Origin of the sequence: Mariniflexile gromovii (assembly GCF_017814435.1) — a bacterium.
Taxonomy (GTDB): domain Bacteria; phylum Bacteroidota; class Bacteroidia; order Flavobacteriales; family Flavobacteriaceae; genus Mariniflexile; species Mariniflexile gromovii.
The window spans coordinates 1-57671 of record NZ_JAGJCB010000004.1; the positions used below are offsets into that span (position 1 = coordinate 1).

56 protein-coding genes, 1 pseudogene and 1 riboswitch (1 of these 58 running past the window's edge) are annotated in these 57671 nt (G+C 34.3%); of the genes and pseudogenes, 30 read left to right on the plus strand and 27 right to left on the minus strand.

Going from position 1 to position 57671, the window contains the following annotated elements:
* Nucleotides 1–2: 2 nt before the first annotated feature.
* Nucleotides 3–89, plus strand: coding sequence for an IS3 family transposase (locus J8H85_RS19140; RefSeq protein WP_394368987.1), 87 nt, complete (start codon nt 3–5; stop codon nt 87–89).
* Between the two features lie 90 nt (nt 90–179).
* Nucleotides 180–719: a dihydrofolate reductase family protein gene (locus J8H85_RS05410; protein WP_209653406.1), complete on the plus strand. Its 540-nt coding sequence runs from the start codon at nt 180–182 to the stop codon at nt 717–719.
* Nucleotides 720–749: 30 nt separating this feature from the next.
* On the opposite strand, the gene J8H85_RS05415 is transcribed toward J8H85_RS05410, so the two are convergent.
* On the minus strand, nt 750–1184 hold the full coding sequence (locus J8H85_RS05415) for a cupin domain-containing protein (RefSeq protein WP_209653408.1): 435 nt from the start codon (nt 1182–1184) through the stop codon (nt 750–752).
* Nucleotides 1185–1256: 72 nt separating this feature from the next.
* Between J8H85_RS05415 and J8H85_RS05420 the strand changes: the two genes are divergently transcribed.
* A complete protein-coding gene (locus tag J8H85_RS05420) occupies nt 1257–1850 on the plus strand; it encodes a TetR/AcrR family transcriptional regulator (protein ID WP_209653410.1) in 594 nt (197 codons plus the stop codon).
* Between the two features lie 312 nt (nt 1851–2162).
* Here J8H85_RS05420 and hutI read toward each other — a convergent pair whose 3' ends face one another.
* Genes hutI through hutH form a run of 3 tightly spaced genes read right to left on the minus strand, consistent with a single transcriptional unit; the run spans nt 2163 to nt 6892 of the window.
* Nucleotides 2163–3398 (minus strand): imidazolonepropionase, encoded by a 1236-nt coding sequence (gene hutI, locus J8H85_RS05425; RefSeq protein WP_209653412.1) that lies wholly within the window; start codon nt 3396–3398, stop codon nt 2163–2165.
* On the minus strand, nt 3398–5395 hold the full coding sequence (locus J8H85_RS05430; protein ID WP_209653414.1) for a urocanate hydratase: 1998 nt from the start codon (nt 5393–5395) through the stop codon (nt 3398–3400). Before J8H85_RS05430 ends, hutI begins: the two co-directional genes overlap by 1 nt.
* 6 nt (nt 5396–5401) lie before the next feature.
* On the minus strand, nt 5402–6892 hold the full coding sequence (gene hutH, locus J8H85_RS05435) for a histidine ammonia-lyase (RefSeq protein WP_209653416.1): 1491 nt from the start codon (nt 6890–6892) through the stop codon (nt 5402–5404).
* 101 nt (nt 6893–6993) lie between these two features.
* Here hutH and J8H85_RS05440 point away from each other — a divergent pair, with 101 nt between their 5' ends.
* The 3 genes from J8H85_RS05440 to J8H85_RS05450 all read left to right on the plus strand — a co-directional run bounded on the left by J8H85_RS05440 (nt 6994) and on the right by J8H85_RS05450 (nt 10805).
* Nucleotides 6994–7890 carry a LysR family transcriptional regulator gene (locus tag J8H85_RS05440; protein WP_209653418.1) on the plus strand — a complete coding sequence of 299 codons (897 nt, stop codon included), beginning with the start codon at nt 6994–6996 and terminating at the stop codon, nt 7888–7890.
* A 143-nt stretch (nt 7891–8033) separates the two neighbouring features.
* Nucleotides 8034–9935 carry a DEAD/DEAH box helicase gene (locus tag J8H85_RS05445; protein ID WP_209653420.1) on the plus strand — a complete coding sequence of 634 codons (1902 nt, stop codon included), beginning with the start codon at nt 8034–8036 and terminating at the stop codon, nt 9933–9935.
* A 105-nt stretch (nt 9936–10040) separates the two neighbouring features.
* Nucleotides 10041–10805 carry a carboxypeptidase-like regulatory domain-containing protein gene (locus J8H85_RS05450; protein WP_209653422.1) on the plus strand — a complete coding sequence of 255 codons (765 nt, stop codon included), beginning with the start codon at nt 10041–10043 and terminating at the stop codon, nt 10803–10805.
* A gap of 34 nt (nt 10806–10839) precedes the next feature.
* Here J8H85_RS05450 and J8H85_RS05455 read toward each other — a convergent pair.
* Nucleotides 10840–11492 (minus strand): annotated as a pseudogene (locus J8H85_RS05455) (TrmH family RNA methyltransferase).
* Nucleotides 11493–11571: 79 nt separating this feature from the next.
* On the opposite strand from J8H85_RS05455, the gene J8H85_RS05460 reads away from it, so the two are divergent.
* Nucleotides 11572–12258 carry an SIR2 family NAD-dependent protein deacylase gene (locus tag J8H85_RS05460; protein WP_317194989.1) on the plus strand — a complete coding sequence of 229 codons (687 nt, stop codon included), beginning with the start codon at nt 11572–11574 and terminating at the stop codon, nt 12256–12258.
* A gap of 119 nt (nt 12259–12377) precedes the next feature.
* Nucleotides 12378–13172, plus strand: a complete 795-nt coding sequence (locus J8H85_RS05465; protein ID WP_209653425.1) for a transglutaminase-like domain-containing protein — start codon at nt 12378–12380, stop codon at nt 13170–13172.
* Between the two features lie 121 nt (nt 13173–13293).
* Here J8H85_RS05465 and J8H85_RS05470 read toward each other — a convergent pair whose 3' ends face one another.
* From J8H85_RS05470 to J8H85_RS05485, 4 genes are all read right to left on the minus strand, one after another.
* The gene (locus J8H85_RS05470) at nt 13294–14196 is read right to left on the minus strand and encodes an abortive infection family protein (protein WP_209653427.1); all 903 of its coding nucleotides are present in this window, start codon (nt 14194–14196) and stop codon (nt 13294–13296) included.
* A gap of 170 nt (nt 14197–14366) precedes the next feature.
* Nucleotides 14367–15389 (minus strand): inorganic phosphate transporter, encoded by a 1023-nt coding sequence (locus tag J8H85_RS05475; protein WP_209653429.1) that lies wholly within the window; start codon nt 15387–15389, stop codon nt 14367–14369.
* Nucleotides 15382–16122: a DUF2490 domain-containing protein gene (locus tag J8H85_RS05480; RefSeq protein ID WP_209653431.1), complete on the minus strand. Its 741-nt coding sequence runs from the start codon at nt 16120–16122 to the stop codon at nt 15382–15384. Before J8H85_RS05480 ends, J8H85_RS05475 begins: the two co-directional genes overlap by 8 nt.
* Before the next feature lie 106 nt (nt 16123–16228).
* Nucleotides 16229–17866 carry an ABC-F family ATP-binding cassette domain-containing protein gene (locus tag J8H85_RS05485; RefSeq protein ID WP_209653432.1) on the minus strand — a complete coding sequence of 546 codons (1638 nt, stop codon included), beginning with the start codon at nt 17864–17866 and terminating at the stop codon, nt 16229–16231.
* Nucleotides 17867–18039: 173 nt separating this feature from the next.
* Here J8H85_RS05485 and J8H85_RS05490 point away from each other — a divergent pair, with 173 nt between their 5' ends.
* Nucleotides 18040–18486: a KTSC domain-containing protein gene (locus J8H85_RS05490; protein WP_209653434.1), complete on the plus strand. Its 447-nt coding sequence runs from the start codon at nt 18040–18042 to the stop codon at nt 18484–18486.
* Between the two features lie 27 nt (nt 18487–18513).
* On the opposite strand, the gene J8H85_RS05495 is transcribed toward J8H85_RS05490, so the two are convergent.
* Nucleotides 18514–19761: a glycosyltransferase gene (locus J8H85_RS05495; protein ID WP_209653436.1), complete on the minus strand. Its 1248-nt coding sequence runs from the start codon at nt 19759–19761 to the stop codon at nt 18514–18516.
* Nucleotides 19762–19854: 93 nt separating this feature from the next.
* On the minus strand, nt 19855–20328 hold the full coding sequence (locus tag J8H85_RS05500; RefSeq protein ID WP_209653438.1) for a heme-binding domain-containing protein: 474 nt from the start codon (nt 20326–20328) through the stop codon (nt 19855–19857).
* A 40-nt stretch (nt 20329–20368) separates the two neighbouring features.
* On the opposite strand from J8H85_RS05500, the gene J8H85_RS05505 reads away from it, so the two are divergent.
* From J8H85_RS05505 to J8H85_RS05515, 3 genes are all read left to right on the plus strand, one after another.
* Complete coding sequence (locus tag J8H85_RS05505) at nt 20369–20953, plus strand: adenylosuccinate lyase (protein ID WP_209653440.1); 585 nt, start codon at nt 20369–20371, stop codon at nt 20951–20953.
* A 182-nt stretch (nt 20954–21135) separates the two neighbouring features.
* Nucleotides 21136–22479: an adenylosuccinate lyase gene (gene purB, locus J8H85_RS05510; RefSeq protein ID WP_209653441.1), complete on the plus strand. Its 1344-nt coding sequence runs from the start codon at nt 21136–21138 to the stop codon at nt 22477–22479.
* Nucleotides 22480–22488: 9 nt separating this feature from the next.
* Entirely contained in the window at nt 22489–22680 is a 192-nt protein-coding gene (locus J8H85_RS05515) for a hypothetical protein (protein WP_209653443.1), read from the plus strand.
* A gap of 127 nt (nt 22681–22807) precedes the next feature.
* On the opposite strand, the gene J8H85_RS05520 is transcribed toward J8H85_RS05515, so the two are convergent.
* The 4 genes from J8H85_RS05520 to J8H85_RS05535 are packed head-to-tail and all read right to left on the minus strand — an operon-like array spanning nt 22808 to nt 24956.
* A complete protein-coding gene (locus tag J8H85_RS05520; RefSeq protein ID WP_209653445.1) occupies nt 22808–23350 on the minus strand; it encodes a DUF4252 domain-containing protein in 543 nt (180 codons plus the stop codon).
* Between the two features lie 15 nt (nt 23351–23365).
* Entirely contained in the window at nt 23366–23929 is a 564-nt protein-coding gene (locus J8H85_RS05525) for a DUF4252 domain-containing protein (protein ID WP_209653447.1), read from the minus strand.
* A gap of 42 nt (nt 23930–23971) precedes the next feature.
* Nucleotides 23972–24460: a hypothetical protein gene (locus J8H85_RS05530; protein ID WP_209653449.1), complete on the minus strand. Its 489-nt coding sequence runs from the start codon at nt 24458–24460 to the stop codon at nt 23972–23974.
* Entirely contained in the window at nt 24447–24956 is a 510-nt protein-coding gene (locus J8H85_RS05535; protein ID WP_209653451.1) for an RNA polymerase sigma factor, read from the minus strand. Before J8H85_RS05535 ends, J8H85_RS05530 begins: the two co-directional genes overlap by 14 nt.
* A gap of 254 nt (nt 24957–25210) precedes the next feature.
* On the opposite strand from J8H85_RS05535, the gene J8H85_RS05540 reads away from it, so the two are divergent.
* Both J8H85_RS05540 and J8H85_RS05545 read left to right on the plus strand, forming a co-directional pair.
* Nucleotides 25211–26695, plus strand: coding sequence for a S41 family peptidase (locus tag J8H85_RS05540; protein ID WP_209653453.1), 1485 nt, complete (start codon nt 25211–25213; stop codon nt 26693–26695).
* On the plus strand, nt 26692–27405 hold the full coding sequence (locus J8H85_RS05545) for an adenine nucleotide alpha hydrolase (RefSeq protein WP_209653455.1): 714 nt from the start codon (nt 26692–26694) through the stop codon (nt 27403–27405). Before J8H85_RS05540 ends, J8H85_RS05545 begins: the two co-directional genes overlap by 4 nt.
* 164 nt (nt 27406–27569) lie before the next feature.
* Here the strand turns inward: J8H85_RS05545 and J8H85_RS05550 are convergent, their stop codons facing one another.
* The 3 genes from J8H85_RS05550 to J8H85_RS05560 form a co-directional block, all read right to left on the minus strand.
* Nucleotides 27570–28538: a T9SS type A sorting domain-containing protein gene (locus tag J8H85_RS05550; RefSeq protein WP_209653457.1), complete on the minus strand. Its 969-nt coding sequence runs from the start codon at nt 28536–28538 to the stop codon at nt 27570–27572.
* A 163-nt stretch (nt 28539–28701) separates the two neighbouring features.
* The gene (locus J8H85_RS05555) at nt 28702–29769 is read right to left on the minus strand and encodes a YncE family protein (RefSeq protein WP_209653459.1); all 1068 of its coding nucleotides are present in this window, start codon (nt 29767–29769) and stop codon (nt 28702–28704) included.
* A 3-nt stretch (nt 29770–29772) separates the two neighbouring features.
* Nucleotides 29773–31602 (minus strand): TonB-dependent receptor plug domain-containing protein, encoded by a 1830-nt coding sequence (locus J8H85_RS05560; protein ID WP_209653461.1) that lies wholly within the window; start codon nt 31600–31602, stop codon nt 29773–29775.
* A gap of 30 nt (nt 31603–31632) precedes the next feature.
* A riboswitch (cobalamin riboswitch) is annotated at nt 31633–31943 on the minus strand.
* A 69-nt stretch (nt 31944–32012) separates the two neighbouring features.
* Here J8H85_RS05560 and J8H85_RS05565 point away from each other — a divergent pair.
* From J8H85_RS05565 to J8H85_RS05605, 9 genes are all read left to right on the plus strand, one after another.
* Entirely contained in the window at nt 32013–33155 is a 1143-nt protein-coding gene (locus J8H85_RS05565) for an ABC transporter substrate-binding protein (RefSeq protein WP_209653463.1), read from the plus strand.
* A gap of 48 nt (nt 33156–33203) precedes the next feature.
* The gene (locus J8H85_RS05570; RefSeq protein ID WP_209653465.1) at nt 33204–34235 is read left to right on the plus strand and encodes a FecCD family ABC transporter permease; all 1032 of its coding nucleotides are present in this window, start codon (nt 33204–33206) and stop codon (nt 34233–34235) included.
* Between the two features lie 125 nt (nt 34236–34360).
* Nucleotides 34361–35155, plus strand: coding sequence for an ABC transporter ATP-binding protein (locus J8H85_RS05575; RefSeq protein WP_209653466.1), 795 nt, complete (start codon nt 34361–34363; stop codon nt 35153–35155).
* Between the two features lie 154 nt (nt 35156–35309).
* Nucleotides 35310–37037: a tetratricopeptide repeat protein gene (locus J8H85_RS05580; RefSeq protein WP_209653468.1), complete on the plus strand. Its 1728-nt coding sequence runs from the start codon at nt 35310–35312 to the stop codon at nt 37035–37037.
* An 88-nt stretch (nt 37038–37125) separates the two neighbouring features.
* Nucleotides 37126–38448 carry a DNA recombination protein RmuC gene (rmuC, locus tag J8H85_RS05585; protein WP_209653470.1) on the plus strand — a complete coding sequence of 441 codons (1323 nt, stop codon included), beginning with the start codon at nt 37126–37128 and terminating at the stop codon, nt 38446–38448.
* 12 nt (nt 38449–38460) lie between these two features.
* A complete protein-coding gene (locus J8H85_RS05590) occupies nt 38461–38805 on the plus strand; it encodes a 6-phosphogluconate dehydrogenase (RefSeq protein ID WP_209653472.1) in 345 nt (114 codons plus the stop codon).
* Nucleotides 38806–38965: 160 nt separating this feature from the next.
* Entirely contained in the window at nt 38966–39601 is a 636-nt protein-coding gene (locus tag J8H85_RS05595; protein WP_209653474.1) for a transcriptional regulator, read from the plus strand.
* The gene (locus tag J8H85_RS05600) at nt 39598–40302 is read left to right on the plus strand and encodes a DUF3307 domain-containing protein (RefSeq protein WP_209653475.1); all 705 of its coding nucleotides are present in this window, start codon (nt 39598–39600) and stop codon (nt 40300–40302) included. Before J8H85_RS05595 ends, J8H85_RS05600 begins: the two co-directional genes overlap by 4 nt.
* Before the next feature lie 5 nt (nt 40303–40307).
* On the plus strand, nt 40308–40853 hold the full coding sequence (locus J8H85_RS05605) for an acyl-CoA thioesterase (protein WP_209653477.1): 546 nt from the start codon (nt 40308–40310) through the stop codon (nt 40851–40853).
* Between the two features lie 51 nt (nt 40854–40904).
* Here the strand turns inward: J8H85_RS05605 and carB are convergent, their stop codons facing one another.
* Nucleotides 40905–43757, minus strand: coding sequence for a carbamoyl-phosphate synthase large subunit (carB, locus tag J8H85_RS05610; RefSeq protein WP_209653479.1), 2853 nt, complete (start codon nt 43755–43757; stop codon nt 40905–40907).
* Between the two features lie 112 nt (nt 43758–43869).
* Nucleotides 43870–44031 carry a 50S ribosomal protein L34 gene (rpmH, locus tag J8H85_RS05615; protein ID WP_038527912.1) on the minus strand — a complete coding sequence of 54 codons (162 nt, stop codon included), beginning with the start codon at nt 44029–44031 and terminating at the stop codon, nt 43870–43872.
* 293 nt (nt 44032–44324) lie between these two features.
* Between rpmH and J8H85_RS05620 the strand changes: the two genes are divergently transcribed.
* Nucleotides 44325–44900, plus strand: a complete 576-nt coding sequence (locus tag J8H85_RS05620; RefSeq protein WP_209653480.1) for a DUF2892 domain-containing protein — start codon at nt 44325–44327, stop codon at nt 44898–44900.
* A 65-nt stretch (nt 44901–44965) separates the two neighbouring features.
* Here the strand turns inward: J8H85_RS05620 and J8H85_RS05625 are convergent, their stop codons facing one another.
* Both J8H85_RS05625 and J8H85_RS05630 read right to left on the minus strand, forming a co-directional pair.
* Nucleotides 44966–45892: a lytic transglycosylase domain-containing protein gene (locus tag J8H85_RS05625; RefSeq protein WP_209653482.1), complete on the minus strand. Its 927-nt coding sequence runs from the start codon at nt 45890–45892 to the stop codon at nt 44966–44968.
* A gap of 35 nt (nt 45893–45927) precedes the next feature.
* Nucleotides 45928–46593, minus strand: a complete 666-nt coding sequence (locus tag J8H85_RS05630; protein WP_209653484.1) for an alpha/beta hydrolase — start codon at nt 46591–46593, stop codon at nt 45928–45930.
* A gap of 174 nt (nt 46594–46767) precedes the next feature.
* Between J8H85_RS05630 and J8H85_RS05635 the strand changes: the two genes are divergently transcribed.
* Entirely contained in the window at nt 46768–47064 is a 297-nt protein-coding gene (locus J8H85_RS05635; protein WP_209653485.1) for an N-acetyltransferase, read from the plus strand.
* A 98-nt stretch (nt 47065–47162) separates the two neighbouring features.
* Here J8H85_RS05635 and J8H85_RS05640 read toward each other — a convergent pair whose 3' ends face one another.
* Both J8H85_RS05640 and mtaB read right to left on the minus strand, forming a co-directional pair.
* Entirely contained in the window at nt 47163–47669 is a 507-nt protein-coding gene (locus J8H85_RS05640) for a hypothetical protein (protein ID WP_209653487.1), read from the minus strand.
* A 102-nt stretch (nt 47670–47771) separates the two neighbouring features.
* Nucleotides 47772–49100, minus strand: coding sequence for a tRNA (N(6)-L-threonylcarbamoyladenosine(37)-C(2))-methylthiotransferase MtaB (gene mtaB, locus J8H85_RS05645; RefSeq protein WP_209653489.1), 1329 nt, complete (start codon nt 49098–49100; stop codon nt 47772–47774).
* A 270-nt stretch (nt 49101–49370) separates the two neighbouring features.
* Between mtaB and J8H85_RS05650 the strand changes: the two genes are divergently transcribed.
* The gene (locus J8H85_RS05650) at nt 49371–50939 is read left to right on the plus strand and encodes an ABC transporter substrate-binding protein (RefSeq protein WP_209653922.1); all 1569 of its coding nucleotides are present in this window, start codon (nt 49371–49373) and stop codon (nt 50937–50939) included.
* On the opposite strand, the gene J8H85_RS05655 is transcribed toward J8H85_RS05650, so the two are convergent.
* From J8H85_RS05655 to J8H85_RS05665, 3 genes are all read right to left on the minus strand, one after another.
* Nucleotides 50926–51825: a TolB family protein gene (locus J8H85_RS05655; RefSeq protein WP_209653491.1), complete on the minus strand. Its 900-nt coding sequence runs from the start codon at nt 51823–51825 to the stop codon at nt 50926–50928. The two genes, J8H85_RS05650 and J8H85_RS05655, sit on opposite strands and share 14 nt — an antisense overlap.
* Before the next feature lie 155 nt (nt 51826–51980).
* Nucleotides 51981–53156 (minus strand): GlmU family protein, encoded by a 1176-nt coding sequence (locus tag J8H85_RS05660; protein WP_209653492.1) that lies wholly within the window; start codon nt 53154–53156, stop codon nt 51981–51983.
* 149 nt (nt 53157–53305) lie between these two features.
* A complete protein-coding gene (locus tag J8H85_RS05665; RefSeq protein WP_209653495.1) occupies nt 53306–53557 on the minus strand; it encodes a type B 50S ribosomal protein L31 in 252 nt (83 codons plus the stop codon).
* Nucleotides 53558–53767: 210 nt separating this feature from the next.
* Here J8H85_RS05665 and J8H85_RS05670 point away from each other — a divergent pair, with 210 nt between their 5' ends.
* The 4 genes from J8H85_RS05670 to J8H85_RS05685 all read left to right on the plus strand — a co-directional run.
* Nucleotides 53768–54283, plus strand: coding sequence for a DUF4199 domain-containing protein (locus J8H85_RS05670; RefSeq protein ID WP_209653497.1), 516 nt, complete (start codon nt 53768–53770; stop codon nt 54281–54283).
* A 40-nt stretch (nt 54284–54323) separates the two neighbouring features.
* Nucleotides 54324–55274, plus strand: a complete 951-nt coding sequence (locus tag J8H85_RS05675; protein WP_209653499.1) for a glycosyltransferase family 2 protein — start codon at nt 54324–54326, stop codon at nt 55272–55274.
* 235 nt (nt 55275–55509) lie between these two features.
* The gene (locus J8H85_RS05680; protein WP_209653501.1) at nt 55510–57240 is read left to right on the plus strand and encodes a phospho-sugar mutase; all 1731 of its coding nucleotides are present in this window, start codon (nt 55510–55512) and stop codon (nt 57238–57240) included.
* Nucleotides 57241–57320: 80 nt separating this feature from the next.
* Nucleotides 57321–57671 carry the start of an ABC transporter ATP-binding protein gene (locus tag J8H85_RS05685; protein ID WP_209653503.1) on the plus strand. 1488 nt of this gene lie beyond the right edge of the window, so 351 of the gene's 1839 nt are visible here — the first part of the coding sequence; the start codon lies at nt 57321–57323; the stop codon falls past the right edge of the window.

Here is a 57671-nt window from a genome sequence, read left to right on the forward strand (position 1 = left end):
ATATAAAGTATTATAATAATGAAAGAATTAAACTAAATTTAGAAGGTATGAGCCCGACTGAATATCGAGCTCATTATTATCAAAATTAATTATAAATTTGTCTAACCTTTTGGGTTCACTCTAAAAACCATACGATCCTTATAAAAACCTTGGCATCCCTATAAACAGAAAAAGATAAAATGAACAAAAAAAATAGTGTATTTATAGCTACTAGTATAGACGGTTACATTGCAGATAAAAATGGTGGCATTGATTGGCTTCATTCTATTCCAAATCCAAATAATGATGATATGGGCTATGTGGAATTCACAAACAGAATTGACGCCCTTGTAATGGGAAGAACAACTTTTGAAACAGTTCTAGGATTTGATATCGATTGGCCATATAGCATACCTGTTTTTGTGCTAAGTAATCAATTAAAAGAAATACCTGAAACCCATAAAGGAAAAGCTTTTTTGGTAAAAGGAACGATGACTGAAATTTTAGAACAAATTCACAAAAAAGGATTTGAAAAATTATACATTGATGGAGGAACAACCATCATGAGTTTTCTAAAAGAGGACCTAATAGATGAAATGATACTTACTACAATTCCTGTTTTATTAGGAGGAGGTTCCTCATTATTTACAGAACTACCAAAAAAACTGAATTTTGAACTGATTGGCACAAAAACCTACTTGAACCAAATAACACAGCATCACTATAAACGCAAAAGATAAAATGCCACTAATAAACCGAAATAACACCCATTAAACTTTAATAATCATATCAAATTCTTCTGCAATTTCCATTACTTTTTGAAAATTTTCTGGAGCAATCGATGTTTGTTGTGCGTTTTCATTTTCAGCAGGTATTCCCAATGTGTCAAAAAAGCCACTAAACCCCTTGGGGCTATGAATATTTACCCACTTACATGTTGAGTTACTTTTATTGGAGAACGTATGCAAGCTTTTAGGAGGAATATCAACTAACTCTCCTGCTTTTATATTTTTAACCTCACCATTTATAAAAAATTCCATTTCGCCCTCTACTACCAAAAAAGACTCCTTAAAATTATTATGGATATGAGGTGGCGGCCCTTGAACCATTGCTGGGGTTTCTGCCATCATCAAGTCGTAATCACCCGTTGTATCATAAGTCGTTATTTTATGACCTAAAACCCATTTTGTACTATAATTTTTCATTTTATGAGATTTTTGTCTCACAAACTTAAAATATAATTTTGAATTATCCAAATTTTATGAGATATTTGTCTCATGAATAAAGAATATGTTAAATCCGGTAGGATAAATCAAAAATTAGATACAAGAAATAAAATTTTAACCAGCGCTCAATATTTTATGAATAAGGGGCTGGAATTTACTCTTGAAGATGTTGCAAAAAAATCTGGTATATCTAGAGCTACGATTTATCGCTATTATTCAAATATTGAAATTCTAGTGAACGAAGCTGGAATAGATGTGAATGCAGAAAGTCCGGAAAATATTGTTGCAAACCTAAAAGAAAAAAATATTGAAGAAATAATTCTTGGGATTCAAAATTACTACAATACACTTGTGATAGACCATGAAAATGCATTTCGAAAATATTTAAGTTCTGTATTAGCTTCAAATCCTTCAGAAATAAAAAGAGGTGCAAGGCGAAAAAAAACGCTACAAATTGCTTTAGAAAACACATCTATAAATAAAAACGAAAGAGAGAAATTAGTGAATTTACTAACTATTTTAATGGGAATTGAACCATTTATAGTCTCTAAGGATGTTTGCGGATTAAACAATGAGGAATCAATGGAAACAATGAATTGGGGGATGAAATTGATTCTAAAAAGTTATTTCCAATCTGAAGGATAATAATAATAATAATAATAATAATAATAATAATAATAACGGTTAAGAAAACCACCACTATAACTGATTAAAAATTCACTATCTCCATTTCCCTAGAATGGCTTTGGCTGAAAAGTGCGTTAACGATTGAAGCGGCATCCTTTTTAACATGACAGGAAAAAAATTAACTCAAAACTAAAATTAGACAGATTACCACAGTCGTTCCTCCTTCGCAATGACGTTAAAAAGATATAGCGTAAATATTTATATTCACGAATTCCAAAATATAAAATATAAATGCATGAGTAAAGCGTATTAAAACGTCCAAAAAAAAAATTAGAGTTTCACCCCATTTATAAAAACTGTTTCAATGTGGTTGGAACCGAAGGCGTAGGGCATAAAACCATACGAGTTTATTGGCTTGGTAAGTATGACGTTGGCTTTTTTACCTATGGTTACACTGCCTACTTCTTTTTCTAAACCCATCGCATAAGCTCCATTTATGGTGGCTGCGTTTATGGCTTCTTCGGGGGTTAGTTTCATTTTTATACAGGCTGTAGACAGTACAAAATTCATGTTTCCTGATGGTGACGAACCAGGGTTGTAATCGGTAGCTAATGCCATTGGTAAACCGGCGTCTATCATCTCTCGTGCTGGTGTGTACGGAATGCCTAAAAAAAAGGAACACCCTGGTAATGCCACGGGCATGGTATTGGTGTTTTTTAAGGCGTCTATATCTTCCGCTTTCATTTCTTCTAAATGGTCTACTGAAAGGGCGTTGTGCTTGACGCCTACCTGCACGCCACCTAGGGATGTAAATTGATTGACATGGATTTTTGGCTGAAGCCCATATTGTTTTCCTGCTTTTAAAATACGCTCGGTATCTTCTACCGAGAAATAACCTGTTTCGCAAAACACATCAATATAGTTTGCCAATTGTGTTTGGGCTACTTGTGGCAAGAGGTTTTCTATAAGCAATTTGATATAACCATCTTTATTGTTTTTAAATGCATTTGGAAATGCATGTGCACCCAAAAAAGTGGCTTTAATGGGCAATGGATAACTTTCTTTTAAGCGTTTGATAACGCGTAGCATTTTTAGTTCAGATTTCAACGTTAGGCCGTAACCCGATTTTATTTCTATAGCGCCTGTACCTAAAGCCATAACTTCATCCAAACGTTTTTTACTTTGCTCGTAAAGGGCATCTTCTGAAGTTTCTTGGAGTTTTTTGGCTGAATTTAAAATACCACCGCCTTTGTTGGCGATTTCTTGATACGACAGTCCTTTTATTTTATCTACAAACTCGCTTTCCCTATTTCCAGCATATACAATGTGGGTATGCGAATCGCACCATGTTGGCAATAGCATTTTACCCGTAGCATCTATTACGGTATCTGCTTCCAAATTGGGGCACGCATCCATGGTGCCAAAATCGCTTATTAGGCCATTTTCAACCAACAAATAAGCATCTTTTATAGTGGGAAGTTTACTCATAGCCTTCCCTGAAACAAAAGCGATGTTTTGGTCTCTAACTTGCAGCAGTTCTTTAATATTTTTAAATAAGGTTCGCATTAAAATAGGTTTTCTAATAGTTGATTATCTACCATATGGGGAATGGTTACTTTTAAATGGGGCGTTCGTTCCATTTCGCGTTTTATGGCGAATAAGGCTTCATCGTTTCTTGCCCAACTTCTACGGGCAATACCATTATTCACATCAAAAAACAGCATGTTTTTTAGGCGTTCTTCGGCTGCTTTGGTACCGTCCAACAACATGCCAAAACCGCCATTGATCACTTCGCCCCAACCCACACCACCACCATTGTGGATGGACACCCAAGTGGCGCCCCTAAAGCTATCGCCTATAACGTTGTGGATGGCCATATCTGAGGTAAATTTACTACCGTCGTAAATATTGGAGGTTTCCCGATAGGGTGAATCGGTGCCGCTAACATCGTGATGGTCGCGACCTAAAACCACGGGGCCAATGTCCCCTTTTGCAATGGCATTATTAAAGGCTTGGGCTATTTTAGCGCGCCCTTCAGCATCGGCATATAAAATACGTGCTTGTGAACCTACTACCATCTTGTTTTTCTTCGCATCTCTAATCCAAGTGATATTATCTTGCATCTGAAGTTGAATCTCTTCAGGCGAATTTTTCATGATTTTTTGAAGCACTTCCATGGCAATTTCATCTGTTTTATCTAAATCTTCTGGTTTTCCCGAGGTACATACCCAACGAAAAGGACCAAAACCATAATCGAAACACATGGGGCCCAAAATATCCTGCACATAAGAAGGATATTTAAAATCGATATTATTTTCTGCCATCACATCGGCTCCAGCTCTTGAAGCTTCCAACAAAAAGGCGTTTCCGTAATCGAAAAAATAGGTGCCTCTTGAAACGTGTTTGTTGATAGCTTCGGCGTGTCTGCGTAATGATTCCTGGACTTTTTCTTTAAACACTTCCGGAGCTTCACGTATTAAAGTGTTTGATGCTTCGTATGAAAGTCCTACAGGATAGTAACCTCCCGTCCATGGAATATGTAACGAGGTTTGATCGGAACCTACATGGATAAATATATCTTCATCATAAAAACGCTCCCAAACATCCACCACATTTCCTATAAAGGCTGTGGAAACCACTTCGTTCCGTTCTTGGGCTTGTTTCACCCTTAAAACTAAATCATCTAAATCATCAATGAGAACATCTACCCAACCCTGTTCATATCTTTTTTTTGCTGCTTTTTCATTTACTTCGGCAGCTACGGTAATGCAACCTGCTATATTTCCTGCTTTGGGTTGCGCACCACTCATCCCTCCCAACCCAGCGGTTAAAAATATCTTGCCATTTGGGTTTTCATCACTTTTTAAGATTTTACGAAATGCATTCATAACGGTAATGGTTGTACCATGTACAATGCCTTGCGGACCAATATACATGAAGGAACCCGCCGTCATTTGTCCGTATTGCGTAACCCCTAAGGCGTTGAATTTTTCCCAATCGTCTGGTTTTGAATAATTGGGAACCATCATGCCATTAGTAACCACAACCCTTGGCGCATGTTGTGAAGAAGGAAACAAGCCCATAGGATGCCCTGAATACATATGCAAGGTTTGTTCCTCTGTCATATGTGCTAAATAGTGCATGGTCAATAAATACTGCGCCCAATTTTGAAATACAGCACCGTTCCCTCCGTAAATTATCAATTCTTCGGGGTGTTGCGCCACAGCAGGATCTAAATTATTTTGGATCATGAGCATGATGGCCGCTGCTTGTTTGGACTTTGCTGGATAGTCTGAAATGGGTCGTGCATACATTTTATAGGTTGGCTTGAAACGATACATATAAATACGCCCAAAATCTTGAAGTTCCTTTGCAAACTCTACAGCCAACACCTCATGCCAATCTTTAGGGAAATATCTAAGCGCGTTTTTTATAGCTAGTTTTTTTTCTTGCTTTGATAAAACATCCTTTCGTTTTGGAGCGCGATTTACATGATCCGGAAAACGATATGGTGGCGGTAACTCCTTTGGAATACCTTGTAATATGTTTGCTTTAAATGTCATATGCTTCTAATTTACTATAAATGCACGATTTTTAACCAAAGTAACCAAAGCATCTATATCGTTTTTAAGCAAGCGATCTTCTTCTAATTTGGCGACTTTGCTGCGTATAATTCGAAAGTTCTTCTCTATAATATCTGAAAAAGTATTAGGTCGCCTAAACTCCATGGCTTGTGCAGCGTACATCAATTCGATAGCCAATATTTTTTCAATATTCCCTAATATTTGGTTGAATTGTCGCCCAGAAATACTTCCCATGGACACATGGTCTTCTTGCCCTAATGAAGTTGGAATACTATCTGCCGATGGCGGAAAACACAACGATTTATTCTCGGTTACTAAAGCCGCCGTGGTATATTGCGGAATCATAAACCCTGAATTTAAGCCACCGCTTGCTGTTAATAATCGGGGCAATCCATATTTGCCTTCAATGAGTAAATAGCAACGTCTATCGGAAATATTTCCCAACTCGGATGCAGCAATGGAACCATAATCTAAAGCCATGGCCAGTGGTTGTCCATGAAAATTCCCTCCTGAAATGGCTTCCGTATCACTTAAAACAATGGGGTTATCGGTTACCGAATTCATTTCAATATCGGTGAGTTCTTTTAAATGGTAATACGCATTTCTTGAAGCGCCATGCACCTGCGGAATACAACGCATGGAATATGGGTCTTGCACCCGAGCGCAGTTTTTATGCGACTTTATATTTTTAGAATTCTTGAACAACATACGCATGCGTCTTGCCACTTCTAAATTCCCTTTAAAAGGGCGGATGCTGTGCAACAATTCCTTAAATGGCGATTCACTTCCTTGGTAGCCTTCTAAACTCATGGCGCCAGCAACATCGGCTAAATCCAGTAAATATGCCATTTTATAAAGTCCTGTTATGGCATGCGCCAAAATAAACTGTGTTCCATTGATGAGGGCCAATCCTTCTTTAGCTTGTAATTCAATAGGTTTTAAATCGTGCTTTTCTAAAAGTGTTTTCGCTGGAATCACTTCTTCACCAAGCCAAAATTCACCTTCACCAATTAATGGCAAAAATAAATGGGATAAAGGTGCTAGATCTCCCGAAGCCCCCACCGAGCCTTGTTCCGGAACTACCGGTATCAAGTTATTTTCAATAAAAAAAATAATACGCTCAACAACTTCAAATCGAATACCTGAAAATCCCTTACATAAAGCATGCACCTTACAAATCATCATGATTTTTGATAATTCTTTCGAAATAGGATTTCCCACACCAACCGCATGAGTCAGTAATAAGTTTTTTTGAAGTAAACTGGTTTCATCTGGAGAAATTTTCACATCACACAAAGGACCAAACCCCGTATTAATGCCATAAATGGGCTTATTGGAATTAGCCATCACCTCTACTTTTCGTCTCGATTCGTTAATTTTTGAAATGGTATAATCGGTCAGAACACCTTTGAGTGAACCCTTGGCAATAGCCATCACCTTTTCTACCGTTAATCGATCTGTTCCGTAAACAAACATTGTATTTTATTGATAAATAATTGATTATCACATGCTTCCCATACAAATTTATTGATAAATTTGATGCTTAATAAGACTATTATTTTAACCAATTAATAACCATGAGTTATCAAATAGAATTAAGGCATTTAAAATATTTTTTGGCTGTTGCCGAACATTTACATTTTAGAAAAGCTGCCGAATCGCTTTTTATTTCGCAACCTGGGTTAAGCCGACAAATTAAGGAAATGGAAGAAAGCTTGGGAGTTCAACTATTTGACAGACACAACCGCGAAGTAAAATTAACACACGCTGGGCTGTATTTAAAAGAAGCACTTTCAAAAAACCTTAAAAATTTAGAAGACATTTTACACCACGCCAAATTATTGGAAGATGGCAAAGAAGGGCTATTAAACTTTGGTTACGTTGGGTCTGCCATGCAAAAAATTATACCTGAGTTGCTGTTAAAGTTCACAAAAAACCATCCGAATATAGTGTTTAGTCTAAAGGAAATGGACAACAACAAACAAATAGAAGGCTTGCTTGCAAAAACTATGGATATCGGTTTTGTAAGATTGGACAAAGTACCTAGGGGCTTGGAAATTGAACCCATTTTAAAAGAACCTTTTTGCTTGGTGCTTCCTAAAACCCATCCTGTTGATGCTTCAAATTTTAAGACCTTGCTACAATGCAAAGCAGATCATTTTATATTATTCGACCCCGAATACAGCGCTTCTTACTATGAAAAAGTCATGGAAATTTTTGACGACCATGGTTTTTCCCCTTTAGTATCACACAACACCATTCATGCAGGTTCCATTTACAAACTGGTTGAAAATGGTTTTGGGGTTTCCATTGTACCCAAATCACTTCAAACGGAAACAAATCAGAACTTAAAATTTATAGAACTTAATGAGATTCCACAACGCACCACCCTATCTTTAATTTGGAACAAAGACAACCAAAACCCCATTTTAGGTAAGATTTTAGCAGTAATTCATAAGGAAATCTTAACATAGTTGAAATAACAAATAAATGTGTACCTTTGCCGCTTGAAAATAATTCCTCAGAGTGAGGATGTGTTACTAGAAGTTTAGGTTTAAGTATGTCGATTCGCTTCTTATGTAACACTACATAACAAATCGAATACTTATACAACAGAATGAGCACATTCCAAGATTTAGGTCTTAATGACGACCTTTTACACGCAATTACCGATTTAGGTTTTACAAAACCAAGTGAAGTACAAAGCAAAGCAATCCCTATTTTATTAGAATCTGAAACCGATTTAGTGGCCTTGGCCCAAACCGGAACAGGAAAAACTGCAGCTTTTGGTTTCCCAATGCTTCACAAAATCAATGTGGATAGCAGAACAACACAAGGTTTGATTTTATCGCCAACCCGCGAACTTTGTTTACAAATTACCAACGAAATGAAACTTTACGGTAAATACTGTAAAGGTTTGAACGTGGTGGCTGTTTACGGTGGCTCTAGCATTACAGACCAAGCCAGAGATATTAAAAAAGGCGCGCAAATTATTGTGGCGACTCCAGGTAGAATTAAAGACATGATCAGCAGAAAATTGGTTGATATTTCTAAAATAGAATATGCTGTTTTAGATGAAGCTGATGAGATGTTGAACATGGGTTTTTATGAAGATATCACTGATATTTTATCAAACACACCTGAAGAGAAATGTACTTGGTTATTTTCTGCAACCATGCCAAGAGAGGTTGCAACTATTGCTAAGAAATTCATGGAAAACCCACAGGAAATTACTGTTGGAAATAAAAATGAAAGCACCAGTCAGGTTTCTCACGAATACTATTTAGTGAATTCAAGAGACCGTTACGATGCTTTAAAACGTTTGGCAGATGCGAATCCGGATATTTTCTCGGTGGTATTCTGTAGAACTAAAAATGATACACAAAAAGTTGCCGAACGCCTTATTGAAGATGGTTATAGTGCTGGCGCTTTACATGGCGATTTAAGCCAAAACCAACGTGATTTGGTAATGAAATCGTTTAGAAATAACCAAATACAAATGCTTGTGGCGACTGATGTTGCTGCGCGTGGTATTGATGTAGACGATATTACCCACGTAATAAACTATCAACTTCCTGATGAAATTGAAACCTACACACACCGTTCTGGTCGTACAGGTCGTGCCGGAAAAACAGGCGTTTCTATGGTTATTGTTTCAAAAAGTGAAGTACGTAAAATAAAAAGCATCGAGCGCATTATTAATAAAGCCTTCGAGAAAAAAGATATTCCAGATGGTTCTGAAATTTGTGAAGTACAATTAATGTCGCTTGCCAATAAAATTCATAATACAGAAATCAACCATGAAATTGATAAGCATTTAGCAAGCATCAATGAATTGTTTGAAGACACGTCAAAAGATGAATTAATCAAGAAATTCTTCTCGGTTGAGTTTACACGTTTCTATAACTATTACCAAAAATCGAAAAACCTAAATATTTCTGATGCCGATATTCGCGATAGAGACAGCGGACGTGATGGTGGTCGTGATTTTGGTGGAAGCTCTGATTCTACCCGTTACTTTATAAACGTTGGTAGTAAAGACGGTTTCGATTGGATGCAGTTAAAAGACTTCTTAAAAGAAGTTTTAGAACTTGGTAGAGACGATGTTTTTAAAGTGGAAGTAAAAGACAGTTTCTCATTTTTCAATACTGAAAATGAATTAAAAGATAAAATACTTGCTTTCTTTACCGATTACAAACACAACGGACGTTTTGTAAATGTTGAAGTTTCTGAAAACCGCGGTGGCGGAGGAAGACGCAACGACCGACGTGGTGGTGGCGGAAGACGCGATGGTGGAAACCGAAGCGAAAGACGTGGCGGTGGCGAACGTCGTTCAAGTTCTAGAGGCGATTCTGGAAACAGAGGAGAAAGACGCGGTGGTGATGAATCTAGACCAAGACGTTCTGGTGGCGATTTCAAATCAAATGGTTCGGAACCAAACAGGTCTGCAAGACGTTCGGGTGGTGATTCAAAACCAAGTGATTCTGGTATTTCAAGACCAAGACGCTCTAGACGTTAGTTAAAGCCGTTTGTTAATTTTAAGTCAAAATAAAACCTATAAATTTATTATTCATGTTTTGTTTAGTACTTTTATAACCGTATTTTACCTTAACCCATTAATTGCATGAAGAATTACCTACTCCTGTTTATATGTTTATTTATCTCATCCATAACAATGGCTCAAGAATTAAACAGTGTGATGGGAGTGGTTGTAAATGCCTCAAATGGCGAGCCACTTGAAAGCGTAAACATCGTAAACCTTAATCAGGTAAAGGGAACAGCAACCAATAAAGAAGGAAGCTTTCAAATTGTTGCCAAAGTTAATGACACGCTGCATTTTTCCTATTTAGGATTTAAATCTATAAAAGTGCGTGTTACCAACGACTGGTTAAAATTTGGCAGTTCTAAAATTGAACTTACCGAATTGGCATTGGCACTGGAAGAAGTGGTTGTAAATCAATTAAAATTAACGGGGTATTTGGAAGTAGACATCAAACAAGTGCCTACAATTAATAATAATTACCGTTATAGTATTTCTGGTTTGCCTAGCGGCTATGAAGCTGGAAAATCATCAACTATTACAAAAATTATTGGTTCTATATTCAATCCTGCCGATTTTCTGCACCGTATGTTTGGTAAAAACCCGAACGAAATGCGTAAGTTGAAAAAGATGAAGGAGGACGACGAAATTAGAAACCTTTTGGCTTCACGTTTTGATAGAGAAATGCTTATGGCATTATTACAAGTTGACCGGGTTGATTTAGATGAAATTGTTAGTCAATGCAACTATTCCAAAGGCTTTATACAAACCGCTAACGATCTCCAAATATTAGATGCCATTAGCGAATGTTACGAAGAATACAAGGTTTTAAATAGAAGCCGAAAATAAAATTTAAAAGAAAAGGAAGCATTTGCTTCCTTTTTTATTTTTCATAATATCTCGCAACAATGTCATCATAACTTTTAATCGTTTTCTTTATCCAATCAAAACGTTTTTCAATCAACTCAGTTTCCGTTAACTTCCAATTAATATCAGTTTGTTTTAGCCTTGTAGTAACATGTTGTAGAATAATAGCTGCCGATACCGATATATTCAAACTTTCGGTAAAACCAACCATAGGAATTTTCAAATAGCAATCGGCTGCTTTCAAAACCTCTTCCGATAGACCTTCGGTTTCCCTTCCAAAGAAAAAACAAGATTTTTTAGTAACATCAAACGCGTGCAATTCGCAATCGTTGGCATGTGGTGTGGTGGCAACTATTTGGTAACCATTTTGCTTTAATTGCTTGATGCAATCTTAACTGTGTGAAATCGGTTTAAATCTACCCATTTTTGGGCACCCATGGCAATCTCCCTATCAATACGTTTGGAGTTGCGTTCTTCAACAATATTAACTTCCTGTATACCAAACACATCGCAACTTCTTATTACCGCACTGGTGTTATGCAATTGGTACACATCTTCGGTAGCAACCGTAAAATGTTTAGTGCGTTGTGCCAATACTTTTTCAAATTTATCTTTGCGCGCTTCGGTTAAAAAAGTTTCTAGATGTTCTAAGAGTTTTAGGTCGGTCATAATTCTATTAAATTTCGAATTTAGTAAAAATGAGTGGATTCCTGCTTTCGCAGGAATGATAAATAATAACTATTTTTATATCATGAAAAAACACCTTGTTGTACTTACAGGCGCTGGAATAAGTGCCGAAAGCGGCTTAAAAACCTTTCGTGATGCCGATGGCTTATGGGAAGGTCATGATGTTATGGAAGTTGCCACTCCCGAAGGTTTTGCTGCAAATCCTGAATTGGTATTGGATTTTTACAACCAACGTCGCAAACAGTTATTTGAAGTAGAACCAAACTCCGCACATATTGATTTGGCAAAACTTGAAAAGGATTTTACCGTTTCCATCATTACCCAAAATGTGGATGATTTACACGAACGCGCAGGAAGCAGTAACGTGATTCATTTACACGGCGAATTACTGAAATCGAGAAATATTGTAGACCCTTTTACCTTATTTGATTGTAAAACAGATATTCATTTAGGCGATACTTGCCCCAACGGACACCAATTACGACCCCATATTGTATGGTTTGGCGAAGAGGTGCCCATGATTAATAAAGCTAGGGAAATTTGCGAAACTGCCGATGTTTTACTAATTATTGGCACTTCTATGCAAGTATATCCTGCTTCTGGTTTAAGACATTATGTTCCTGAAAATACGCCAACGTATTTTATAGATCCGAAACCAAACATGGAGAGCAAACAAAATTTAACAGTTGTTGCAGAAAATGCAACCATTGGCATGAAAATGCTATTAAAATTATTAATAACTCAATAAATAGCCATTTCATTTTATTATCAATTTTAATTTACTAAAACCCAATCAAATAATATAAACAGTTCTAAAATTTGCAATTAATCGCTTAATTTTGAATTAGTATTTTAATATATGGATTTATGTGGTTAAGAGTTGGTTGCGACTTATTATTTGAAATAGAAGTTCCTACGCCATTTATTCTTATGTTACGTCCTAGAAGTGGCGAACATCAATGGGTAGCCCGCGATGAATTTAAAATTAAACCAAATGTTCCGGTAGTAGAATTTACGGATGATTATGGGAATTTATGCCAAAGATTGGTGGCGCCTCCAGGATATTTTTCTATACACACAACGGCCGATGTTAAAACATCTCAATTTGTTGATACAGCTTTTGATGCGCCGTTTATAGACATCCAAAATTTACCACACAACCTTTTAAATTATTTATTACCAAGCCGTTATTGTGAGTCCGATAGATTTAACGATTTAGCTATGGAAATAACCGCAAACCAATTGCCGGGTTACAACCAAGTAGCTGCCATTGAAACGTGGTTACGAAATACTATTAGCTATATTCCTGGGAGTAGCGACTACCCTATTTCAGCCATCGAGGTTAATTACAGACAATCTGGAGTGTGTAGAGATTTAGCGCATTTGGGCATTGCCTTATGTAGAAGTTTGAGTATTCCTGCGCGTATGGTGGTAGGCTATTTGCACCATTTAGAACCTATGGATATGCATGCATGGTTTGAAGCTTACGTTGGCGGACGTTGGTACACCTTTGATGCTACCCAACACGGACCCAAAGGTGGTTATGTGGCTATTGGCTACGGGCATGACGCTGCCGATGTTGCTGTATTTAACCAGTTTGGACCTTCGGTTTACCCTATAAAACAAGTGGTTGGTGTAGAGTTGATTGAGGAGGATTTATAGAGATTTTGTGTTCGTTGAAGGGTTTAGACTATCAGTACTTACATGGGTTAGCACTTAACGTTATAGGTACACACCTAATTAAAAATCCTAACTGATTTTCAAAATTAGAGGAGAAATAAAATTATTTTTTCAGTCCGTGTGTTTCTAATAAATATATAGCCAAAGTAGAAGCTGCACCTACTGCTAATTTTGCGTGTCTTGGCTGCAAACCTTTAAATTTCCCGTCTTTTCCGTGTCCGCTACCATATTCGTTTCTTACTTCTCCAATTCCCTGAACGACTGACGATAAACTTCCTAAGATTTGTTTTATTGAACTTGCAGCTTTCGCCTCGTTCGGAATATCATCTGGTGTTAGTTTTAATAATTTAGTGGTTTCTTTCATCAATTTCGGTAAGTCCCAATTTTTATCATATTCTTCTTCTCTTTCGTCAAATATCGATTTACACGAAGTTTCAATTAATTCTTTAGCTAAACCAATAGAAATATGTGGTGAATTCTCAATTGAAGATTCCATTAAATTTATTTGTTGAGAAACGTAATCAGCATTTAAAATCTGTTTTATTTCTTTACCTTTCTTTTCTATAGATTCCTTACCATTTATTTTAATCCTGCCTACAAAAATTGGCTTATTCGATATTCGTGTCTTTTCAACAATTTCGAAATTATCCTCAGCTAAATTATCATTAAAAATCTGAAGTAATTTATTCACCTCTTCTATATTTGCTCTAACTAAAGGGTGAATCATTTCACAAAGGAAATCCAATAATTTGGAATCGTGACAATTTAAAAGGTTGAATCTATCATCATTAAAAATCCAATTATCTTCCCAATCATAATTATTAACTCTATGTTGCCAAATATCTCCAGCGGCATTCGGGAAGCGACTGTCATAAGAAGGCATATTTTCCAAATCAAACATTCGTGACAGAAAATTAGATTCTTCAAGTCTCCCAGCCCACCAAAACCCTTCAACTTGGATAAAATCAAATATATTTTGTCTAGTTATTTGAGATATTTTATTCAATGAATTTCGTTTTATTTTAATTCCCCTAACATATAACGAACATAATTCCATTTCAATAAATCATATTCGAAGCCAAACGAAGATAGTCGATTTTTTCTACAAAATCAAACTCAATCCTACAGTATCAAATCAATTTAAATTTTAGGTATAACTATTCGGTATTAGTACAACTATTTAAACATACTAATCAAAATAAGCGTTAGAAAATAAGAAAAGATAGGTGCAACACTCCAAACAACAAAAAAACGTCTCACTATTTTATTTTTAAAAGTGCTTTTTAAGCCTTTTTTACTAATACTTAAAGCTATAAAAGCGGCGCCATTTAGTTGTACAAGCGAAGTTGGTATGCCTTTAGTTACCGAAGCAAAAATAAGGAGGCTGGCAACTATAATGGCTATAACAGTAGCATAAAACGGGGTGACTTCTATTATTTCTTTCCCTGTTGTTTCGGTTACTTTATGCCCTAAAAGTGAACTTCCTATAGCAAAACAAGGTGCTACAATTAAAACCGATAAAATAATTATGGGCATGAAATTTTTAATACTGTCCGATCCTATTTCATTTGCTGTTAATGATGCAATGGGTGCGGCAGCATTTGCTACGTTATTGGCACCAATTGAAAACGCTACATATAACGAGGATAAAACCAAAAGTACTTTTAGCCATTTACCGTTTTGATTTATTTCACCAAATTTATATGTAAGCACTTTACTTTTCAAAACAGGAAACACCCACTTAGTAAGAAAAAACATTATTAAAAATGATATAATTGGTAACAAAACCCAAAAAGGAATAATTTCAAAGAATAGTTTACGAGTGTTTAGCCCATTTAAAGCTGTGGCGGCCCCGGCAATAGCCAATACTGTGGATTGACTGGTAGATTGTGGAACACCTATTAAATTAGAAATCAATAACGACAAAGCCACTGATAATAATATTATAGACGTATTAACAGGCGTAAAAAACGAATGGTCTAATAGGCCATCACCCAAAGTTAAAGAAACTTGTTTGCCTGCAATTAAAGCACCTGCCAATACCATAACACCAAATAAACCTGGTATAACACTACGTTTTATAACATTGGCACCATAGGCCGCTGAAAATGAAGGTGCGGTTCCGCTACCTCCCATGGTTACTGCCAAAAACATAGCCAAAAGGAACGGTATGGTTAAAACATTAAATAATTCAGACATGCGATTTATTCTTTTTAAGATTGATATTATGATGAAAAGTTAACCGAACAATGTTTCTATTATAGAGATCTACACCCGATGGTCTTTGCTGAAACCAGTTGATGTAACCTAATTCAAATCCGAAATCTTCTGAAGGCATATACTGAACACTGCCGCCATATCTATTTTGGTCAAACACATTATTAGTAATTGAACTACCAACATTGATAAGGATTTCATCAAAGACTTTTACGGTTGCTTTTTTTACAGGATTATATTGCAACTCTAACTTGTAACGCATTCTAGAATTTGAAAATTCAAATGAACCATCGGGCTGTTCAAAAAACCTAAACTCTGCCCAATACCGGTGTTCTAAATTTAGTGAATTTGTTAAAATTTGCTTATTATAAATTTCTGCTTGAGGTCGTATTTCTGCAACATTATAGGTATCCGAGATATTGGGATTATTAGGAAGCGATTGTTCTGAATAAGTTAATCCAACACCAGCAATCCAACCATTTCCTAAAGAACGCTCCAAATGTGTTTTTGAAAGCATTTGATGTTGCCGCCAAGGAAACCAATATGTTCTTTCTTCAAACTCTTGACGTATTTGGTATGTGTTATTAATCTTTAATTTAAGATTATACCTAACCCATAAAAGCTGTTGATTATCTACATTCTTTTGGGCATTCCCCCTGAAATGTATTAAAATAAGGAACAGAATTCCTAAACTGATATATTTGCCTTTTCGCATAAATTATGCATTTATTATTTTGACAAATATATTTAATTCCTATTAAATATATAGACTTAATAGGGATTTTATTTTTAATTCACATATTTCATTAATTATCAGATGTTTACTTCTTCAAATCAATCTGTTTCAAGTTTTCAATACGGTTTCTAACTAAGAAATCATCAATGGTTTCAAAGTGTTCGATAACGCGTTGGTCTTTAAACTCAAATACTTTTTGCGATAAACCTTGAAGAAAATCACGGTCATGCGAAACTAGAATCAAGGTGCCATCAAAATTCTTTAAAGCTTCCTTTAAAACATCTTTCGATTTTAAATCCAAATGGTTGGTTGGCTCATCCAGAATCAACAAATTAACGGGTTCTAAAAGGAGCTTCACCATAGCCAATCGGGTTTTTTCACCACCTGAAAGCACACTTACTTTTTTATCAATATCGTCGCCCTTAAACATAAAACCTCCTAAAATGGTTTTTATTTGGGTACGTATATCACCTTCTGCCACTTCATCAACCGTTTGGAAAATGGTTAAATTCTCATCTAATAAGGAGGCTTGATTTTGCGCAAAATAACCCACTTTCACATTATGCCCCAATGCACATTTGCCTTCAAAATCTATTTCACCTAAAATAGATTTAATCATGGTAGATTTTCCTTCACCATTTCTACCCACAAAGGATACTTTTTCACCACGAGAAATAGACATGTTGGCATTTTTAAACACCACATGATCGCCATAAGATTTTGATAAATCTTTCACCGTTACAGGATAATCGCCCGAACGAGGTGCTGGAGGGAACCGTAATTTTAACGCCGACGTATCTACTTCATCTATTTCAATTATTTCCAGTTTTTCCAACATACGCTCGCGAGACGTTACTTGGTTGGTTTTGGAATAGGTTCCTTTAAAACGTTCAATAAACGCCACATTATCAGCAATAAATTTTTGTTGTTCTTGGTAGGCTTTTACTTGGTGTGCACGTCTATCTTCACGCAATTGCAAATAGTGGGAATAGTTAGCTTTATAATCGTAAATACGACCCATAGTCACTTCTATTGTACGATTAGTAATATTATCAATAAAGGCTTTATCATGCGAAATAACCATAACCGCTTTGGCTTTGTTCAATAAAAAATCTTCCAGCCAAATAACCGATTCGATATCAATATGGTTGGTAGGCTCATCCAATAAAATTAAGTCGGGTTTTTGCAATAAAATTTTAGCCAACTCAATACGCATACGGTAACCACCGCTAAACTCGCTGGTTAACCGTGTAAAGTCGTCGCGTTTAAAACCCAATCCGCCCAAGGCCTTTTCAACCTCGGCATCGTAGTTTACATCTTCAAGCGCATAATATTTTTCACCCAAATCGGATACCTTTTCAATAATACTCATGTATTCATCCGATTCGTAATCGGTTCTGGTTTCCAATTCCTTGTTTAAACGCGCCATTTCGTCGCGCATCACAAAAACATGTTCAAAAGCTTTAGAGGCTTCTTCAAAAACCGTACAGTTATCTTCAGTTAATAAATGTTGTGGCAAATAGGCAATAACCACATCTTTTGGAAAACGCACATGCCCACGAGTTGCTTTTTGTTCGCCGGCAATAATTTTCATCATGGTAGATTTTCCGGCACCATTTTTACCCATTAGGGCAATTTTATCATTTTCATTTATAGTGAAAGACACCTCACTAAATAAGGCACTTCCGCCAAATTCAACCGCTAAATTATCAACTGAAATCATAGTAAATTTTTAAAGTTGCAAAGCTATAAAAAGAAGTTAGATTTTAGATGTTAGACCTAAGATTTTAAGCCCTTAAAATAATGCCATTATAAACTTACTATCTTTTGTCTTTTATCTGATATCTAGTATCTTAAAAAAGAGTATCTTCGCGCCTTATTTAGAAAAATCAGCTTATGAAACGTATTAACGAGTACAAAAAATTGTTTAATGTTGAAAACGAAATGACACTTAAACAACTGAAAACCACTTATAGAAATTTAGTAAAAGAGTGGCATCCTGATAAGTTTCAAGCTGGTGATGAAAAAGCTATTGAAGCCGAATTAATGAGCAGAAAAATTATTGATGGCTACCATTTTCTAGTAAGCATTGCCCCTGAAACCAAAGCAGCTAATTTAGAAGAGTACAACGAAACCATCAATAGCCCTATTATGGATTGGCAACACAAAGGTTTGGTTTTAGAAATTACTTTTTTAGATGGCAATACCTATGAATATTTTGGTGTTAACAAAGCGTTGTACATTAAACTTTGTCAGTCTGATAAATTAACGCGTTTTGCAAAACGTAATATTTTCAACGCGTTTACTTATAGAAAAATTAAGAAGAGCGAAGTAGAAGCTTAGGCTTAGATTTTTAGACTTCTTAGACTGTTAGGGTTTTAGATTTTTACTGTTTTTTTCCTCAATCCATTTACTCATAAACTTGGTGCTTTGCATAGTATGATGCTGAAGCATTTGCCCTGTGAAGTTGTTTAGGCGTTTATTCTGTAGGTGCTTGGTTGTTTCTTCTAAAACAAGAGCGAATTGTTGTTGTATTTCGGTTTTGTTGAAGCGTTTATTAATTATTTGAAATCCGTTTTGCTGCTTTTCATACCACAGGTTTTCATGTTCATATAATTGAACTGCTTTGTTTGCAAAACCGTCTGGTTCATTTTCAATAAAACCACTAACATCCAAATTACCGAACATCCCCTCTGCTCCAATTAAAGTGGTTACACAAGGCGTACCGTTTTGCATGGCATCAACTAATTTACCCTTTAAACCAGCACCAAAACGAATGGGAGCTAAACACACTTTGGCTTGTTGCATCACCTCGTTTACATCACTAGCGAATCCTTTTATTATGAACCCTTCCTTTTGATTGTGAAGTTGATTTACTTTTTGCGAAGCATAGGCGCCATAAATATGCAATTCCGCTTTAGGCAATTGCTTTTTTATCAATGGCCAAATGGTGTCCTTTAAATACAGAACCGCATTATAATTGGGTTCGTGCAAAAAATTCCCAATGGTTATAAAATGTTGGCGGTCTTCAAATTTTGGGAGCTTTTGAATGGTTTCTTTTGAAATTTCATCCAACATAAATGGCAAATACACCAACAAATCGCTAGGGACTTTAAATTGATTTTCAAGAATTCCCATTTCAACTTCTGAAATAATCAAACTTAAATCACACCTATAAATACTGGCTATTTCGCGTTTTGCTGTATCATTGAACAAATACGACGCATCAAAAGCATTCCCATCTTTAAAAGCTTGATGCCTGCCTTTACGTAGGCAATGCAAATCTTCGGTATCTAAAATACGTAAAGCATTAGGACATTGTTCCGCAATGCGCCATCCAAATTGTTCTTCCATCATAAAACGGTCGAACATGACGCTATCCGGATTCAAATTCTTTACAAAAACATCAAAACTCGAATGATTTAATTCAATAGTGACTTGCGAAACACCAATGCTTTCCAAATTAAAAGCATGATCGCTTTTGGCACACGGACTCGCAAACGTAATTTGATAATCTTTAGATTGAAAAAAATAAATCAATTGCATCATACGGCTACCAGCAGCAGAACTTTTGGGTTCTGGCCACACAAAGCCTATGATTAAAATTTTTTTCTTCATAAAAAATTAAAACATCAATGTTAAAAAACAAATTCCAAATACCAATCGCAAGGTATTGGTATTTGGAATTTTAAGTTTTTGAATTTTTCAGAGTTACTCGGCTTTTGGCATTAAAGCATATTTTGCTCTAACTAATTTTGCCCAATCTACCACCGATTTTATTTGCGCATCGGTTAATTTAGCTTCACTGTGTGTCCATGTATAAGATTCCAATGGCATTTCTTTGTCTTCTACCATTTCAATCAATTCTTCAAATTTATGGTCTTTGCGTTTTACCGAATTACCTTCCCAATTTGAAACATTAAAATGTTTTTTCCCATCTTTTACATGGCCAGCCAACCAATAATTTACTGGGGTAATCTTATCATACCATGGATAACGCGTTACATCACTATGGCAATCAAAACAAGTTTCCTTTAAAATAAGTTTTACATCTTCTGGAGGATTCGTTTCAGCTAAAAAAGCATCGATAGACGCTAAATCACCTTCATTTTTTTCTGGTCCAAAAAATTGTGCAATAACTAATGCAATAAGCAAGAATAAGAAGATCTTTTTTACTATTTTCATATCGATTTTAATTAAAAGTTTAAAAATAGTAAATTTAAATATGAGTTTAGAAGAATTTTATGATGAATTGAATTTTGTTGATGCTTCTCGTGAAAACCGACAAAAATATGCTCAAATGGTTTTAGACGACATGAGCTTATTTCCGAAATTGATAGATGTGATGTTTCGGGTCAATGACAAAATATCGTGTCGTGCCGCTTGGGTTTTTGAGTTTGTTTGCGAGCATTATATTTATGCCATTGTACCGTATTTAGACACTTTTTGTTCCAATATAAAAAAAGTACATTTAGATTCTGCCGTGCGACCCATAGCCAAAGTTTGCAGTTTTATTGGGCAAGAATACGATACTAAACAACCCAATACTTTAAAAAAAGTATTAAACTCCAAACATATTGAATTAATAATTGAGGCTTGTTTTGATTGGTTGATTGGCGACCAAAAAATTGCAGCCAAGGCGCATGCCATGGACGCTTTGTTTCTTTTAGGAAAAAACCACTCGTGGGTGCATCCGCAATTAGTACAAATTTTACAGCAAGATTTCCCTACGCAAAGTGCTGGATATAAAGTGAGAGCTAAACGTATTTTGAAGAAACTTACACCTGTTGCAATAAACAATAGGCAATAGGCAATAGGCAATAGGCAATAGGCAATAGGCAAAGGAAAAACAATTCTTGAATTTCCATTTTTTAGTTTAAAGTTTTCTTATTTAAATGTTCTGTTTTTAAAAACTCAAAAATCGTAAATCAAAAATCGTAAATCGTAAATCAAAAACGTATCTTTGCAACTTCAAAAAAAATCAAACAACACATGCAATTATCACCTTTAAATGCCATCTCACCAATTGATGGACGCTATAGAAGTAAAGTAAACGAATTAGCACCTTTTTTCTCGGAAGAAGCTTTAATAAAATACCGTGTTCTGGTTGAAATAGAATACTTTATTGCACTTTGCGAAATTCCGTTACCACAACTTAAAGAGGTAAATGCAGCAGTTTTTGATGATTTAAGAGCGATATATAAAAACTTTAATAGTGAGGATGCTCTTGCCATAAAGAAGATTGAAAGCGTTACAAACCACGATGTTAAAGCGGTTGAATATTTTATAAAAGAAAAATTTGACAAGTTAAACTTGACTAAATATAAAGAGTTTATCCATTTTGGACTAACCTCTCAAGACATTAATAATACGGCGATTCCTTTAAGCATAAAGGATGCTATGAATGCCGTTTATGTACCGGAATACACTATTGTTTTAAACAAATTGAAAGCTTTATCCAAAGATTGGGCAAGTGTTTCTATGTTGGCAAGAACCCACGGGCAACCTGCTTCTCCTACCCGACTTGGAAAAGAAATTGAAGTATTTGTGGTGAGATTGCAAGAGCAATTTAATTTATTGAATGATATACCAAGTGCTGCTAAATTTGGTGGTGCCACAGGAAATTTTAACGCACACCATGTAGCATACCCAAACATTGACTGGAAAGCTTTTGGAAGTAAATTTGTGCAAGAAAAATTAGGTTTGCACCACTCATTTCCAACAACACAAATTGAGCATTACGACCATATGGCTGCATTGTTTGATACTTTAAAACGTATCAACACCATCATCATTGATTTAAACCGTGATATTTGGACCTATGTATCTATGGATTATTTCAAACAAAAAATTAAAGCAGGCGAAGTTGGAAGTTCTGCGATGCCACATAAAGTTAACCCGATTGATTTTGAAAACAGTGAAGGTAATTTAGGTATTGCCAATGCCGTTTTTGAACATTTATCGGCTAAACTTCCTGTATCTAGATTGCAACGCGATTTAACCGATAGCACCGTTTTAAGAAATGTGGGCGTACCTTTTGGACATACTTTAATTGGTTTTAAATCGACTTTAAAAGGATTGGATAAATTATTGTTGAATGAAGCTAAGTTTGCTGAAGATTTAGAAAACAATTGGGCGGTGGTTGCTGAAGCGATTCAAACTATTTTACGTCGTGAAGCATACCCTAACCCTTATGAGGCTTTAAAAGGTTTAACACGTACCAATGAAAAAATAAATAAAGATTCTATTTCTAATTTTATTGATACTTTAGAGGTCTCTAACACAATAAAAGAGGAATTAAAACGTATTACACCTAGCAACTATACAGGAATTTAATTTTAAATTATGCTAAACGACAGACAATCCTTAATACTTTGTGGCTTTGTAGCTGGCGGTATATTTGTGTCTGGAATTTTAGATATTTTAGACAATTACATTGTTAAAACCATATTGACTATTCTTTTTTTAGTGATTTTGATTAACTTTTTTGTAGTGTATTCAAAATCTAAAAAAGAAGAACAAAACGATTTAAAATAAAAAAGGTTTGCCAGATTTGGCAAACCTTTTTTCTATGATACTGTTGGTTTGACGAAAGTTAAGAACTTCAAAATGATGTTTTGATTTAAGCCTCGACTGCGCTCGACCTGACAACAAAACCTTCGTATTATTTAAAAAAGTTCATGATGTCTTGAACTTGTCCTTCATCAACATGAGCACCTTGTAAAATGCCAACTAAGGTTACCATTTTATCTGGGCTCATAGCATCGCCCAAAACTCGAACTATTCCAAAACCCATGTCTTTAGAGCTTCCAAAAACCACAACTTCATCGGCTTCATCATCGTCACCAAGATATTTTACAACCACTTTATTGCCTCTATCGCTAAATTCCATAAGGTCGTTATACTTCTGGTTACCCAAAATGGTTTTCACTTTTGCCAATTCCACTTTTAAGGTTTCGGCATTGGTTTCATTGGCTTTAAAACCTAAAAAATTTAACCGCGATACTGAGTTATAAGCTTCCTTTTGTTCGCTATTGAATTTAGATTCGTCTATTTTCAACATAGAAATTGGAATATCTTGCGTTATAAAATCTTTAGATTCCTGATGGTCTACAAAATACTTTTGCAAACTGGCTCCGTCATTACAGCTCACCAAAACAGTAGCTGTAAACAAAATCAATAGGATATAGTTGATGGTTCGATTCATGATTGATGCGCCTTGTTATTTCTTTTTCTTTTTGTCTAAATGATTTCCGCCAGGGATATTCATTTTCTCTGTAAGTTTTGAAATTTCATTCAAATTAATATCACCAGTAAGGGATACAATAACGGTTTCGATACGTCTTTGTTGCCCATTAACATCAACCGATTCTTTCATCACTTTATTGATGCCATTTACAAAAATCAAAAGCTCTTTAACATGGTTTGAGTCTTTCCCTTCCTTTACATAAAATTTCACTTCTGCACCATCGTCTTTAACTTCCATAAGTTCTTCTAATGAACTTGAACGCGATTTTACCCATTTGCTAATATCTGTCGAAATTGATTTATTATCGGTAACAATGGTTTTAAAACTGGTAATGCTTTTTACCATATCCATATAGGCCTTAGCTTCTGGATCACCTTCATTGATGCCCATTTTTGCTATCATTTGAAACATTTTGGGTTTTATGGACACATAGGTAACATCTGAATTATCGTTGTATTTTTCAAAAATATCTTGAGCCATTCCGGTTAGGGGCATTAACATGATTGTCATTACGATTACTATTAATTTCTTCTTCATCTTACTTGTTTTTACGTGTTTAATTATAGGGTTCAATCCGGGTTATTGTTTTTTAAAAATGATATTTGTGGCGTTCTGCATTTCATTCAAATATCCAAGGGTTTCGGTGCCTTTGTTTACTTCTTCAAGGTAATTTACCGTTGAAACTCCTTTGTTAAAATGATTTGAAATCATTGCCAACTGTTTTGTGACTTCGTTAAGTGCTTCTTCGGGATTGCTGTATGTTCCGTAAGCATATTCTTCATAAGAAGACACAACAGGGTTTTTAAAATAATAACCTAATGTAAGAACAGCTACTGCCGCTACGGCAATCCATTTATAGTTGAATACTTTTTTAGTTTTTAATGGAAGTGCTTTAGTAAATTGTTCTTGCTTATTTACCGAAAAATAGGCGAACATGGGTTTATACATTTCTAAATGTGGCGCTACAGTTTCTTGCGAAAAATAGTTTTTTAACTGTTGCTCTTCTTTTAGCGATGTTTCTCCGTTCTCGTACTTTTCAAGTAACTTTTCTATACTATTTAATACCATAATTATGTGTATTAGTCAATTTTTCTCTTATTGTTTTTCTGGCTCTAGACAAGGCTACGCGTACTGCGGTGTTGTTCATATCTAACATTTTAGCTATCTCGTCCAAATCGTATTCTTCTATATCCCTTAATTGAATTACTAATTTTTGCTGTTCGGGCAATCCTTCTATAATTTTTGCAACCCAATGAACACTATCGGTTAATTCAACCTGTTTTTGTAAAGATGTGTTGCCATCTTCATAATTGTTATGCACAATTTTTAAATTTTGTGCTTGCTTAGATTTCAATTTATCAAAACAAAAATTCTTCGTCATGGTCATAGAAAATGCTTCCACATTCTTATACTCTTCCATTTTTGTTTTGTTGCTCCACAACTTCAACAATATTTCTTGTGTAGCATCTTCTGCTTCCTCGGTAGAAACAAGCAATCGTTTTGCTAAACGAAACACTTTATCTTTAAAAGGCATCACAATATTTAAAAACTCTGTTTGAGTCATTTTGTTGGTTTGCTTTGGTTGGTTTAAAAACAGGCTTGTTAGGGCTATTTGATATTACGACGAACGTTCATCTAATTTGTTACAAATATTTTTTAATTCTATAATAATGTAAGTAAATTTAGAGTTTTAAAGACTAACGTTATAAAAAAATCTATTATACGGACAAAAGTAACATCCATCACTAAATTTATTCTACTCAACAATATAGTTTATATGGATATTCCATTTGACCGATTAAAATCAATTAAGAACAAATGAAATTAACAAAAGCCCTAATTCTAGTATTTGCCATTTCCTTTTTAGCAACCAGTTGTTTTGAAGATGAAGATGACAATCAAATTTCAGCAAGTTCTATAAACGATTTTGTTTGGAAAGGCATGAATGTTTTTTACCTATATAAAGATAACATTCCAAATCTTGCCAATGATAGGTTCACTTCAAACCAAGAATATAGTGATTATTTGAATAGCTATTCTGACCCTAAAGACTTATTTGAAAGTTTAGTATACCAAAGTGAAACTGTAGATAAATACAGTTGGATTGTTGATGATTATATTGCTTTAGAGCAACTTTTTAGTGGTGTTTCAACCAGTAACGGCATGGAGTATAAACTTTTTCTTCAACCCAATAGCAACACCAATGCCATAGGTATTGTGCGTTTGGTGCTTAACAATAGCGATGCTGCCAATAAGGGTTTAAAGCGTGGTGATGTTTTTAACGCTATAAATGGCACACCTTTAACAGTAAATAACTACAGCAGTTTATTAGCTTCTACCTCATACACCTTAAATTTAGCAACTTACAACACGAATAACACACCTGAAACTTCTGATGATACCGTGGTTTCTAAAAACGAAACCATTGCTCTTACCAAATTAGAATATGCTGAAAACCCCATTTATACCACTAAAATTTTTAGTGTTAAGGGAGAAAATGTTGGCTATTTAATGTACAATGGTTTTACTGCAAACTACGATTCACAACTTAATGCTGTTTTTGGCAATTTTAAATCTAACAATGTAAAGCACCTTATATTGGATTTAAGATATAATCCTGGGGGATCTGTAAATTCCGCCATTTTATTATCTAGCATGATTACGGGGCAATTTAACGGAGAAATTTTTAGTACCGAAGCATGGAATAGCGAATTTCAAGAATATTTTGAAACAAAAGAACCCGAATCGTTAATCAACCGATTTACAAATAGGGTAAATGGCGCTGCTTTAAATAGTTTAAACCTTCAAAAAGTATATATTTTGGCAACTGATGCTTCTGCTTCTGCCAGTGAATTGGTTATAAATGCTCTAGACCCGTATATTAATGTTGTCCATATTGGCGATTATACCACTGGAAAATACCAAGCTTCAACCACTTTATACGACTCTGAAAATTTTACAAAAGAAGGTGCTAACCCAAACCATGCTTATGCCATGCAACCCCTTATTTTTAAATCTTTAAACAAAGTAGGTTATACCGATTATGATAACGGCTTAACACCAGATATAGAACTAAAAGAATCATACATCAATTTAGGTGTTATTGGCAATGAAAACGAGCCACTTTTAGCCGCAGCCTTAGCTAATATTGAAGGTTCTATTAGTAAGTTAGAAGCTATCAAATCAAAATCTTTTCAAACTTTAAAACCTTTTAAGGATAGCAATAGTTTTGAACCCCACCATAATGAAATGTATGTGGACAAAAAGCTTCCTGCGGACTTTATTAGAAAAAGCTTTAAGTGAACAAACTAAAAACCTATTTTAATTGGAGTTCTGGGAAAGATTCCGCTTTAGCGCTCTATCATTTATTAAAAGATGAACGTTATACTGTTGATGAGTTAATCACAACCGTAAATAGTCATTACAACCGCGTCTCCATGCACGGTTTGAGAAAGGAATTACTATTTGCTCAAACAGATGCTATAAACATTAAATCTAGTATTATAGAATTACCGGAAATGCCAAGTATGGAAATCTATGAACAAAAAATGTTAGAAACCGTTTCTAGATTAAAAACGGAAGGTTTTACACATAGTGCTTTTGGCGATATTTTTTTGGAAGATTTAAGAACTTATAGAGAAGAACAACTGGCAAAACAAGGTTTTGAAACCGTTTTCCCAATTTGGAAACGAAACACCAAAGAACTCATTCTTGAATTTTTAGATTTAGGCTTTAAAACAATCGTCGTTTGCGCCAATTCTAAATATTTTGGTGAAGATTTTGTTGGTACTGTTATCGACAAAAACTTTATAGACAATTTACCAGAAGGTGTTGACCCCTGTGGTGAAAATGGCGAATTCCATACCTTTTGTTTTGATGGACCTATTTTCAAAAACTCCATTCCATTTACTATTGGAGAAAAAGTGTATCGTGAATATGATAGTCCAAAAACCGATAATGCTATTTGTGAGAGTGATAAATATGGTGTTTGGTATTGCGATTTAATTCCATAAAAAAGAGGCTGTCTTAAAAGTCTATATATTGTCAAACTGAACTTGTTTCAGTTTCTAATAAATATTGGTTATCAACGAGTTAAGATTCTGAAATGAATTCAGAATGACACTTGTTGATACTTTTCAGACAGCCTCTTCTATCTTTAAATTTTAAAATTCTGAATTTAACGTTTTATTAGTTTTTGAACTCCTGAACCTTGTGTGTTTGTTAACTTCACAAAATAAATTCCTGAAAGTAAGTTTTCAATTGAAATTGGTGTTTGCTTCACATTTAATTCTTGCTTTAAAACCAAACTTCCTGAAACAGAATAGATTTCCAAAGTTCCCGTTTCTGAAACTTGAAATGAAGTTGTGGCTGGATTTGGATACAATGCGATTATCATTTTATTGGAAGCATTCTTTAAACTCAATGTTTTTTGGTTAATAACGCCCACAGCATCTAAATCGAACCCAGATGAAGCAAATGGTGTTGGATAAGGATCGTTTACCATATTACCATAACTATCATAAGTTGCATATGTTGGATTAATGCTTCCCACAACATCAATAATTTTTACATGTGTAATGCTATTTTTATCTAACAAAACATCATCTTCAATATCATCTAAATTAAAAGGCGTACCGTAACTTGCTTTATACTTTCCCGCTAAATTATTAATATAAGTAGGATCTAGATTTCCAAATCCCCCAACTTGTGTAGTGGTTTGCGTTTGGCTATGCGCTGGAAATCTGAAAAAATTTATACCATCAGAACTTACTTCAACAAAAGCCAATTCTAGAAAAGTATTACTGAAACTATTTTCAAAAACAGCAAAATCAAACCCCGAACCATTCGCGATTGGGGTGCTAAACGCAAGCGTTGCTGTTCCTCCGTCTCCTAAACTTACTATTTGTCCATTCGCTTTATTAATAGCGTATTCAGGACTTCCAGCACTTGCTAAGGCAACGGTGGTTGCCGCTATATCTTGTGGCCCTCTAACAACAGTGATGCCTGTTGCCCAACCTGTAAATACTTCGGAATCCCTGAAAATAGCTGTGGTGCCTTCAACTCCTACTGCGGGCGCATACGATTGTCCAAACATTGAACTATTTAACAATGCAAATAGGCCTAAAAAAAAGTAATTTTGTTTCATAATTTATCTTAAAATTTGGATGTGGAAATTTAGTCGCACATGGCAACTTTGTCTATTATATTATGTATTAGAGAATTAACTTAAACTTAAAACCATATGTCTTTCAAAAAATACATTTTCAAAAAACACCATATGGTTTTAAGTAAGTTGAAAGAAAGGAGTCTTAGTTGAAGTAAATTTTTGCAGCTCCTACTTTTAATGATTTAGTAGTAGTCAACGATTTTGATGATAAATCGTAAATAAGGAGGTCGCCAGTACCTGCTGTGAAATCTGTTTTTGTACCGTATAACATATTATCATTAACGGCCAATCCATAAAACGAATCGTTAATAATACTTTCCGTAGGCAAACTTGTTGCAGCATCATTTATAGTATATATTTTACTGCCTGCTTGATAATATAATTTTCCATCGGCATAAGCCATCAAACTCGGGTATATACCATTATTGAAAATTAAAGTTGAAACAATGGAGTTATTAGCCACATTAATTCTAACAAGACTTCCATCGGTATGTCCGGTAGGGTTCCAATTGGCATCATACTGAGTAGCACCCTCACATAAAACCACCAATTCGCCTGCTTGATTAAAAACCATTTCATCTGGAACATCATTAACTGTTATGGTTTGAACAGTTTTGGTTGCTGCATCAATTACCGAAACAATATTATTTGTAGACCATCCGCCTTTATGCGAAACGTACAACTTACCATTTTTAGCTAAAATTTGCTCTGGTCCTTCTCCAACCGAAATGGAGCTTTCTACAGTATTTGTAGCTAAATCGATAACGGCAACAACATCATCTAAAGCACTACCGCCATCACCCCAATCGGTTACATACCCTTTGCCATTAGCAAACGCCATGTATCTTGGGTTTGTTAAACCTGCATCAATAGTAGCAATAGATGTAAATGAATAACGATCTACCACTTCAATTTTTTGAGATACGTTTACAACTATATAAGCCAATTCATCAGTAAAAGCAATACTCTGAGCTGTATCTCCTAATAATCTTGAATTTACATTGTTAAAAATATTATTCTCTACAACAGAATAATCGTTAGACACATAAGATACCGAAGCATTTCCTTGAAAGAAGTTGCCCTCATTTACAATTAACATCCCATTGTCATAAACACCTTTTATTTCATCTACAGGATCATCGTCATTAGTACACGATGTAAAAATAAGACCTATGGCTAAGGCAAGTAAAGTAAATTTGTTCATTTTCATAATTTAAAATTTTATAATTGTTTGTATTTGATAATTTCTATTTGGCATGGGTCGTAATGCCACGTTTTCGTAATAAGTATTGTATAGATTGTTTATTTTAAAATTAATTTCATAATTAATATGGCCGTTTTCATTTAAGCTGTAACCCAAGCCCATATTACCAACATTATAACCTGTAAGTGTACTACCTATAATAGATACTTCACCATTATACATATGCTGATAATACATGTTGAATTTTTTATGACCATATGAAAAAGATGTATTTGCCTTATGAAACGGCACATAAATAAGTTGCTTTTTGGTTTCCATATTTTCTGAAACCGTGTATGAATAATGCGCATTAAATTTAAACTGGTGTGCCTTTACCCTGTAATATGATTCCATTTCTAATTCGGCACCATAACTTTGAGACTCTGTTACATTTTTAGGGCTCCAAACACCACTATTATTAGGTGTCCATTGAATTAAATCTTCGGTATGTATATAATAACCGTTTAGTTTAAAATTGAAATATTCAAAATGAAGTTGCTGACCAAAATCTAATTGATACGACGACTCTGGAACCAAATCTAAATTCCCACCTGGATTCCAATACAAATCGTTAAAGGTTGGTACACGATAATTTTTTGAACCGTTCATTAGAATTTTATATGTATCCGTAACTTGATATGCTGCATCTAAAGAATACACAAACGGACTTTCGAACCCTGAAGTAAAGTCTTTTCTCAGGTTTAAACCATAACTCAACTTTTCTGTTACCTTGTGGTTTAATAAAATTGTTGTTGAAAAAGCGTCTCGTTTGGGGTTGCCAAAACTGCTTCCTGCTCCTTCATAACTGTTATAATCTAAAATGGTTTTAAATTGTAGTTTTTCTGATAAGCGTACATTCAAACTATGGTTTATGAAATACGTATTCACTTTTCCGAAGGTATAGTTATCGGTGTTTTTATTTTCAAAATATTTAAATACCTCCTGAAGATGCCCTGCTTTTAAGCTTGAATTGAACATTCCTGAAATACGAACCCATTCTAGCATATTTCGGTAATTTTCATCTTCATACTTACTTCTTGCGGGAGCCACCAAGGTTCCAGAAAATTCTCTTTCACCTATATAACTCTGACTATATAATTTCAAAACATCATTCTTTGAAATAAAATATCCAAGGTTCACATTCAAATTTAAGTTTTCGAACGCCCCATTTTCATTCACTTTATTAGTTCCTAAAAACTTATAATCATTATCAGAATCTACGTAAAACAATCCGAAATTAACAGAAAACAAATTGGTTCCGAAAGATGACTTAAAGCCAGTTTGCTTGGTATTAAAACTTCCATAAGATGCCTCAACAGTATTTTCAAAATGCGTATTAAAAGCCAATTTGTTATTTAAATGAATACTTCCTCCAATGGCGCCACTACCATATTGCACACTCCCACCACCACTTCTAATGGAAATAGAATTGAAATTACTGGAGCTTAACGTATTGAAATCTGCTTGACCATTAAGTTGCGAATTGATATTAATACCATTCCAAATAACAGCAGTTTGTGAAGCATTGGTGCCTCGAAACGATGGTGAAGACACCATACCATAACCGTTTTCCTTAAAATACAAATTACTATTAAAAGCCAACAAACTGGTTAATGACCTTGAATTGTTCTTTAAAATTGAATCATTTAAAACAGACTGATTAACTCCTGAAGCATAATGAATTAGCTTACTGTCACTTAAAACAATTTCATCCAAAACCTGAATGGAATCTGTGATAGATTGCGCCCTGCCATGTAAACAAGTACTTGCAAAAAAGAAAATAAGTATTATTTTTTTCATAATCTTGAAGACTCTTTTCCCGAAAGCCGTATTAGATGATGAAAAATGGCAGGTCTCCTGACTTATTTAATGTTATGCTACCTTCCCAGTATTAACCAGTGGTTTTGAAGTAATAACATCCTTTTTATAGGTACTGAAACAAGTTCAGTATAAACTTACAGTTGCGGGAACAGTTCTGGAATTAATGAATTACGATTTAAGAATTACGAATTTTATAAACACAAAAAACATAAATCTAAAATCTGCAATCGTAAATCATTGCACCAGATTCCCTTTTAATCGACTCAAATCCCTAAACTTTTTAGAAGGTTGATTGTCGAACCAAATTTCTCTGCAAAAGTAAACATTTTGTTTAAAGATTTATCCAAAAGATTAAATAATCTTACTTTTGAAAAAACAAATAACAATCATTGAAAAAAGCAGTTTTATTATTCGTGTTTCTATGCTTCCTAGCATGTAAAAACAATCAGAAAAAACCTCTTGAAACGGTACAAGACCTTACTAAGTCTGAATATCAATATGCTAAAGGGTTTTCAGTTACTTATACTGAAAATTTTAAAATCCTAACCATTTCCAATCCTTGGCCCAAAGCTGAAAAGGTTTACAAATATGCTTTGGTTCAAAAAAACATGCTTTCAAAAATAACTTTAAACAAAGATGAATTTGATGGCATTATCACCGTTCCTATTGAAAAAATTGTGGTTACTTCAACCACGCACATTCCTGCTTTAGAATTGTTGAACGTAGAACAAACACTGGTTGGGTTTCCTGGGTCGGATTATATTTCTTCTGAAAAAACAAGACACAGAATTGATAGCGGATTGATACGAGAATTAGGCAAAAACGAAGGCATCAACACCGAAGTTTTGTTGGAATTGAAACCCGATGTGGTGATAGGTTTTGGCATTGATGGTAACAACCGAACCTTCGAAACCATAAAGAAATCTGGGATTCCTGTTATTTTTAATGGCGATTGGGTTGAAGCATCACCTCTGGCAAAAGCAGAATGGATTAAGTTTTTCGGTGTGTTGTTCAATAAAGAAAAAGAAGCCGATTCTATATTCAACACTATTGAAAAAGATTATCTGGAAGCCAAAATATTAGCCAAAAACGCTAAAACAAAACCGAGCATATTAAGCGGCGCCATGCATAACGATGTTTGGTTTTTACCAAACGGCAACAGTACGGAAGCACAACTTTTAAAAGATGCCAACACCAATTATTTGTGGAGCGACTCCGAAGGCACTGGTAGTTTATCCCTTAATTTTGAAACTGTTTTTTCAAAAGCCAAAGACGCCGATATTTGGTTGAGCCCTTCAAACTACATCCATAGGGAAGCGCTTAAAAACGCCAATTCACATCATGCCATGTTTAAAGCGTTTCAAAATAAAAACATATATTCCACTATAAATACCAAAGGGAAATCTGGCGGTATTCTGTATTTTGAATTGGGCACTACCCGACCCGATTTGGTTTTAAAAGACTTAATTAAAATTTGCCATCCAGAACTCTTAAAAAATCATGACCTTTACTTTTTTAAACCTTTAGATTAGAATCTGAAAATTCAAAAGAAAAAAATCTAAATTCCAAAATATTATTAATTGCTGAATTCAAAAACATATAGCTTTTCATTTTTAGTATTACTCCTAATACTACTTATCTGTTTTTTTACAAACATCAGCTTGGGTTCTGTTTATATTCCGTTTAAAGATGTATTTAACAGCCTTATTGGAAGCTCCACCGAGCAAGAAACTTGGCTACAAATCATCCAAAATTACCGGTTACCAAAAGCATTAACAGCAATTTTAGTAGGTTCCGGCTTGGGTATTTCAGGGTTGTTGATGCAAACATTGTTTCGTAACCCATTGGCTGGACCTTTTGTGTTGGGCATTAGTTCGGGCGCTAGTTTGGGTGTTGCTTTGGTTATTCTTGGTTCGTCGGTTTTTGGCGGGGTATTTATGGCTTTTTTAATTTCAAAATGGAGCATTGTAATTGCTGCTAGTTTGGGTAGTTTTTTAGTACTATTAGCGGTTTTAATGGTTTCAATAAAAGTACGCGACACCATGGCCATACTTATTATTGGACTCATGTTTGCCAGTATAACAGCGGCTATTGTAAGTGTACTTTCTTATTTTGGATCGGCACAACAACTGCAGCAATATATTTTTTGGGGCTTTGGAAGTTTAGGAAACCTTTCGTGGGACGAGTTATTCGTATTTTTTATTATTTATTGCCTTGGAATCACAATTAGTTTAGCCTCAGTTAAATCGTTAAACACCTTACTTTTAGGTGAAAATTATGCCAAAAGTTTGGGATTGAATATTAAAAGAAGCCGATTGGCCATCATTCTTTCAACCAGTTTATTAGCAGGAACCATTACCGCTTTTACAGGCCCTATTGCATTTATAGGCTTAGCCATTCCGCATTTAACACGTCAAATTTTCAATACATCAAATCATAAAATTTTATTACCAGCCGTTTTTTTATTGGGCGCCATCGTCATGCTTATTTGCGATAGCATTGCACAAGTTCCCAATAGCGACTATACATTGCCTATAAACGCCATAACATCGTTAGTGGGTGCTCCAGTGGTTATCTGGCTATTGGTTAGAAAACGGAAAATGGTTTTTTAGATTGGTAGGCAAGTTAGATTATTAGATTGTTTGACTGTTAGACGAATTAGACCCTATGAAACTTTGAAACCCTGAAACTCTGAAACTTTGAAACTTTGAAACTTTGAAACTTTGAAACTTAATCAATGACAAACAAAAACCAACATATCATTTTAAAAACCGAAGATTTATCCATTGGATATCAATCAAAAAAGGTACGAACTCTTGTGGCTTCAAATATCAATATTGAGTTACATAAAGGTGAATTGGTTGGTTTGGTTGGAGGAAATGGTATTGGAAAATCGACACTTTTACGAACCATTACGAATGTACAGGATGCTTTAAGTGGAGCCATTTTTATAAACGGAAAACCCATAAAAAAATATCCCGCTCTTGATTTAGCCAAAGTATTAAGCTTGGTTTTAACCGAACAAATGATGTCTAAAAATTTATCGGTTTTCGAATTGGTGGCTTTGGGCAGGCAACCTTACACCAATTGGGTTGGGAATTTATCTGAAAATGACATGGCTATCATCAACAATGCCTTATCCCAAACCAATATTGTAGATTTAAAACAGAAACGGTGTTTTGAATTAAGCGATGGTCAATTACAAAAAGTAATGATTGCTCGGGCGTTGGCACAAGACACCGACTTAATCATCCTAGATGAACCCACAACCCATCTGGACATGTACCACAAGGCCTATATTCTGAAACTGCTTCAAAAATTAACTAAAGAAACGGGAAAAACCATTCTGTTTTCCTCACACGAAATAGATTTAGCCATTCAACTTTGCGATAAACTAATTGTAATGTCTTCTAACCAAGTGGTATCCGACACACCTTGCCATTTAATTTCAAAAGGTGTTTTTGAAACTTTATTTCCTAAAGATTTAATCGCTTTTGATGAAAAAACAGGAAGTTTTAGGGTTAAGAAGTAATATTATTTTCTTCGTCCCTTAAAATTCACTATATTTATAAACAGCTCTCTTCCCTAAGAACCAAGCTAGTAGCGTGATTTCTACACCCACTTATTACAATTGGTTGCGATTAAAGATATTGCTTCTTTACTAATATTATTTTATTTCAGAAATTATGAAAACTAAATTAATCCTTTTGTTTACCTCTATGATTCTGGCTTCTGCCTTTTTGTATAAAACAAGAAGCAATGAAGATTCTTTTGATTATTCTAAAAAAATAGGGGTTAACGCCATGAGTTGCACAACAGCCAAATTTTTGCTTAAAAATGTTGACACTACAAAGCAAATTGCACCTCTATTTGAAAACTTAGGAAACCACACATACGTTGTAAGTACTAAAAACAAATTAGCACAACAATTTTTCAACCAAGGTTTAAGGCTAACTTATGCTTTCAATCATGCCGAAGCGCACCGATCGTTTATGGAAGCATCCCGATTAGACCTTAAATGCGCCATGGCTTATTGGGGGCAAGCTTATGTTTTAGGACCAAACATTAATGACCCTTTACCCGATGATGAGCGCAAAAACAAATACAATGAGGCTATTGATAAAGCCATGAAACTCATGAATAATGCAAACCCAAAAGAGCAAGCGCTCATTGAGGCGTTAACCCATAGATATTCCAAAGATTTAACCAAAGATGTTTCAATTTTGAATAAAGCTTATATGGAAGCTATGGCAAAAGTAGCAACTAAATACCACAACGATTCGGATATTCAAACATTGTACGCTGCATCGGTTATGAACACGGTACCTTGGAATTATTGGGATAAAGAAGGGAATCCATCACCAAATATCAGAGAAGCAAAAGCAGCACTTGAAAAAGCCATGCAACTAAACCCCAATAACCCTGGCGCAAACCATTATTACATCCATATGGTTGAGCTTCCTTATCCAGATTTAGGAGTGCCTAGTGCCGAAAAATTGGGTAGTTTAATGCCTGCTGCTGGTCACATCGTTCATATGCCCTCCCATATTTACATTAGAGTTGGCAGATATAAAGATGCCGTAAAAGCAAACCAAGAAGCTATTTTAGCTGATGAAGATTATATTTCACAATGCTTTTCCCAAGGCATGTACCCACTAGGTTACTACCCCCATAACATACATTTTCTTTGGTCGGCATCAAGCCTTTTAGGCAACAGTAAACTAGCTATTGATGCAGCAAAAAAAACAGCAGAAAAAGTTCCGGTAGGTGAAATGAAAGACCTTCATTTTTTACAAAATTTTGCCTCTACACCACTTCTGGCTTACACTCGATTTGGAAAATGGAACGATATACTCACCTACCCTAAACCAAATGACAACATCAAACATTTAAAACTTATTTGGCATTATACAAGAGGCATCGCATTCATCAGAAAAAACAATATCAAGGAAGCCAAAGAAGAATTAGAAGCTATTAATGAGATGATTAAAGATCCTGAAATGGAAACCATCATAGCCACAGGATTTGATTCTGGAACTACCATTGCAAAATTAGCCTTTGAAGTTGTTTCGGGCGAATTAGCTGGATTAGAAGGAAATTATAATTTGGCAATTGAACATTTACAAAAGGCAGTTGTTTTAGAAGATGGTCTAATTTATAACGAACCTGCTGCATGGCACATCCCAACCAGACAAAACTTGGGAGCAATACTTATGAAAGCTAAAAAATATGAAGAAGCTGAAAAAACATATAATGAAGATTTACGTGTGCTTAGACAAAATGGTTGGTCTTTAACAGGTTTATACCAAAGTTTGAAAGCGCAAGGCAAAATGGAAGAAGCTGAAAAAATAAAACAAGAATTTGACCTAGCCTGGAACGATGCCGACATTAAAATTGATGCATCCATATTATAAAAATAATTACAAAAAGCCGTATTTCTGTCAATAGCAAACTTCGTTCTTCCGACTAAAAAAATTATCTTTGGTCAAACATATTTTTTCAATGAACGATAACCTTATCCTTATTCTTGCTATTCTAATTTCTGGAGGTATTGGTGCTTATATTGGTATGATCATTACCAAACTAAAAAGCAAAAGTGAACAAAGCACTTTAGAAGAACGCCAAAACCAACTTAATATCACTATTAATGAGCTGAAACAAACTGTTGATAAAATTGAAGGCGAACGTGAAGATATTCGTCGTGAAAAAGAGTTTTTAAATGCTGAATTAACAAGAAAACAGGCCGATTTTGAGAACCTAAAACTTAAAAACGAAGAACAAAGAGCAGAAGTACAGCAACTACAAGAAAAATTCACCAAAGAATTTGAAAACCTTGCCAATAAAATTCTAGAAGAAAACTCAAAAAAGTTTACTGTACAGAATAAAGATAATATTGATGCCATTTTAAAACCCTTACAAGATAAAATTCAGAATTTCGAAAAACGGGTTGAGGAAACCAATAAAGAAGACATTAACAGAACAGCCGATTTGAGAAGGCAAATTATTGGTCTAAAAGAACTTAACGAACAAATGACCAAAGAAACCACCAATTTAACCAAAGCATTAAAAGGTGACACGAAAATGCAAGGGAATTGGGGCGAGTTGGTATTGGAACGCGTGTTGGAACGCAGTGGTTTACGTAAAGATTTTGAATATTTTGTACAACAAAGTTTTACGAATGATGATGGCAGAAGGGTTATGCCAGACGTCATTGTACATTTACCAGGCAGCAAAAAACTTGTTATAGACTCTAAAGTTTCATTAGTTGCTTATGAACGCCACATTAATGAAATAGACGAAACCCAACGATTAACCCACCTAAAAAACCATGTTTTATCTGTGAAAAAACGGGTTAGCGAACTTGGAGAAAAAAATTACCATCAACTCTACCAGATGGAAAGTCCAGATTTTGTGCTCTTGTTTATACCTATAGAATCGGCTTTCGCCATAGCTTCCATGGAGCACCCTAGTTTATATTCAGATGCTTTTGAAAGAAATATCATTATTGTAACACCCACCACCTTATTAGCTGTTTTAAAAACAATTGATACCATGTGGCAAAATGAAAAGCAAAAAGCAAATGCCATTGAAATAGCTACCCAAGCTGGTAAACTTTACGATTCTTTTGTTAATCTTACAGACGAGCTTATAAAAGTAGGAAACCAAATTGGTACCGTTCAAAAATCCTATGAAAGCGCCATGGTTAAATTAACTGGTAAAGGAAATTTAATTAAACGGGTTGAAAATTTAAAAACTCTTGGAGCCAAAGCGAGTAAAGAACAAAACCAAAAACTTCTAAAACGTGCTGAAGACGATTTAGACTAATAGCATTAAGTTATGAAAATTCTAATAAAAATAGGTATTGGTCTCGTTTTAGCAATTATTGCATATTTCTGCTTTCTCTACTTTGTTAGCTATAGCAATGGGGTTAGAGCTGGAGAATTGATAAAATTCAGTCATAAAGGCGTGATGTTTAAAACTTGGGAAGGTGAAATAAGTCAGGGTGTTTCTGAATCGCAATCGTTTATTTTTTCGGTTGAAGATAAAGAAAAACAAGTTATTGAAGACTTAAATAATTTTCAGGGTAAAATGGTAAAGTTGTATTATTTTGAACGCTACAAAACTTTATTTTGGTTAGGGGACACTAAATACTTCATCACTAAAGTTGAAGTACAGCAATAATAAAATGACGCTATTTTATCATCTAAAAACGTGATATATTTGTTTATCACCTAAAAACGTGATATATTTAAATATTCCACAAAAAGAGCATATATTTAAATATTCCTTAAAAAAGGCATATTTTTGAATATTCCCTAAAAATGGAATATAAAATTTGAATATGGTAAGTATAATAACAGGCGACATCGTTAGGTCCAAAAAATTTAAAAACCCAGAAATATGGTTAACGCCCTTAAAAGACGCATTAACAAAAACGGGAATTGATAAAAAATATTGGGAAGTTTTCCGTGGTGATAGTTTTCAAATTGAAATTGAGGACAATCAAAGGGCATTCCATATTGCAACATATATTAAAGCGTGTGTAAAAACCGTAAAAGGGTTGGATGTAAGAATGGCAATTGGCGTGGGCAATAAAGCCTTTGAAGGCAAAATAATTACAGAATCTAACGGTGAAGCGTTTCAATTTTCTGGAGACACCTTAGAGGAACTTAAAAAAGAGAAAACAAACTTAAAAATAAAGTCCCGATATTTATTTTTAAACGAAGAATTAAACCTGTATTTTAAACTTGCCTTAATAACGATGGATAATTGGTCTGTCAATTCCGCAGAAACAGTTAAAATAGCTCTTGAAAACCATAGTGTTTTACAAACAGAAATGGCACAAGTTTTAGGTGTAAGTCAAGATGCGGTGAGCAAACGTTTAAAACGCGCCCATTTTAGTGAAATCATGGAGTTGGACGGCATGTTTCGAAAAAAAATAAATCTGTTAGAAGAAAAACAATTGGAAGAGAAATGATGGTACTGATAAAACTTTTACTGGCTCATATTATTGGCGATTTTTTTCTTCAACCTGAAAAATGGGTGAAAGAAAAAGAAAAGAAAAAGCTAAAATCCAACAAGCTCTATTTTCATGTTTTAATCCACATCATCTTAACTAGCGTCTTTCTTTGGGATGCTTCCTTATGGCCCATCATTTTAACCATCGGCATAACGCATTTCATTATTGATGCTACAAAACTTTCAATTCAAAAGAAAAAAACAAGGCGTCTTTTATTTTTTATAGACCAAATACTGCATATTGCTGTTATTTTTTGCTGCTATTATATTTTTATCGAGAACACATTCAGCTTGAACAATATTGTAACAGAATTCAATCTTTTGCTATTAGCTTGTTTGCTATTTTTAACAATACCTACTTCAATAATTATGAAAACCATTTTTTTAAAGTGGAATATTTCAGAACTCACTAAAAATAACGAGTCACTTGAGGATGCAGGGAAATATATTGGTATTTTAGAGCGTGTTTTAGTGTTTATTTTTATAATAGTAGGACACTGGGAAGCTGTTGGATTTTTAATTACGGCTAAATCGGTTTTTAGATTTGGCGATTTAAAAGAATCTAAGCACCGCCAACTTACAGAATACATTTTAATAGGAACTTTAATAAGTTTTGGTATCGCTATTTTTACCGGACTTATTTTCAATTCGCTAATTTAATATTTATGTTTAGAACAACTGAAGAATCGCAAATAACCATTACACAATTAATGCTGCCATCGCATTCCAATTTTAGTGGCAAAATACATGGTGGCTACATTTTAGGGCTTATGGACCAAATAGCATTTGCTTGCGCCTCCAAACACTCTAGAAACTATTGCGTAACCGCATCGGTAAACAAAGTAGATTTTTTAAATCCTATTGAAGTAGGTGAATTGGTTACCCTTAAAGCATCAGTAAATTATACCGGTAGAACATCCATGGTTATAGGCGTAAGAATTGAATCTGAAAACATTCAAACAGGTGAAAAAAAACATTGTAACTCCTCATATTTCACCATGGTAGCTAAAGATGAAAACGGGAAAAATGTTCCAGTTCCCGGTATTATTTTAGATTCAAAAGATAAAGTAAGGCGCTATGCCAGAAGTATTGCTAGACAGGAACAAGCAAAAAATAGAACGACTGCTTTTAGAACTTCGGAGTTTAAAATGGAATTGTATCTAGATTCTTTAAAAGATCAAAATGCTAAAATTGAAGTGACAGAGAGTTAATTTTATTAAAAACAAGACATAAAAAAGCCGCTTAAAGCGGCTTTTCTATTTTTATTTATTAAGATACATTTTTCGTCTTGAGTATAGTTCGTAAAACTCATCGTCTTTTAAACTATCTATAAACAAAATGCTTTCTCCTGTACTTTTCATTTCAGGTCCTAATTTCTTATTCACATTATGGAATTTGTTGAAAGAGAACACCGGTTGCTTAATAGCAAATCCTTTTAATTGCGGATTAAAGTTGAAATCTTTAACCTTCTTCTCTCCTAGCATTACCTTAGTAGCGTAGTTTACATAAGGCTCACCATATGCTTTTGCTATAAACGGAACCGTTCTGGATGCTCTTGGGTTTGCTTCAATAATGTAAACAATATCATCTTTTATAGCGAACTGAATGTTTATTAAACCAACCGTATTAAGCGCCAAGGCTATTTTTTTAGTATGGTCTTTAATTTGTTGCATCACAAACTCACCTAGGTTAAATGGAGGTAACATGGAGTTACTGTCCCCTGAGTGGATTCCACATGGCTCGATATGTTCCATGATACCAATGATGTACACATCTTCTCCATCGCAAATGGCATCAGCTTCAGCTTCAATAGCCCCTTCCAGATAGTGGTCCAAAAGCAGTTGATTCCCTGGCATTTGGCTCAATAAGTCTACAACATGTTTTTCAAGCTCTTCTTTATTGATAACAATCTTCATCCCTTGTCCCCCAAGTACGTAAGAAGGCCTTACCAATATTGGGAAATCCAACACATCTGCAATGGCAGCAGCTTCATCCGCTGTGGTTGCAATATCAAACTGTGGATAAGGAATGTTGTTTTCTTTTAAAAGGTTTGAAAAATGCCCTCTATCCTCAGCTAAATCTAAAGACTCAAAACTTGTTCCTATTATTTTAATACCGTATTTGGTTAATTTTTCAGCAAGTTTTAAAGCTGTTTGTCCACCTAATTGTACAATAACACCTTCTGGTTTTTCATGCTTGATGATATCGTAAATATGCTCCCAAAAAACTGGCTCGAAGTATAATTTATGTGCGGTATCGAAATCGGTTGAAACCGTTTCAGGATTACAGTTAATCATGATGGTTTCATAACCACATTCAGCAGCTGCCAAAACACCATGCACACAACAGTAATCGAACTCAATACCTTGCCCAATTCGGTTTGGCCCAGAACCTAAAACAATAACCTTCTTTTTATCCGTTACAATACTTTCGTTATCTGCATAACGGTTTCCGTCTGCAGTTTCCATATCACTTTCAAATGTTGAATAGTAATAAGGTGTTTTTGCTTTAAACTCAGCAGCACAAGTATCTACCAGCTTGTAAACACGGTTTACCCCGAATTCTTCACGCTTATTGTAAACCTGACTTTCTAAACACCCTAGCATGTGCGCTATTTGTCTATCTCCATAACCTTTTTGCTTCGCTTCAAGCAATAAGTCTTTTTGGATGGTATCAATAGTAAAAGTAGAAATTTCCTTTTGAAGCAAGAACAACTCTTCGTATTGTCTCAAGAACCACATGTCTATTTTTGTGATTTCGTGAATTCTGCTTAAAGGAATTCCCATTGCAATGGCATCGTAAATAATAAATACACGATCCCAAGAAGCATGGGTAAGTTTTTCTATAATTTGATCGTAGTTCTTGTTTTCTTTTCCGTCGGCGCCTAAACCATTACGCTTAATTTCAAGCGATTGTGTAGCTTTATGAAGCGCTTCTTGGAAGGAACGCCCAATACCCATCACTTCTCCTACCGATTTCATTTGAAGTCCTAACGTTCTATCAGACCCTTCAAACTTATCAAAGTTCCAACGTGGTATTTTCACGATTACGTAATCTAAAGTCGGTTCAAATAAAGCTGAAGTAGATTTCGTAATTTGATTTTGTAATTCATCTAAATGATAACCCAAAGCTAGTTTAGCAGCAATTTTCGCAATAGGATAACCCGTTGCTTTACTTGCTAATGCCGATGAACGCGATACACGCGGGTTGATTTCAATGGCAATAATATCTTCATTTTCATCTGGTGAAACCGCAAACTGCACGTTACAACCTCCAGCAAAATCCCCAATACTACGCATCATATGAATGGCCATATCACGCATTTTTTGGTAGGTTTTATCACTTAATGTCATGGCAGGTGCCACGGTTATAGAATCACCTGTATGAATCCCAATCGGATCCATATTTTCAATAGAACAGATGATTACTACATTATCATTGGAGTCTCGAAGCAACTCTAACTCATATTCTTTCCAACCTATTAACGCCTTATCAATCATCACTTCGTGAATTGGAGACACCTCTAATCCACGTGTTAATAACGCATCATAATCTTCTTCTTTATAAACAAATGAAGCACCTTCACCACCTAAAGTAAACGATGCTCTAATAATTAAAGGAAAGCCAAACTCTTGCGCTATTTCCTTACCTTTTAAATAGGATGTTGCAGTTGCTTGAGGTGCCATAGGAATACCTATTTCAAGCATTAACTTTCTAAACTTCTCTCTATCTTCGGTTATGTTTATGGCATCGATATCAACACCAATAATTTCAACATTAAAATCTTTCCAAATACCTTTTTCATCGGCTTCAATACATAAATTTAATGCAGTTTGACCACCCATTGTTGGTAAAACGGCATCAATTTGTGGATGTTCTTTTAAAATTTTAATTATCGATTTGGTTGTAAGCGGCAACAAGTACACATGATCGGCCATGGATGGATCGGTCATGATGGTTGCAGGATTCGAATTAATTAAAATGGTTTCAATTCCATCCTCTCTTAAAGAGCGTAAAGCTTGTGTTCCTGAATAATCAAACTCGCATGCTTGCCCTATAACAATAGGACCAGATCCAATAATTAGAATAGATTTAAGTTTTGAATTTTTTGGCATTTTTACTGTTTAATAATTGTTTTATAATAAGTTACAAAAATACGGATTAACAGATATAAAAAAAGGCATTACACTTAAGTAATACCTTTTTAATATCAACAATTGTTAATCATTATTTTTTATGTCTCGATTCAGATGATACAGACAATTTCTTTCTACCCTTAGCTCTTCTACGAGCAAGTACTTTTCTTCCATTAGCAGAAGCCATTCTTTCTCTAAAACCGTGTTTGTTTCTTCTTTTTCTTTTCGATGGCTGAAATGTTCTTTTGCTCATTACTTTATATCTTTAAAATCTGAATTGTACTTTTTATTTATTATTTTAGGTTCCTTTAAAACCGAGGGCAAATATACAAAGAGTTTTTACTTTGACAAATGTTATTTTAAAAATATTTCGAATTTATTTTTAAGACACGAATTAACCACGAATTCCTTTATTTATTTGGGCTCAACAACTCCCTTTTGTTAAATATCTATGGATTGATTTTGATAAAAATTTAGTTTCTTTGCATTCAAAATTAAACTTAGATGCGAAAAAACATCTAAAAACAATAATTCAAACTATAAAAAATGTACAATAAAATAATAAAATTAGTTACAGCTGCTGGAATAATTGCTTTTGCAGTCTATCAATTTATCGAAGGAAACATTGGTAATGGCATCATGTTTATATTACTTTCATTAATATTTGTGTTTCTTTATTTTAAGAATGAATTTATATTATTGGCATTTTTAAGATTACGTAAGCAAGATTTTGAAGGTGCTAAAAAATGGTTGGATAAAATTAAAAATCCTGAAGCTGCCTTGGTAACAAAACAACAAGGTTATTATAACTACTTACATGGTTTAATGGTTTCTCAAACAAACATTAATGAAGCAGAAAAATATTTTAAGAAAGCCGTTTCATTGGGTTTATCTATGGACCATGATATGGCCATGGCAAAATTGAATTTATCAGGCATTGCTTTTTCTAAACGCAGAAAAATTGAAGCTGAAAAACTACTTGCTGAAGCTCAAAAATTAGACAAACAAGGCATGCTTACTGATCAAATTAAAATGATGAAGGAAAACATGAAACGTGCTGTGGGCCCAAACCAACATTTTGGGGCTGGTGGTTCTATAAGAGCTCAAAAAAGAAGAGGCTAATTCTAACAACTCCCAAAAAGAAAAGACCAACTATAATATGATTTAGTTGGTCTTTTTTTTATTTACTATTGTACATTGTAATATCCCTTTTCCGGAATTTCTATAACATAGCTTTTCCCCGATTTATTATTAAGTTTCGGTTCTCTTAACCAAGGATTATGGATTTTGAGTATTTTATAGTTAATGCCATTTGCTTCAGCAAATTTTGTAAAATCTGTTACTTCAGTATTAACAGTTACTTTTCGGGTAGGCACATTATTGTATAAATCCTTCTCTCTAAAATTAAAACCATATTTAGCTGGATTGGATAAAATTTCCTTAAGGGCAACGATTCTAAAAATATAACGCCCCGTTTCTTCACCCAACAACAAATCGTAATAATTCTTAACGTTTTGTTCTCTTAAATATCTAGAAATTCCAGCATTACCAGCATTGTAAGCAGCGGCTGCAAGCGTCCATGAACCTAAATCTTCTTTAGATTTTAATAAATACTTACAGGCTACTTCGGTTGATTTTTCTAAATGGTAGCGCTCATCAATATTTTCATTTACCTCTAATCCATTCTCTTTCGCCGTAGCAGGCATAATTTGCCATACACCACGAGCTCCTGCTGGAGAAACAGCATTGGTTAAACCACTTTCTATAACCGCTAAATATTTAAAATCGTCTGGAATACCATTTTTGGCTAAAATGGGCTCTATAATCGGGAAATACTTATTAGCCCGTTTAAACATTAACAATCCGTTGGATTGCCAATAGGTGTTAACCAACAACTCTTTATCCATACGCTCAAAAATATCCGGATCTTTAAGTGGCATGGGCTCACCTGCAAAATTCAAATTGCTAGGTACTTGAAGCGCATAAACATTATAATCGTTTATCAGCTTTTTTTCAAAGTTTTCATCGGTTGGCGCTTCTTGGATGGCATAAACAAATAACGCACACAAACTTAATAATCCCACAAACGCCAATAATTTCTGTATAGTCTTCATTTTTAAAAAGTTTTATTTAAAGGTAAATATTTTGCTTAGTTTTCTAAAATTATATTAGGTAAATTTTCGTTAAACCACTTGTATTTATTGATAATCATAATATGGGTACCTCCTTTTATTGTAATACAATTTGAAATGTTTTTTATGGGAAATACTGCATCATTTTCACCATGAATATGAACAATGTTAGGCAAACAATTTGACTGGTTCCAACAAACCATTTCTTTAATTGCCCAATTTAAATAGCTGCTATCATTAACAGATAAATATTTTTTATACAACTCCAAACGCTTTGTTATATTACTTCCAAAAGCATATTTAGCAAGAAGTTCTACATTACTAACCAACTGTGTTGGCAGCAACTTATATGCCATGGTTGTTTTGGCCAGCAACATTTTTCTAGGTAATTCGTGTGTTGCTTTTACGCTGGACACAATAATAAGCTTCTTTACCGCAATATGCTTACTCATTTCTTGCACTAAAACACCTCCAAAAGACACACCCAACAATACTATATTTTCATGCAATATATGCTTTGTCATTCTTAAGGCATAATCGCTAAGAGTTTCATTTTTAATTGGTAAAACCCATTCTAAGTAATGAATCTTAAATTGGTTTTCGGGCAATTTGATATACTCAAAAATTTTAGGACTTGCCGCCATTCCTGGCATTAAATAAACGTGTATAATTTCTTCACTCATACGTTTCAATCTAAAAAACACAAAACAACCATTAAACTGTAATAGTTTATTTTATAAGGCATTAACCTATTTTTTACTTTTTACTAACGATTATTTTTCGTATTTTTGCTAAACAAAGTTATACAATAGTACTCAGCTATTTTAAGTTTCCTGAAAAATTAAAAAATACTCACCATGATTGATGTTGCAGATTTAGTAGATAATGATTTTTTACGCCAGTTTGAACTAAAAATCGATAACCATTTAGCTAAAATAGAATACTCATTGCAAGAACGAAAGATTTTTTTAACTAAACTTGTTATTCCTGAAGAAATTAATGATGAGAATTTTAGTAAAGATTTTTTAGCCGCTGTTTTTGAACAAATTGAAGAACGTAACTTAAGCGTGGTACCAACAAGTCCTGAAATTGCTAAGTTTGTTAGAAGTAACCGCAAGTACAAGCGTATGCTTCCAGTAGGTGTTAGGATTTAGATTTTAGATTTTAGATTTTAGATTTTAGATTTTAGATAAAATTAAAAAAGTCCGAAGTTTTTAAGCTTCGGACTTTTTTTTGTTTAAAACTGAAAAAATTATTGCTTCGTATAAACTAAAGTTACTTTTTTAGTTGCTATAACATTAATAAAATCTTCACTGTATATATTGATGGCGTTTTCAAAAACACGCGTTAATTGATTGCCATTTAAAATCGCCTCACTTTCATTAATAATAATTAGATTGTTATTTTGCGTATAGTTTACTGCAAAATTTATAGTACCTTCAACATCACATTCAACATCAAAAACATACGCATCGGTAGTTCCTTCTAGTAAAGCAATTTTAATATCGGGGTTAAATGTTTTGTTGGAAGTAACAACTCCTTTAGACTCAAAAACCAAAGTCTCGTTGTTTACACAATCTATTTCATTTAATAAATTAACATTAGCAACACCATCTTCATTTATATCAAAACCATCTTCAACATTCATTGCCGTTAATCTCCAAACACCTTCAATAGTTAAATTATCATCAGCATCATTAAAACAACTAGTTAATAATAATGATGATGTGAAACATAAAACAAACCATGTGTTCTTCATATTTTCGAGCGAAATTTATTCATGGGTAAAAGTATGATGTAAATCCCTATTTATAAAACAAATAAGTTGAATAAATTAAAATCAAGTTTATTGGTAATTCAATTAAGAAAGGACTTTTGCAAATTCAAATCGAACCAAGCCATCTTCATCAATTTTGGTAAGCTCAACTTGGTGTAATGTATTTACCAATTCCGGATTCCATGGTGCTTTTACTTTAACATAATTTTCAGTAAATCCATAAATATAACCTTCTTTGTTTTCGCTTTCAAACAATACGGTTTTTTGGCTTCCTATTTGGCTTTCATAAAAAGCACGACGTTTTTTAACCGATAAACCACGCAACATTTTACAGCGTTTGTTTCTAACGTTCATTGCTACCACACCGTCCATCTCAGCAGCTTCAGTGTTATCGCGCTCCGAATAGGTAAATACGTGTAAATACGAAATATCCAGTTCGTTTAAAAAGTTGTAGGTTTCCAGAAAATGCGCATCGGTTTCACCGGGAAAGCCCACAATAGCATCCACCCCAATACAAGCATGTGGCATGACTTCCCTTATTTTTGAAACCCTATCAACATACAATTCCCGCATGTAACGACGCTTCATTTTTTTAAGAATGTAATTGCTACCAGATTGTAATGGAATATGAAAATGAGGCACAAAAGCTCGAGATTTTGAAACTAAATCGATAGTTTCATTCTTTAAAAGATTTGGTTCTATTGATGAAATTCGTAAACGCTCAATACCTTCTACCTTGTCGAGTTCTGTTACCAAATCCAAAAAAGTATGTTCGTGTTTCTTGTTACCAAACTCTCCTTTACCGTAGTCGCCAATATTAACTCCAGTTAAAACTATTTCCTTAATGTTTTGAGATGAAATTTCTCGGGCATTCTCCAATACATTTTGCATGGTATCACTTCGTGAAATACCGCGCGCCAACGGAATGGTGCAATAGGTACATTTATAATCGCAACCATCTTGCACTTTTAGAAAAGCACGGGTTCTATCGCCTATTGAATAGCTTCCTACATAAAAATCGGCCTCTTCAATTTCGCAGGAATGTACCTCACCGAAATCGTTTTTTGAAAGATCGTTTAAATAATCGGTGATTTTAAATTTTTCGGTAGCACCCAAAACCAAATCTACACCATCAACATCTGCCAATTCTTGCGGTTTTAATTGTGCATAGCATCCAACAGCAGCTACAAATGCTTTCGGGTTTACCTTTTGAGCCTGTTTTACAATACTTTTAAAACGTTTGTCTGCATTTTCGGTTACCGAACAGGTATTGATCACGTAAATATCTGCGTTTTCAGAAAAATCTACACGGTCAAACCCTTCGTCTGCAAAACTTCTTGCTATGGTTGAAGTTTCAGAAAAGTTAAGTTTACAGCCTAAAGTATAAAATGCGACTTTTTTTTGTATATTCATTTCATTTTTAAAAACATGCAAAGTTAATAAAAAAAAGAGCGTTTCAAATAGAAACGCTCTTAATTAAAGATTGGGGTTGTTATGATAGGCATGCTACCTATACTGCTTTTTAAGACACAGCATTATTAAAAAAGTCACAATAATTTTTTAACTGCTTAAATAATTAGAAATAGATAATAAAAACTTTATTTTTGAATACATAAAACCACAAAAGTGATTAAGGCCTATTCTAAGTTTTTTAAATACAGCATACTCTTACTTATTGCGAACATGTACGTTTCTTGCAATAAGAAATCTACAACGAATAACGATTCCCTCGTTTTTAGGTATAATGAACATAAAAACATAGGTTCGTTAGACCCTGCTTTTTCTAAAGACATCGCCGATATATGGGCCACAAACCAATTATTTAACGGTTTAGTACAAATGGACGACCATTTAAACGTACAACCTTGTATTGCAAAAAGTTGGACGATTTCTGATGATGCCCTAACCTATTCATTTTCTTTACGAAACGATGTATATTTTCATAAAAATGCTTTATTTGGAACCGATTCCACCAGAACTGTTAACGCTAAAGATTTTGAATATAGCCTCAACCGTTTGTTAGACCCTCAAATTGCATCTCCCGGAGGTTGGGTTTTAAGTAAAGTTGATAGTTTTAAAGCTGTAAACGATACCCTTTTTCAAATCCAACTGAAACAGCCTTTTCCTGCTTTTTTAGGATTATTGACCATGAAATATTGCAGTGTAGTACCTAAAGAAATTGTAGAGCACTATGGAAGTGATTTCCGTTCGCACCCTATTGGTACAGGCCCATTCAAATTCAAACGATGGGAAGAAAACATCAAATTGGTATTTAGAAAAAATAATCATTATTTTGAAAAAGATGAAAAAGGCAAAGCATTACCATATTTAGAAGCAGTTTCCATAACCTTTTTACCCGACAAGCAAAGTGAGTTTTTACAGTTTGCGCAAGGCAATATTGATTTTGTTTCTGGATTGGACGCTTCTTATAAAGATGAAATATTAACGGCTGATGGACAACTTAGAAGTTTATACAAGAATGATGTAAACATGATTCGTGGCCCCTATTTAAACACCGAATATTTAGCGTTTTACATGGATTCTGACATACCCGAAATACAATCCGAACGCATTAGAAAAGCCATTAATTATGGTTTCGATCGTAAAAAAATGATGGTTTATTTACGAAATGGTGTTGGTATTCCTGCCAACGGAGGTTTTATTCCAAAAGGATTACCAGGTTACAACGAAACTATTGGTTTTGGTTTTCAACCCGAAAAAGCCAAACAATTAATTGCTGAATTTAAAAAAGAGAGTGCCAACAAAACCCCTGAAATATCCATAACAACCACGGGGAATTATTTAAGTTTTTGTGAATACATACAGCGCGAACTTCAAAAAATTGGAATTATAGTACAAGTAGATGTTATTCCTGCGGCAACCTTAAAAGATGCTAAAGCCAATGGAAAACTAAGCGTATTTAGGGCAAGTTGGGTGGCCGATTATCCTGATGCTGAAAACTATTTATCACTTTATTACAGCAAGAATTTTGCTCCAAACGGACCTAACTACACGCACTTTAAAAGCGATTTATTCGATAGCTGGTACGAAAAAGCTTTTACCGAAACAAATACCTCTAAAAGAGAACAACTTTATACCAAAATGGATTCGTTAGTGATGCATGAAGCGCCTGTTGTACCTCTATTTTATGACGAGGTGGTGCGCTTTACCAGAAAAAATGTAAATGGTTTAGGTATTAATCCTATTAATTTGTTGGAGTTAAAGCAGGTAAAAAAGACTAATTCAAACTAAAATAATAAATATCATCATCTCCTTTTCCATCATCCCTTTTGGATGTAAAATAACCTGTTTTTCTATCATTTTTTATAATAAATGAAAAATCATCCTTCGGGCTATTAATAGGTTTAGGCAATTTTTCAGCCTTTTCAAAGGTTCCATCGGCGCTCATTTGGCTTTTATAAATATCGAAACCTCCAAAACCATTTGGCCTATTGGAAGCAAAATACAAGGTATTATCTCCAGTAATAAAAGGAAACATTTCTTTACTGTATGAATTCACTTTGCTTCCTAAATTTTTCGGTTCTGAAAATTTACCATTCTCTAAAATATCGACTTTAAAAATATCTGAACCTCCTTTAGTTGTTTCCTTTCCGCCTCTAATATTTGATGTAAAATATAAGGTTTTGCCATCTTTACTTAAGGCAGGATGCGCATAGGAATATTTGGAATCGCAAAATGGCAAAACTTCAAAATTTGTCCAACCAATACCACTTTTAAATTCGCCTACTTTTATTTGAAAGTTATCTTCATCAAAATTCCTGTCATCAAAAGTCGTGGTTATATAAAGTTGTTTTCCGTTGGATGACATGGAAGCACTTGTGATGTAATTTATCTTTTGGTCGGGGTCAATTTCAATATTTTTTATATTTTGAATAGCACCGTCCACATCTATTTCTCCTTCAAAAATGGCAAGAATAGGATGTCCTTGAATGCGTTCTACCCTATCTTTTTTATCTAATAAATATGAAGTGAAAATAATTTTAGAATTGGCAACCAACATTAAACCAAAATGTGGATATTCGGTATTAATTTCACTGTTTTTTACCGTGAAATTTTCCGTTTGGGAAAACCCAATAGAACATAGAAAAAAATAAAAAAAACAGAGTGGTTTTGCCATTTGAATTAATGTAACACTCAAATATACAAAACTTTAGAATAAGTTTTCTGTTTGTTAAAAAAGCAATGTCATTTCACGAAAATTCGTAAAATACAACTCAAGGCATTTTTAAAAAAAATATTTATCGCGCTGCTACTGCAAACCGAGACTAAAAATTATTCCCGTCTGTACTTTGAAGTTTCTTGAAAAACGTGCTCTAAAATAGCTTTATCCTGTTCAGTAAATACAATATGGCGTCTTGACATTACAATTTCGGCCACCTCAAAAGCTTTTTTAGTTAAATAAGTTGTAAAACCTGCACTTCCACCCCAACTAAAACTTGGCACAAAATTTCTTGGAAAACCGCTTCCAAAAATATTGGCACTAACGCCTACTACTGTACCAGTATTGAACATGGTATTTATACCGCATTTACTATGGTCTCCCATCATAAGACCACAAAACTGCAATCCTGTTCTGGCAAAACTTTCAGTCTGGTAGTCCCATAAACGCACTTCGGCATAATTATTTTTCAAGTTTGATGTATTGGTATCGGCACCTAAGTTGCACCATTCCCCTAAAACGGAGTTTCCTAAATAGCCATCATGACCTTTATTGGAATTAGCAAACAGCACCACATTATTTATCTCGCCACCCACTTTACTTGAAGGTCCAATAGTGGTAGGCCCATAAATTCTAGCTCCCATTTTTACAATGGCTTCTTCACAAAGTGCAAAAGGCCCCCTTATTAAAGTTCCCTCCATAATCAAAGCATTTTTTCCTATATAAATAGGACCATTGCTAGCATTTAGCGTTGTAAACTCTAATGTAGCTCCTTCTTCAATAAAAATATTTTCGGCAGCAATTACATTATTACTTGATGGAATGGGTTGAGAATGCCTTCCATTGGTCAACAAATTAAAATCTTCTTGAATAGCATCGCCATTTTTTGAAAAAATATCCCAGGCATGTTCAATTTTAATAACATCGTCATTAAATTCTATAGCTTCATAGGTATCAAAATCAACTTCTTCCTGCGTATCCTTTGAAAAGAAAGCAATCACATCTTCACCCTTAAAAATAGCTTGATTTTCCTGCAAATCTTTCACCATTTCTACCAATTCCAAATTTGGAAGGTACGATGCATTTATCATTACATTTTCGTCCATTTCCACCATAGGGTATTTATCCGACAAATATTCTTCGGTTATGGTTGTGGTGGTAGAATCTAAAAAAGCCTCCCATTTTTCACGAATAGTTAAAATCCCAATTCTTATATCGGCAACAGGACGTGTAAAAGTAAATGGCAATAAGTTATTACGCGAAGGTCCATCAAAAAGAATGTAATTCATAAAAGTTTAAAGTTTGAAAAGTTTAAAGTTTAAAGTTGCTCACTCAAACTAGAACTTTGTTGGTTTTCAAATCAAAAGTAGGCTAATTGTATAAAATAAAAAAGCCTTCCATATTAAATATAGAAGGCTTTATATATAGGTTATTAAGCTTATTTACTAAACTTAGCGTATTTGTTTTTGAATTTATCGATACGACCAGCAGTATCTATTAATTTAGATTTACCAGTGTAAAAAGGGTGCGATGTTCTAGAAATCTCCATTTTAATAAGTGGGTACTCAACACCATCAACCTCTAAAGTTTCGTTTGTACTTGCAGTAGATTTAGTTAAAAACACATCTTCGTTAGACATATCTTTAAATGCTACAATTCTATAATTTTCTGGATGTATATCTTTTTTCATCTGGATGATATTTATTTTTTTTCTGTCAGATGCAACACAAAAAAGTGTTTCATCGCTTAAAGCTTTAATATTCTTTCAATTTTGGTTTGCAAAAATAAGCATTTTTTACAATCTCGCAATACTTTTTTGCATTTTTTATTACTAATATTATTGTAACGAATTACTATCTTTGAATACTAACTAAAAAACCAACAATTTAAACACAAAAATATGGAATCTAAAGAATTAAACCCTGGCAAATTTGGTATTAATTTAGGTTTGGTCTTAGGCGGTATCATGACGCTAATTGCTATGTACATGTATGCGACCGATATGGCATTTAAAGGACAGCAATGGCCAGTGTACATATATTATATAGCTTTTCCTTTAATTATAATTTACGCAATAAGTCTTTATAAAAAAAGCAACTCTGGATTACTAAGTTTAAAAGAAGCCATGAAAACAGGAATTGTAGTTGCGCTTATTAGCGCTTTAGTATATGTTGGCTACATCCTTATTTTTAATTACATCATTGATTCTGAATATAATACCAAAATGATAGAGTTTGCAACCGATCAAATTGCTGCATCTGAAGCGCCCGTTGAAGCTAAAGAAATGCAATTAAAAATGGTTGAATTCTTTTCCAATCCTATTGCAGGTAGCGTTTTTTGGGTAGCCATGAGTTTATTCTTTGGATTAATATATTCTTTAATTGGAGGTTTAGTAATGAAAAAATCAGATGCATAAATAAATTCTTTACTTTTGGAATCTGAAAACATTATTTCAAATGAACATATCAGTAGTTATACCACTACTTAACGAACAAGATTCTTTAAACGAATTACACGATTGGATTGCCAAGGTTATGCAATCCAATCAATTTTCATACGAAATCATTTTTATAGATGATGGCAGTACCGATGCTTCTTGGAATGTTATTACCAGTTTATCATCAAAAAACCCAAACGTAAAAGGCATTCGTTTTTTAAAGAATTTTGGAAAATCGCAAGCACTTCATGCAGGTTTTGAAAAAGCTTTGGGCGATGTGGTTATTACTATGGATGCCGATTTACAAGACAACCCAGACGAAATACCAGAACTTTACAACATGATTGTAACCAATGGTTTCGATTTGGTGTCCGGTTGGAAAAAGAAGCGTTACGACTCAGTCATTTCAAAAAACTTACCTTCGAAATTATTCAATTGGGCAGCCAGAAAAACATCGGGAGTAAAATTACACGACTTTAATTGCGGCCTTAAAGCCTACAAGCTGGAACTTGTTAAAAATATAGATGTAAATGGCGAAATGCACCGGTACATCCCCGTTTTGGCAAAAAATGCTGGTTTTGTAAAAATCACCGAAAAAATCGTCCAGCACCAAGCTAGAAAATACGGAGTCACTAAGTTTGGCATGAACCGCTTTGTTCATGGTTTTTTAGATTTAATCACCATCTGGTTTTTGTCAAGTTTTGGAAAACGTCCCATGCATTTATTTGGCGCATTAGGTTTCATTATGTTCGCCATTGGTTTTGGTTTCGCGCTCTATTTAGGTATCGATAAACTATTTTTAAACCCAACTGGCAGGCTAATAACCGAGCGTCCGCAATTCTACATATCACTTTCAACCATGATTATTGGAACACAATTTTTTGTAGCTGGTTTTTTAGGCGAAATAATTTTACGCACCAAAGAAGACAAAAAACGCTATGCAATTAAAGAAAAATTAAATTTAGAATAACTATTTGGGCGTTACCACAAGGGTCGGGTTTTCCGTTATATCTTTTGGTTTTTTCTGAAAAACCAAAAGGATGCCACTTCAACCCCTAACGCAAATTAAAGTTTCAAATAAAATTTTCAACATTTAAACAAAAAATTAATTTTAAACCTCAATATTTCACTTCAAATTAGTAACTTTTACAAAAATATTCTCTTACAATTAATTACTTTTTTAAAACTAACTATTTTAAAACATTATGATACACATTGAACCAAAAATTTTAGATCGAATTAACTCGTGGCTAACCCCAACTTTTGATGCCGAAACCCAATCTATTATAAAAAATAGCATTGCAAACAACCCAAAAGACATTCAAGAAAGTTTTTACAAAGACCTAGAATTTGGTACTGGTGGTATGCGTGGCGTTATGGGTGTGGGCACCAACCGCATCAATAAATACACCCTTGGAAAAAGTACCCAAGGCCTAAGCAATTACTTAATTAAATCGTTCCCAAACGAAACACCAAAAGCAGTCATAGCTTTCGATTGTAGAAACAACAGCAAATCGCTTGCAAAAGTGGTTGCCGATGTATTTTCAGCAAACGGAATACAAGTATATTTGTTTGAAGATTTACGTGCTACCCCAGAATTATCGTTCGCTGTAAAACATTTAAACTGCCATTGCGGTATTGTATTAACAGCATCTCACAACCCACCAGAATACAACGGCTATAAAGTATATTGGCAAGATGGTGGGCAATTGGTACCGCCACAAGATGGTGAAATCATTAAGGTTATAGATAGTTTAAAATATTCCGACGTTAAATTTGAAGCCAATAATTCATTAATTAAATATATAGGTAAGGAAGTTGATGATGCGTTTATAACCGAATCAGTAAAAAATGCCAACTTTAATACTTCAAAAGAAGCAAAAGATAATCTAACCATTGTTTTCACCTCACTACACGGAACCTCTATTACGGCAGTGCCTGAAACATTAAAACGTGCCGGTTTCAAAAATGTTCATATTGTAAAAGAACAAGAAGCTCCAGATGGAAACTTCCCAACAGTAGCCTCTCCAAACCCAGAAGAACCCGCTGCCTTAAAAATGGCTTTAGAACTTGCCGAAAAAGTAAATGCAGACATTGTTATTGGTACCGACCCAGATTGCGACCGCTTGGGTGTAGCTGTTAGAAATTCTGAAAACAAATTGCAGTTGCTTAACGGAAATCAAACCATGTTGATGATGACCGATTTCTTGTTAAAACAATGGAAAGACGCTGGAAAAATTAAAGGAAAAGAATTTATAGCCTCTACCATTGTTTCTACGCCAATGCTAAATAAATTGGCAGATGCCTATGGCGTTGACAGTAAAATTGTATTAACTGGTTTCAAATGGATTGCAAAACTTATCAAAGATTTCCCAGAACTTGATTTTATTGGTGGCGGCGAAGAAAGTTTTGGCTATATGGTTGGCGATTTTGTACGCGATAAAGATGCCGTTACTTCTACCCTTTTAGCGTGCGAAATAGCTGCTGCAACAAAAGCAAACGGCAGTTCTTTTTACAACGAACTTTTAAACCTTTATGTAGAACACGGTTGCTATAAAGAAAAATTAGTGTCGTTAACCAAAAAAGGTATTGAAGGTGCACAAGAAATCACACAAATGATGATTGATGCGCGTGAAAACCCATTGAAAACAGTAAACGGTTCAAAAGTTTTAAAAATTGAAGATTATGATTTATCTACTTCAAAAAACATGATAACCGGCGAAACATCTTCCATAGATATTCCAAAATCAAATGTGATCATTTATTATTTGGAAGATGGAAGTCAAGTGGCATTAAGACCAAGTGGTACTGAGCCTAAAATAAAATTTTATGTTAGCGTTAACACTAAGTTAGATGCAATAGCCAATTTTAGCAAAACCGAAGCTGCACTTGATGCTAAAGCAGAAGCCATTTTAAAAGACATGAAATTAATATAATAACACGTATATTTGCAAAAATTTTACATGCTTTTATGTTACCATAAAAGCATGTTTTATAAACGGACAAATCCTTTTAAATGAATCAGTTTTTAAATATCCTAAAGTATGCTAAGCCTTATAAAAAGTATGCTATAGGCCATATTATTTCAAACATCCTATTCGCTTTATTTAGCACGCTATCAATGATTGCGTTAATGCCCATGTTAGATGTTATTTTTAAACAAGAAGATATTTATAATGTCCCTAAAAAACCTGTATTTGAAAGTTTTTTAAAATTAGGCGATTTTCTTAAAAAAAGCCTTTCATACCAAATGCATGAATTTACTGGAGGCGATAAAACCAAAGCACTCATTTTCGTTATAAGTATCATTGTCATTGCGTTTTTGCTAAAAAACCTATTTGGCTATTTAGCTAATTACTTCATGGTT

Bases quoted from the DNA above. Each gene is read 5' to 3' on its own strand.
- J8H85_RS05480 (WP_209653431.1), bottom strand. From the start codon at position 16,122: ATGCGAAAAGGCAAATATATCAGTTTAGGAATTCTGTTCCTTATTTTA.
- J8H85_RS05525 (WP_209653447.1), bottom strand. From the start codon at position 23,929: ATGAAGAAGAAATTAATAGTAATCGTAATGACAATCATGTTAATGCCC.
- J8H85_RS05500 (WP_209653438.1), bottom strand. From the start codon at position 20,328: ATGAAAATAGTAAAAAAGATCTTCTTATTCTTGCTTATTGCATTAGTT.
- J8H85_RS05450 (WP_209653422.1), top strand. From the start codon at position 10,041: ATGAAGAATTACCTACTCCTGTTTATATGTTTATTTATCTCATCCATA.
- J8H85_RS05440 (WP_209653418.1), top strand. From the start codon at position 6,994: ATGAGTTATCAAATAGAATTAAGGCATTTAAAATATTTTTTGGCTGTT.
- carB (WP_209653479.1), bottom strand. From the start codon at position 43,757: ATGCCAAAAAATTCAAAACTTAAATCTATTCTAATTATTGGATCTGGT.
- J8H85_RS05415 (WP_209653408.1), bottom strand. From the start codon at position 1,184: ATGAAAAATTATAGTACAAAATGGGTTTTAGGTCATAAAATAACGACT.
- J8H85_RS05635 (WP_209653485.1), top strand. From the start codon at position 46,768: ATGATTGATGTTGCAGATTTAGTAGATAATGATTTTTTACGCCAGTTT.
- J8H85_RS05580 (WP_209653468.1), top strand. From the start codon at position 35,310: ATGAAAACTAAATTAATCCTTTTGTTTACCTCTATGATTCTGGCTTCT.
- J8H85_RS05670 (WP_209653497.1), top strand. From the start codon at position 53,768: ATGGAATCTAAAGAATTAAACCCTGGCAAATTTGGTATTAATTTAGGT.
- J8H85_RS05540 (WP_209653453.1), top strand. From the start codon at position 25,211: ATGAAATTAACAAAAGCCCTAATTCTAGTATTTGCCATTTCCTTTTTA.
- J8H85_RS05640 (WP_209653487.1), bottom strand. From the start codon at position 47,669: ATGAAGAACACATGGTTTGTTTTATGTTTCACATCATCATTATTATTA.
- J8H85_RS05430 (WP_209653414.1), bottom strand. From the start codon at position 5,395: ATGACATTTAAAGCAAACATATTACAAGGTATTCCAAAGGAGTTACCG.
- J8H85_RS05630 (WP_209653484.1), bottom strand. From the start codon at position 46,593: ATGAGTGAAGAAATTATACACGTTTATTTAATGCCAGGAATGGCGGCA.
- J8H85_RS05535 (WP_209653451.1), bottom strand. From the start codon at position 24,956: ATGACTCAAACAGAGTTTTTAAATATTGTGATGCCTTTTAAAGATAAA.
- J8H85_RS05620 (WP_209653480.1), top strand. From the start codon at position 44,325: ATGTACAATAAAATAATAAAATTAGTTACAGCTGCTGGAATAATTGCT.
- J8H85_RS05680 (WP_209653501.1), top strand. From the start codon at position 55,510: ATGATACACATTGAACCAAAAATTTTAGATCGAATTAACTCGTGGCTA.
- J8H85_RS05655 (WP_209653491.1), bottom strand. From the start codon at position 51,825: ATGGCAAAACCACTCTGTTTTTTTTATTTTTTTCTATGTTCTATTGGG.
- J8H85_RS05660 (WP_209653492.1), bottom strand. From the start codon at position 53,156: ATGAATTACATTCTTTTTGATGGACCTTCGCGTAATAACTTATTGCCA.
- J8H85_RS05490 (WP_209653434.1), top strand. From the start codon at position 18,040: ATGAAACGTATTAACGAGTACAAAAAATTGTTTAATGTTGAAAACGAA.
- hutI (WP_209653412.1), bottom strand. From the start codon at position 3,398: ATGCGAACCTTATTTAAAAATATTAAAGAACTGCTGCAAGTTAGAGAC.
- J8H85_RS05420 (WP_209653410.1), top strand. From the start codon at position 1,257: ATGAATAAAGAATATGTTAAATCCGGTAGGATAAATCAAAAATTAGAT.
- J8H85_RS05445 (WP_209653420.1), top strand. From the start codon at position 8,034: ATGAGCACATTCCAAGATTTAGGTCTTAATGACGACCTTTTACACGCA.
- J8H85_RS05475 (WP_209653429.1), bottom strand. From the start codon at position 15,389: ATGTCTGAATTATTTAATGTTTTAACCATACCGTTCCTTTTGGCTATG.
- J8H85_RS05650 (WP_209653922.1), top strand. From the start codon at position 49,371: ATGTACGTTTCTTGCAATAAGAAATCTACAACGAATAACGATTCCCTC.
- purB (WP_209653441.1), top strand. From the start codon at position 21,136: ATGCAATTATCACCTTTAAATGCCATCTCACCAATTGATGGACGCTAT.
- J8H85_RS05600 (WP_209653475.1), top strand. From the start codon at position 39,598: ATGATGGTACTGATAAAACTTTTACTGGCTCATATTATTGGCGATTTT.
- J8H85_RS05465 (WP_209653425.1), top strand. From the start codon at position 12,378: ATGTGGTTAAGAGTTGGTTGCGACTTATTATTTGAAATAGAAGTTCCT.
- J8H85_RS05555 (WP_209653459.1), bottom strand. From the start codon at position 29,769: ATGAAAATGAACAAATTTACTTTACTTGCCTTAGCCATAGGTCTTATT.
- J8H85_RS05495 (WP_209653436.1), bottom strand. From the start codon at position 19,761: ATGAAGAAAAAAATTTTAATCATAGGCTTTGTGTGGCCAGAACCCAAA.
- J8H85_RS05665 (WP_209653495.1), bottom strand. From the start codon at position 53,557: ATGAAAAAAGATATACATCCAGAAAATTATAGAATTGTAGCATTTAAA.
- J8H85_RS05595 (WP_209653474.1), top strand. From the start codon at position 38,966: ATGGTAAGTATAATAACAGGCGACATCGTTAGGTCCAAAAAATTTAAA.
- J8H85_RS05515 (WP_209653443.1), top strand. From the start codon at position 22,489: ATGCTAAACGACAGACAATCCTTAATACTTTGTGGCTTTGTAGCTGGC.
- hutH (WP_209653416.1), bottom strand. From the start codon at position 6,892: ATGTTTGTTTACGGAACAGATCGATTAACGGTAGAAAAGGTGATGGCT.
- J8H85_RS05550 (WP_209653457.1), bottom strand. From the start codon at position 28,538: ATGAAACAAAATTACTTTTTTTTAGGCCTATTTGCATTGTTAAATAGT.
- J8H85_RS05590 (WP_209653472.1), top strand. From the start codon at position 38,461: ATGAAAATTCTAATAAAAATAGGTATTGGTCTCGTTTTAGCAATTATT.
- rpmH (WP_038527912.1), bottom strand. From the start codon at position 44,031: ATGAGCAAAAGAACATTTCAGCCATCGAAAAGAAAAAGAAGAAACAAA.
- J8H85_RS05675 (WP_209653499.1), top strand. From the start codon at position 54,324: ATGAACATATCAGTAGTTATACCACTACTTAACGAACAAGATTCTTTA.
- J8H85_RS05575 (WP_209653466.1), top strand. From the start codon at position 34,361: ATGACAAACAAAAACCAACATATCATTTTAAAAACCGAAGATTTATCC.
- J8H85_RS05530 (WP_209653449.1), bottom strand. From the start codon at position 24,460: ATGGTATTAAATAGTATAGAAAAGTTACTTGAAAAGTACGAGAACGGA.
- J8H85_RS05560 (WP_209653461.1), bottom strand. From the start codon at position 31,602: ATGAAAAAAATAATACTTATTTTCTTTTTTGCAAGTACTTGTTTACAT.
- J8H85_RS05485 (WP_209653432.1), bottom strand. From the start codon at position 17,866: ATGATTTCAGTTGATAATTTAGCGGTTGAATTTGGCGGAAGTGCCTTA.
- J8H85_RS05520 (WP_209653445.1), bottom strand. From the start codon at position 23,350: ATGAATCGAACCATCAACTATATCCTATTGATTTTGTTTACAGCTACT.
- rmuC (WP_209653470.1), top strand. From the start codon at position 37,126: ATGAACGATAACCTTATCCTTATTCTTGCTATTCTAATTTCTGGAGGT.
- J8H85_RS05505 (WP_209653440.1), top strand. From the start codon at position 20,369: ATGAGTTTAGAAGAATTTTATGATGAATTGAATTTTGTTGATGCTTCT.
- J8H85_RS05605 (WP_209653477.1), top strand. From the start codon at position 40,308: ATGTTTAGAACAACTGAAGAATCGCAAATAACCATTACACAATTAATG.
- J8H85_RS05625 (WP_209653482.1), bottom strand. From the start codon at position 45,892: ATGAAGACTATACAGAAATTATTGGCGTTTGTGGGATTATTAAGTTTG.
- mtaB (WP_209653489.1), bottom strand. From the start codon at position 49,100: ATGAATATACAAAAAAAAGTCGCATTTTATACTTTAGGCTGTAAACTT.
- J8H85_RS05410 (WP_209653406.1), top strand. From the start codon at position 180: ATGAACAAAAAAAATAGTGTATTTATAGCTACTAGTATAGACGGTTAC.